The organism is Aeromonas sobria, from assembly GCF_006243315.1.
GTDB lineage: Bacteria > Pseudomonadota > Gammaproteobacteria > Enterobacterales > Aeromonadaceae > Aeromonas > Aeromonas sobria_A.
Genome location: NZ_NKWE01000001.1, coordinates 286743 through 331539, shown reverse-complemented (window position 1 = coordinate 331539; position 44797 = coordinate 286743). Strand labels below are relative to the sequence as shown.

The 44797-nt window shown below is 56.1% G+C and carries 45 protein-coding genes, 1 pseudogene and 1 riboswitch (1 of these 47 running past the window's edge); of the genes and pseudogenes, 22 read left to right on the top strand and 24 right to left on the bottom strand.

Features of this window, described 5'->3' with window-relative positions:
* The 3 genes from CF137_RS22155 to CF137_RS01595 form a co-directional block, all read left to right on the top strand.
* Window positions 1-181: hypothetical protein (locus tag CF137_RS22155; protein WP_204787355.1), on the top strand; the 181-nt coding region annotated here is incomplete at its 5' end.
* Between the two features lie 108 nt (window positions 182-289).
* Window positions 290-742: an early set domain-containing protein gene (locus CF137_RS01600; RefSeq protein WP_139717437.1), complete on the top strand. Its 453-nt coding sequence runs from the start codon at window positions 290-292 to the stop codon at window positions 740-742.
* 398 nt (window positions 743-1140) lie between these two features.
* The gene (locus tag CF137_RS01595) at window positions 1141-2511 is read left to right on the top strand and encodes a PhoH family protein (protein WP_101318019.1); all 1371 of its coding nucleotides are present in this window, start codon (window positions 1141-1143) and stop codon (window positions 2509-2511) included.
* A 158-nt stretch (window positions 2512-2669) separates the two neighbouring features.
* On the opposite strand, the gene thiQ is transcribed toward CF137_RS01595, so the two are convergent.
* The 3 genes from thiQ to thiB all read right to left on the bottom strand — a co-directional run bounded on the left by thiQ (window position 2670) and on the right by thiB (window position 6064).
* Entirely contained in the window at window positions 2670-3380 is a 711-nt protein-coding gene (gene thiQ, locus CF137_RS01590; protein WP_139717435.1) for a thiamine ABC transporter ATP-binding protein, read from the bottom strand.
* Window positions 3381-3461: 81 nt separating this feature from the next.
* Window positions 3462-5087 (bottom strand): thiamine/thiamine pyrophosphate ABC transporter permease, encoded by a 1626-nt coding sequence (thiP, locus tag CF137_RS01585; protein WP_139717459.1) that lies wholly within the window; start codon window positions 5085-5087, stop codon window positions 3462-3464.
* Complete coding sequence (thiB, locus tag CF137_RS01580; RefSeq protein WP_139717433.1) at window positions 5084-6064, bottom strand: thiamine ABC transporter substrate binding subunit; 981 nt, start codon at window positions 6062-6064, stop codon at window positions 5084-5086. Before thiB ends, thiP begins: the two co-directional genes overlap by 4 nt.
* Window positions 6065-6124: 60 nt before the next feature.
* Window positions 6125-6215, bottom strand: a riboswitch (TPP riboswitch).
* Window positions 6216-6304: 89 nt separating this feature from the next.
* On the opposite strand from thiB, the gene CF137_RS01575 reads away from it, so the two are divergent.
* The gene (locus CF137_RS01575; RefSeq protein ID WP_042018611.1) at window positions 6305-6595 is read left to right on the top strand and encodes a PilZ domain-containing protein; all 291 of its coding nucleotides are present in this window, start codon (window positions 6305-6307) and stop codon (window positions 6593-6595) included.
* Window positions 6596-6654: 59 nt separating this feature from the next.
* Here CF137_RS01575 and CF137_RS01570 read toward each other — a convergent pair whose 3' ends face one another.
* From CF137_RS01570 to leuA, 5 genes are all read right to left on the bottom strand, one after another.
* Window positions 6655-7584 (bottom strand): transglutaminase domain-containing protein, encoded by a 930-nt coding sequence (locus CF137_RS01570; RefSeq protein ID WP_139717457.1) that lies wholly within the window; start codon window positions 7582-7584, stop codon window positions 6655-6657.
* A gap of 117 nt (window positions 7585-7701) precedes the next feature.
* Entirely contained in the window at window positions 7702-8301 is a 600-nt protein-coding gene (gene leuD, locus CF137_RS01565) for a 3-isopropylmalate dehydratase small subunit (RefSeq protein WP_139717431.1), read from the bottom strand.
* A gap of 16 nt (window positions 8302-8317) precedes the next feature.
* Entirely contained in the window at window positions 8318-9715 is a 1398-nt protein-coding gene (gene leuC, locus CF137_RS01560; protein WP_101323726.1) for a 3-isopropylmalate dehydratase large subunit, read from the bottom strand.
* Between the two features lie 48 nt (window positions 9716-9763).
* Complete coding sequence (leuB, locus tag CF137_RS01555; RefSeq protein ID WP_139717428.1) at window positions 9764-10849, bottom strand: 3-isopropylmalate dehydrogenase; 1086 nt, start codon at window positions 10847-10849, stop codon at window positions 9764-9766.
* 119 nt (window positions 10850-10968) lie between these two features.
* Window positions 10969-12531 (bottom strand): 2-isopropylmalate synthase, encoded by a 1563-nt coding sequence (gene leuA / locus CF137_RS01550; RefSeq protein WP_139717426.1) that lies wholly within the window; start codon window positions 12529-12531, stop codon window positions 10969-10971.
* A 408-nt stretch (window positions 12532-12939) separates the two neighbouring features.
* On the opposite strand from leuA, the gene CF137_RS01545 reads away from it, so the two are divergent.
* The 8 genes from CF137_RS01545 (at window position 12940) to CF137_RS01505 (ending at window position 19994) form a co-directional block, all read left to right on the top strand.
* Window positions 12940-13560: a TetR/AcrR family transcriptional regulator gene (locus CF137_RS01545; protein WP_101318036.1), complete on the top strand. Its 621-nt coding sequence runs from the start codon at window positions 12940-12942 to the stop codon at window positions 13558-13560.
* Window positions 13561-13685: 125 nt separating this feature from the next.
* Window positions 13686-14189 carry a phosphatase PAP2 family protein gene (locus CF137_RS01540; protein WP_139717423.1) on the top strand — a complete coding sequence of 168 codons (504 nt, stop codon included), beginning with the start codon at window positions 13686-13688 and terminating at the stop codon, window positions 14187-14189.
* On the top strand, window positions 14186-15295 hold the full coding sequence (locus CF137_RS01535; RefSeq protein ID WP_139717420.1) for an MJ1255/VC2487 family glycosyltransferase: 1110 nt from the start codon (window positions 14186-14188) through the stop codon (window positions 15293-15295). The genes CF137_RS01540 and CF137_RS01535 overlap by 4 nt, the downstream gene beginning before the upstream one ends.
* 37 nt (window positions 15296-15332) lie before the next feature.
* The gene (locus CF137_RS22050) at window positions 15333-15485 is read left to right on the top strand and encodes a hypothetical protein (RefSeq protein WP_098972262.1); all 153 of its coding nucleotides are present in this window, start codon (window positions 15333-15335) and stop codon (window positions 15483-15485) included.
* Window positions 15486-15876: 391 nt separating this feature from the next.
* Window positions 15877-17595: an acetolactate synthase 3 large subunit gene (locus CF137_RS01525; protein WP_139717419.1), complete on the top strand. Its 1719-nt coding sequence runs from the start codon at window positions 15877-15879 to the stop codon at window positions 17593-17595.
* 79 nt (window positions 17596-17674) lie between these two features.
* Complete coding sequence (ilvN, locus tag CF137_RS01515) at window positions 17675-18169, top strand: acetolactate synthase small subunit (protein ID WP_005311605.1); 495 nt, start codon at window positions 17675-17677, stop codon at window positions 18167-18169.
* Between the two features lie 103 nt (window positions 18170-18272).
* On the top strand, window positions 18273-18899 hold the full coding sequence (locus CF137_RS01510; protein WP_139717418.1) for a LysE family translocator: 627 nt from the start codon (window positions 18273-18275) through the stop codon (window positions 18897-18899).
* A 135-nt stretch (window positions 18900-19034) separates the two neighbouring features.
* A complete protein-coding gene (locus CF137_RS01505; RefSeq protein ID WP_139717417.1) occupies window positions 19035-19994 on the top strand; it encodes a LysR substrate-binding domain-containing protein in 960 nt (319 codons plus the stop codon).
* A 108-nt stretch (window positions 19995-20102) separates the two neighbouring features.
* On the opposite strand, the gene CF137_RS01500 is transcribed toward CF137_RS01505, so the two are convergent.
* The 4 genes from CF137_RS01500 to CF137_RS01485 all read right to left on the bottom strand — a co-directional run bounded on the left by CF137_RS01500 (window position 20103) and on the right by CF137_RS01485 (window position 23023).
* Complete coding sequence (locus CF137_RS01500) at window positions 20103-21284, bottom strand: M20 metallopeptidase family protein (protein ID WP_139717416.1); 1182 nt, start codon at window positions 21282-21284, stop codon at window positions 20103-20105.
* Window positions 21284-21733, bottom strand: a complete 450-nt coding sequence (locus CF137_RS01495) for a hypothetical protein (RefSeq protein WP_139717415.1) — start codon at window positions 21731-21733, stop codon at window positions 21284-21286. Before CF137_RS01495 ends, CF137_RS01500 begins: the two co-directional genes overlap by 1 nt.
* A complete protein-coding gene (locus tag CF137_RS01490; protein WP_101323736.1) occupies window positions 21730-22548 on the bottom strand; it encodes a DUF3100 domain-containing protein in 819 nt (272 codons plus the stop codon). Before CF137_RS01490 ends, CF137_RS01495 begins: the two co-directional genes overlap by 4 nt.
* Before the next feature lie 187 nt (window positions 22549-22735).
* Entirely contained in the window at window positions 22736-23023 is a 288-nt protein-coding gene (locus CF137_RS01485; RefSeq protein ID WP_101346324.1) for a hypothetical protein, read from the bottom strand.
* Between the two features lie 41 nt (window positions 23024-23064).
* Here CF137_RS01485 and mntA point away from each other — a divergent pair, with 41 nt between their 5' ends.
* Window positions 23065-23499 (top strand): type VII toxin-antitoxin system MntA family adenylyltransferase antitoxin, encoded by a 435-nt coding sequence (gene mntA, locus CF137_RS01480; RefSeq protein ID WP_139717414.1) that lies wholly within the window; start codon window positions 23065-23067, stop codon window positions 23497-23499.
* 2 nt (window positions 23500-23501) lie between these two features.
* Window positions 23502-23930 (top strand): type VII toxin-antitoxin system HepT family RNase toxin, encoded by a 429-nt coding sequence (gene hepT, locus CF137_RS01475; protein WP_101346326.1) that lies wholly within the window; start codon window positions 23502-23504, stop codon window positions 23928-23930.
* Window positions 23931-24039: 109 nt separating this feature from the next.
* Here hepT and CF137_RS01470 read toward each other — a convergent pair whose 3' ends face one another.
* Window positions 24040-24921, bottom strand: coding sequence for a DMT family transporter (locus CF137_RS01470; RefSeq protein ID WP_139717413.1), 882 nt, complete (start codon window positions 24919-24921; stop codon window positions 24040-24042).
* Window positions 24922-25176: 255 nt separating this feature from the next.
* Between CF137_RS01470 and CF137_RS01465 the strand changes: the two genes are divergently transcribed.
* Window positions 25177-26394: a tyrosine-type recombinase/integrase gene (locus CF137_RS01465; protein WP_139717412.1), complete on the top strand. Its 1218-nt coding sequence runs from the start codon at window positions 25177-25179 to the stop codon at window positions 26392-26394.
* 193 nt (window positions 26395-26587) lie between these two features.
* Here the strand turns inward: CF137_RS01465 and CF137_RS22045 are convergent, their stop codons facing one another.
* The 11 genes from CF137_RS22045 to CF137_RS01415 form a co-directional block, all read right to left on the bottom strand.
* The gene (locus tag CF137_RS22045) at window positions 26588-26764 is read right to left on the bottom strand and encodes a hypothetical protein (protein ID WP_162850426.1); all 177 of its coding nucleotides are present in this window, start codon (window positions 26762-26764) and stop codon (window positions 26588-26590) included.
* Between the two features lie 42 nt (window positions 26765-26806).
* Window positions 26807-28870: a lipase family protein gene (locus CF137_RS01460; protein WP_139717411.1), complete on the bottom strand. Its 2064-nt coding sequence runs from the start codon at window positions 28868-28870 to the stop codon at window positions 26807-26809.
* 27 nt (window positions 28871-28897) lie between these two features.
* Entirely contained in the window at window positions 28898-29710 is an 813-nt protein-coding gene (locus CF137_RS01455) for a hypothetical protein (RefSeq protein WP_139717410.1), read from the bottom strand.
* 15 nt (window positions 29711-29725) lie between these two features.
* On the bottom strand, window positions 29726-30490 hold the full coding sequence (locus CF137_RS01450; protein ID WP_139717408.1) for a DUF4123 domain-containing protein: 765 nt from the start codon (window positions 30488-30490) through the stop codon (window positions 29726-29728).
* 2 nt (window positions 30491-30492) lie between these two features.
* Window positions 30493-32556 carry a type VI secretion system Vgr family protein gene (locus CF137_RS01445; RefSeq protein WP_139717406.1) on the bottom strand — a complete coding sequence of 688 codons (2064 nt, stop codon included), beginning with the start codon at window positions 32554-32556 and terminating at the stop codon, window positions 30493-30495.
* 11 nt (window positions 32557-32567) lie between these two features.
* The gene (locus CF137_RS01440; RefSeq protein WP_139717404.1) at window positions 32568-32855 is read right to left on the bottom strand and encodes a type VI secretion system PAAR protein; all 288 of its coding nucleotides are present in this window, start codon (window positions 32853-32855) and stop codon (window positions 32568-32570) included.
* Window positions 32856-33054: 199 nt separating this feature from the next.
* Window positions 33055-33573: a type VI secretion system effector Hcp1 gene (hcp1, locus tag CF137_RS01435; protein WP_139717401.1), complete on the bottom strand. Its 519-nt coding sequence runs from the start codon at window positions 33571-33573 to the stop codon at window positions 33055-33057.
* A 228-nt stretch (window positions 33574-33801) separates the two neighbouring features.
* Window positions 33802-34482: a LuxR family transcriptional regulator gene (locus CF137_RS01430; RefSeq protein ID WP_240038495.1), complete on the bottom strand. Its 681-nt coding sequence runs from the start codon at window positions 34480-34482 to the stop codon at window positions 33802-33804.
* Window positions 34483-34774: 292 nt separating this feature from the next.
* On the bottom strand, window positions 34775-35155 hold the full coding sequence (locus CF137_RS01425; protein WP_139717399.1) for a hypothetical protein: 381 nt from the start codon (window positions 35153-35155) through the stop codon (window positions 34775-34777).
* Window positions 35156-35694: 539 nt separating this feature from the next.
* A complete protein-coding gene (locus CF137_RS01420) occupies window positions 35695-36096 on the bottom strand; it encodes an H-NS family histone-like protein (protein ID WP_139717397.1) in 402 nt (133 codons plus the stop codon).
* Between the two features lie 40 nt (window positions 36097-36136).
* The gene (locus CF137_RS01415; RefSeq protein WP_139717395.1) at window positions 36137-37534 is read right to left on the bottom strand and encodes a hypothetical protein; all 1398 of its coding nucleotides are present in this window, start codon (window positions 37532-37534) and stop codon (window positions 36137-36139) included.
* Between the two features lie 309 nt (window positions 37535-37843).
* Between CF137_RS01415 and CF137_RS01410 the strand changes: the two genes are divergently transcribed.
* From CF137_RS01410 to CF137_RS01380, 7 genes and pseudogenes are all read left to right on the top strand, one after another.
* Window positions 37844-38056, top strand: coding sequence for an AlpA family phage regulatory protein (locus CF137_RS01410; protein ID WP_139717393.1), 213 nt, complete (start codon window positions 37844-37846; stop codon window positions 38054-38056).
* Window positions 38057-38373: 317 nt separating this feature from the next.
* Window positions 38374-39252, top strand: coding sequence for a YagK/YfjJ domain-containing protein (locus tag CF137_RS01405; protein ID WP_139717391.1), 879 nt, complete (start codon window positions 38374-38376; stop codon window positions 39250-39252).
* A 154-nt stretch (window positions 39253-39406) separates the two neighbouring features.
* Window positions 39407-40248, top strand: a pseudogene (locus tag CF137_RS01400) (IS5 family transposase); the annotation flags it as partial.
* Between the two features lie 217 nt (window positions 40249-40465).
* Window positions 40466-41137: a vWA domain-containing protein gene (locus tag CF137_RS01395; RefSeq protein WP_139717389.1), complete on the top strand. Its 672-nt coding sequence runs from the start codon at window positions 40466-40468 to the stop codon at window positions 41135-41137.
* A complete protein-coding gene (locus CF137_RS01390) occupies window positions 41137-41829 on the top strand; it encodes a PP2C family serine/threonine-protein phosphatase (RefSeq protein ID WP_139717387.1) in 693 nt (230 codons plus the stop codon). The genes CF137_RS01395 and CF137_RS01390 overlap by 1 nt, the downstream gene beginning before the upstream one ends.
* Before the next feature lie 5 nt (window positions 41830-41834).
* Entirely contained in the window at window positions 41835-43235 is a 1401-nt protein-coding gene (locus tag CF137_RS01385; protein ID WP_139717385.1) for a protein kinase domain-containing protein, read from the top strand.
* A 6-nt stretch (window positions 43236-43241) separates the two neighbouring features.
* Window positions 43242-44797: the beginning of a DEAD/DEAH box helicase gene (locus CF137_RS01380; protein WP_139717383.1), read on the top strand. 1843 nt of this gene lie beyond the right edge of the window; only the first 1556 of its 3399 coding nucleotides appear in the window; the start codon lies at window positions 43242-43244; the stop codon falls past the right edge of the window.

The window sequence follows — 44797 nt, the reverse complement described above, 5'->3', positions numbered from 1 at the left end:
GGACACTGCCAGGCACCCAATACAAGAAACCCCGCTCGATGAGCGGGGTTTTTTATTGGCTGCCATTCAGCAAGTTGCCCAAATATTGACCTTTTATGCCCTTTTCTCTGTCGTTTTCTCTGTTTTTCCTATGCCATTTCCTGTTCAATTGTTACTCATTGGTTCAATGGGTTGGATATAAAAAACACAGAATGTGATGCCTCTACCTTTCTTGTGATGCCTGCTCTGGTTTAATTCTTCAGTCCACATTGATGGACCAAGGAATCACAATAATTTAAGGAATAGACCCATGTTCAAAAGAACAGTAACGATGATGCTGGCGGCGGGAACCCTGGTATTAGGTGGTTGCACATCCAATGGTGGTGCGGAGCAGGCTGCGGCAGACAACAGCGACTTCGGTGGCAAGTCCATCTACCTGCGCGGGGAGATGAACGACTGGATGGCGACCGATGAGAGCAAGGTCATCAAGGTCGCTGACAAGCTCTACATGGCCAAAGGGACGCTCAAGAAAGAGTGGGCACCCTACAAGTTCAAGTTTGCTGACTCGGGCTGGAGCTGCGGTAGTAACTTTGGCTACAAGAGCCCGAGTGATGGTGTCGCCGTATTGGGTGGTGAGGCGGTGCCGGTCAATCCCTGCTCCAAGTATGAGGATATGAAGTTCTCGCCGGATAGCGATGGTGTCTACGAGTTCTATCTGAATATGGCGGGTGAAACACCGACCGTCTACGTCAAGAAGCCCTGATCTATCTCTGAGTATTCATTCGTTCAGTCAATGAATTAGTTAAGTGCCCTGGTTCGGAGATCTGCTGATCGTGGCTTTGCGACCAATGCTGGGCTCTGCTATCAGTGCCACAGCAAGGGGGGCTGGTGCTCAATGGTTGCTGCACAGCCTCAGCTGCAGCGCCTCCCAGAGTGGCTGGCAGGTGTGTTTAACTCATTGAGCGAAAGCAAAAAGACCGGTCTGTGTACCGGTCTTTTTATTGCTGTTTTTATGGGCAATCAAAACGTTCGGTCAAGTGATTTGTTGCGTGATAGTAAAATCGGGCGTAGCGTTGAGGGTAATAAAACTGTCACGGCCGTGTGGTTTCAATGACATCTGAGATTCACACACGTGGCCCTTCAGTGCCAAGGAGAATGCTTATGGACAATACGGACCGAAAGCTGTTTATCCTGGATACCAACGTTCTGCTTCACGAACCCCTCGCTATCTACTCCTTCAAAGAGCACGACGTGCTTATCCCCATGACTGTGCTGGAAGAGCTCGATAACATCAAGGATCGCAACAAGGATGTCAGCCGCGACGCGCGGGTGGCCATTCGTGCGCTGGAAGATGTGTTCCGCGATGCGACCCCGGAGCAGATCACCCAGGGCGTTCCGCTGGCTGGCGAAGCGAGCGGCAATATCTGTATCTTCAGTGACCACCATCTGCCTCAGGATGCCGAGGTGTTCACCGACAAGGAAGCTGACAACCGCATCATCAACGCTGCCCTCTATCTGCAAAAGCATGAGATGAAACGCCAGGTGGTGCTGGTCACCAAAGATATCAACATGCGCCTCAAGGCCAAAGGGGCTGGGCTTGCCCGTGTTGAAGATTATCGCAGCGACCAGCTGATCGACGATATCCGCCTGTTGGCCAAAGGCTTTCAGGTGGTGCCGGGCAGCTTCTGGGAGCGGGTCGGCGAGTGTGAGAGCGAGACCCATGGCCGAGATACCATTCATGTGATCGACGACAACCTGCTGGAAGGCATTCACGTCAATCAGTACCTGATCGACGAGGAGAACTTCTTTGCCGCTCGGGTGCTTAGCCACGAAGGCAACAAGATCCGCATCAAGGATCTGGGGCGCGAGCGGCTGATGTCCCGCAAGGCGTGGGGTGTACATCCCAAGAACGTCTATCAGGGGATGGCGCTGGATGCACTGCTCGATCCGCACATCGATCTGGTGATCCTGACCGGCCCGGCGGGTTGCGGCAAGACCTTACTGGCGATGGCGGCAGCGCTGGAGCTGGTGATTGAGAAGGGCATTTACGAGAAAGTGATCGTCACCCGGAATACCCCGGAAATTGCCGAGAGCATCGGTTTCCTGCCCGGCACCGAAGAGGAGAAGATGATGCCTTGGCTGGCGGCGGTGACCGACACCCTGGAGGTGCTGCACAAGCAAGACGAGAACATGAGTGGCTCGCTCAGCTACATCATGGAGAAGGCCAACATCCAGTTCAAATCGGTCAACTTCATGCGCGGGCGCAGTATCCAGAACACCTTCGTGCTGCTGGATGAGTGCCAGAACCTGACCGCGTCCCAGATCAAGACCATCATCACCCGTTGCGGTGAGGGAACCAAGATAGTCTGCTCCGGTAACTTGGCCCAGATCGACTCCAACTATTTGAGTCCGGTGACTTCCGGTCTCACCTATATCGTTGAGCGTTTCAAGGACTTCGACGGCAGTGCCAACATCTTCCTCAACGGCGTGGTGCGCAGCCGACTGGCTTCGTTCGCCGAGGAGAACCTCTGATTTAACTTGAAATCGTGATATGAGAAAGGGGAAGCCAATCGGCTTCCCCTTTTTTGATCCCGCTGCTGACCTTGTGGCTGAGGGTTATTGGCCCAGATAGCGCCGCAGTCCTGAGCATCCTCCGGCATGATAGGGGAGGCCATCAGCTTGTTAGCCATTCACTGTGGTGCTAGAGCGCGACCCAGGTAGCGCAACAACCCGGGATTATCGCTGTTTTGCAGAATGTCGGGTTTGCCTTGCAGGGCGATGCGCCCCTCATCGACGAACAGCACCTGATCGGCGATGAGCTGGGCGTCTTCCGGGTTATGGGAGACCATCAACACGGTAATGCCCTGCTCGCAGGCGAGGCGGGCCACTTCGGCCAGCATCTCCCGGCGCAAGGCGGGATCGAGGGCCGAGAAGGGCTCATCCAGTAGCAGCAATGGCTTGCCCCGCACCAGCGCCCGGGCCAGCCCGACTCGCTGCTGCTGGCCGCCGGAGAGCTGCTCAGGCAGGCGGCTTAGCATCTCGCCAAGACCAACCCGCCTGGCCGCATCGATCACCTGTGCCCGCTGGGCGGCACTCAGGCGCAGGCCCGGGTGCAAACCGATGGCGATATTGTCGAACACCGACAGATGGAGGAACAGGTTGTGATCCTGAAACAGGGTGGTAACCGGTCGCTCGGCCGGGCCCAGCGGCAGCAGATCTTCACCATCGAAACTGAGGCGGCCTGATTCCACCGGCACGAAGCCGGCGATCATCCCGAGCAGGGTCGACTTTCCTGCGCCGCTTGGGCCGATCAGCGCGGTGATCTCTCCCTTGGGCAGGGTCGCGCTGAAGCTGACGCGCCAGTCGGGGTAGCTGGTCACCAGTTCATCAATGTTCAGCATGTTTTCCTCCTCAAAGGGCCTGTTCCACTAGCCAGAACAGCCGCAGAAACGCTAGCGCAGGGGCGCAAGGCTTTTTGTAGCTCAATGATGCTCGCCATTTTTTCCTCCTAGCCCCCGCTCCACCAGCCAGAACAGGGAGAAACAGAGTGTGAGCAGCAGCAGAGCGGTGGCGGCTGCCTCGGTCAATCGATAGCTGCCGAGCTGTTGGTAGAGCAGCCAAGGCAGGGTGGTGAGCTCCTGACTGCCAAACATGGCGATGGCGCCGAGATCCCCCAGCGAGAGGATCATCGACAGCGCCATCGCCAGTGCCAGCGGGCGGCGCAACAGTGGCCACTCCACCAGTTGCAGGCGATGAAGGCCGCGCACCCCCAGACTGTCGGCCAGTCGATCATATTGGCGAACCACCAGCTGCATGGGGGCAGAGAGAGTGCGCAGCACATAGGGCAGCGCCATCAGGGCGTTTACCAGCACCACCAGCCAGGGACCGAGGGCAAAGACATCGGTGAACGGCATAAACAGGATGAAGAGGCCGGTGGAGAGCACCACAGCCGGGATCATCAGGATCATCGAGCCGCTGGCCTCCCAGAGGGCCGCAGCTCGCCGCTGGCGGGTGCGCACCTTGAGGTGGCGGCTGGTCAGCAGCAGGCCGCTACCGAGCAGGGTCGCCAGGGTGCCTGCCGCCAGCGCAATCAGCAGCGACTGGCCGCTGGCCTGCCACAGCTTGCTTGAGCTGAGCGCCGTCAGCAGGCCGGGGTGAAGACCGGCCACTACTATGGCCAGCAGGGGCGGCAGGAAGATGGCGAGCCCGATGCAGAGCGAGAGAGCATCCACCATGGCCGTGCCCGGCTGGTGGCGATCCGGTCGCAAGCAGGGGCGGCGCGGTGTTACCCGACTGGCCGGGGTGCTCTGCAGCTTGTGCTGCAAGGCGAGCAGGGCAGCGGTCAGGATCAGCTGCACCAGCGCCAGTCCGCCCGCGGTGGCGAGATCGAAGTCAAAGCGCAGCGCCTGATAGACCGCCACCTCCAGCGTGGTGGATTTCGGCCCGCCCCCCAGCGCCAGCACTGTGGTGAAGCTGGTGAAACAGAGCATGAAGATGAGGCTGGCCAGTCCCGGCAATATGCCGCGAATGAGCGGCCACTCCAGCAGCCGGAAGATATGGGATGAGCACATGCCTAGCTGGCTGGCGAGGCGCCAGCTCGATTCGGGGATGCTCTCTATGCTCTGCAGCATCAGGCGGGCCGCCAGCGGCATGTTGAAGAAGACGTGGGCTAGCAGGATGCCAAACAGGCCGTAGAGGTAGTTGCCGGGATCCAGCCCAAGTGAGCGCAGCAGTTGCGGCAGCCACCCCTGTTTGCCGTGTACCGCCACGATACCGAAGATGGCGATGATGACCGGCAGCACCAGCGAGAGGCCAAACAGCTTGATCAGCAGGGTGCGGCCAATGAAGCGGCGCCGCGCCAGCGCACGAGCTACCGGAATGGCCAGCCCGAGGCTCAGCAGGGTGGAGAGCAGTGCCTGCCCCAGACTGAAGCCCAGCACGTGACGCAGATAAGGATCTGCGAGCAGGGTGCGGGGCGCCAGCGAACCGGCTTGCCACAACAGGGCCGCGAGCGGCCCGAGGGACAACAACAGGATCAACAGGGTGGCTGCGCTGCCCGGCAGCCACCAGAGGGGACGAGTCTGTAGTTTCAGGGAGTGACGGCTCACTGGGTGACGGCTTGCAGCCACTCGCGGATCCACCCTTTGCGATTGGCGGCCACCTCATCAGCGCTGAAGGCCAGCGGTTTGCTGACGGTGATCATCTGCTCGAAGCCCTTGGGTAGTTGGGTATCGATGACCGGATACATCCAGTTGCCGGTAGGGATCTCGTTCTGGAAGGCGGGGCTCACCATGAATTGCAGGAACTGATCGGCCAGCTTGCCCTGAGTGGCACTGTTCAGCTTGGCGGCCACTTCCACCTGACGGTAGTGACCCTCCTCGAAGGCTGCTGCCTGATACTGGGGCTTGTTTTCGCCAATCAGGTGGTAAGCGGGGGAGGTGGTGTAGGAGAGCACCATGTCCGCCTCGCCATCGAGGAACATGCCATAGGCTTCTGACCACCCCTTGGTAACGGTGACCGTTTTCTTGGCAAGTTCGGCCCAGGCGGCGGGCACCTTGTCGCCATAAACGGACTTCATCCACAGCATCAGCCCCTGTCCCGGGGTGGAGGTGCGGGGATCCTGATAGATCACCTTAAGGTCGGGCCGCTCCACCAGCTCTTTCAGACTCTTGGGTGGCTGCTTGAGCTTCTCCTTGTCATAAACAAAGGCGAAGTAGCCGTAGTCGTAGGGGACGAAGGTCTTATCCTGCCAGCCCCCCGGTACCTTGATACCGTCGAGCTTGGTGGGATGGGGGGCGAACAGGCCGCTCTGCTTGGCTTCGCTGATGAGCGCATCGTCGAGCCCCAGTACCAGATCGGCCTTGCTGTGTTTGCCCTCCAGCCGCAGCCGGTTGAGGATGGCCACGCCATCTTCGAGGGAAACCAGATTGAGGGTGCAGCCGCACTCTTTCTCGAAGGCTTGTTTGATCTTGGGCCCTGGGCCCCACTCGGCAGTGAAGGAGCTGTAGGTGTAGACGGTGAGGGTATCGGCGGCGAACACATTGGCCGACAGCAGGCCGGTGGTGACCAGCAGCAGGGTTTTCATTGGTGGCACTCCCTATTACTTGTTAATAATGAGGTGCCAGCGGGTGAGAGCGCAAAAAATGAGCGCCATGCCTCAAATTCCTCCGCCAGCATTATCTGGATCAGGTATACGGGTATAATCTCAGCGGTAAACCGCACCCCGTTTGAGAAACGAACCGCATTGTATTAACGTTCTTTTGGGTAGACCAGCACAATTGTGCAATACCCATGAGATGACGCCCACCTAACAGAGGATGTTCGCGTGCTTACCAATACCAAGGAAAGGCGTGCCTTTGCGCGCATGGTTATCAATGCTCCGGTCACTGTCTATCAGCAACAGCAGGTGCTGGAGGGAGTCTGCCGGGATCTCAGTGCCAACGGCATGGGGATTGCGGTATCTGAACACCAGCTCGACATCAATCTGCCGATCCGGGTTAGCCTGGCCACGCACAACAACCTGCTGCCCCCTTTCGAGGCGCAGGCCCGCATCATTCGGGTGCTGGACGAGGATGATGGCTTGCTGTTGGCGATAGAGTTTTTACCCGTGGCTTGAGCTAGCGATCTAATCAATCGGTCGTCATGGGTCACAGTGTGAGCCTGAGATAGACAGGCTCACTTGTTGGCTTTAAGCGGTTGCACACTGATTTGTTTACTATCGACCAGCGTTTTGCTGGTCGATGCTATTTGGCCGGCTGGCAAGGTGGCGGGGCCTGTGGGCTCGAGCAGTAAATAGGATTGCCCTTGCCAGTTGATGGTGGCATCCCCCGGTTTGGCGGGCAAGTCAACGGCCAGCAAGGCATGGCCGGGGACGAATACCATGGCCTGTTTCAGCTCGGGAAAGAGTTGGGCCAGCATGGCGGCCATCAGGGCCACCTTGCTGTCGCAATCGCCCCGATTCTGTTCCAACACCTGGCGAGGAGCGAGAAACCCCTTGCCCTGCCGTCCATTGAGATTATCCAACTGCTGGTAGGGGATGCTCTGGATAAAGGTCAGCATATGGGCCACGGTTTTCTGGCGCGCTTCCGTCTCGGTGCTGCCCTGCTGCTTGAGTTGACTCGCCAGCGGTGCCAAGGTGCTGCGACTCTCCAGCGCAATGCGCGGATGATCTTGCTTGACCGCCAGTTGTCCGTCAGGGGTTGTGAAGTACTGAAAGTAATGCTCGGTCAGCCACGCCAGCTCCTCTTTGCTGCGCTGTGATTCCAGCCAGGCCATCGCTTCGCGCGCTTTATCCTGATTGCGGCTTTTCAGATGCAGCTCCAGCGTGGGGCGGGTGAGGGTGAACTGCACCTCGGGATAGTTCTGGCGCACCTCCCGCAGCAATACCTGCAACACTTCCTCCTGCATCCTGGCGGGGCGATAGGCGATAAGCGGCGGCAGCTTGCCCTGTTCCAGCCGGTAAGTAAGCTGCTGGGGCTTGCCTTCGCTATCCTGCCAGCCGACGTTGATCTGACCGAGGCTGTTGTTGAAGCTGGTTTGGCTGGCGCCCGCAGGCAGGGTTAGCAGCAGGGCACAGAGTAGAGGGATTGCCGTCGGTCTCTTCATCATCCTTTCCTGTGGCACGGGCCAGTTCCGGTGGCCCAAAGTGGGAAGCGTAGCGGACAGTAAAACAGGGAGCCGAAGCTCCCTGTTGATTCTACTCGTTTTTTTGCAACTGGCGCGTTAAATCCAGCTTGGCTGCTTCGCCTCAAAGGTACTGATGGCTGCTTCGTGCTGCAGGGTCAGGCCGATGGCGTCCAGCCCGTTGAGCAGGCAGTAGCGGCGGAACTCGTCGATCTCGAAACCGAAGCTGAGCTCACCGGCGCGCACCTGATTGGCTTCCAAATCCACTTCAATTTGGATGCCCGGCTTGGTGGCAACCAGCTGGAACAGGGCGTTGATCTCCTCCTCCTTCAGGCGTACCGGCACCATGCCGTTGTTGATGGCATTGCCGTAGAAAATGTCGGCAAAGCTAGGGGCAATGATGGTCTTGAAGCCGTAGTCGGCCAGCGCCCAGGGGGCGTGCTCGCGGCTCGAACCACAGCCGAAGTTCTCGCGGGCCAGCAGGATGCTGGCACCGGCGAACTGCGATTGGTTGAGCACAAACTCGGGGTTGGGCTGTTGGCCCGCATCGTCGAGGAAGCGCCAGTCGTGGAACAGGTGCTTGCCAAAACCGATGCGGTTTACCTTCTGCAAAAACTGCTTGGGAATGATGGCGTCGGTGTCGACGTTGGCGCTGTCGAGGGGGACGACGATCCCTTTGTGTTGCTTGAAGCCTGTCATCTTGTTCTCCTCGTAATTACAGCGCACGAATGTCGGCGAAGCGGCCGGTGACGGCGGCAGCGGCAGCCATGGCCGGGCTCACCAGATGGGTGCGGCCAGCGCGGCCCTGACGCCCTTCGAAGTTGCGGTTGCTGGTGGAGGCGCAGCGCTCCCCCGGTTGCAGCCGGTCGTTGTTCATGGCGAGACACATGGAGCAGCCGGGCAGGCGCCACTCAAAGCCTGCCTCGATGAAGATCTTGTCGAGCCCCTCGGCTTCGGCCTGCGCCTTCACCTGCTCGGAGCCCGGCACCACCAGCGCTTGTACGCCAGCTGCCACCTTGCGACCACGGGCGATGGCGGCGGCAGCGCGCAGATCCTCGATGCGGCTGTTGGTGCACGACCCGATAAACACCTTGTCGATGGCGACATCGGAGAGCTTCTGGCCCGGTTGCAAATCCATGTAGGCCAGCGCCTTGCGGGCGGACTGCTGCTCCATCAGATCGCTGAAGGATTCCGGTGCCGGAATCGGTTCATTGACGGCAATCACCTGCCCCGGGTTGGTGCCCCAGGTGACCTGCGGGGCGATATCGGCAGCGTCCAGCACTACTTCGGCATCGAAGTGGGCACCTTCGTCGCTCTTGAGGCTCTGCCAGTAGGCGATGGCCTGCTCCAGCGCTTCGGCCTTGGGGGCAAACTCCTTGCCACGGATGTAGTCGATGGTGGTCTGGTCGGGGGCAATCATCCCCGCCTTGGCACCCAGTTCGATGGCCATGTTGCACACCGTCATCCGCCCTTCCATGGAGAGGCTCGCAATGGCCTCTCCCGCGAACTCCACCACGTAGCCGGTACCACCGGCATGGCCGACCCGGCCGATGATGGCCAGCACCACGTCCTTGGCGCTGATGCCTTCGGCCAGCTTGCCGTTGACCGAAATACGCATGGTGTTGGCGCGGCCCTGTTTCAGGGTCTGGGTGGCCATCACATGTTCCACTTCCGAGGTGCCGATGCCAAACGCCAGCGAGCCGAAGGCGCCATGGGTGGCAGTGTGGGAGTCGCCGCAGACGATGGTGGTGCCGGGCAGGGTAATGCCGAGCTCGGGGCCCATCACATGGACGATCCCCTGATATTTGTGGTTCAGATCGTAGAGGCGAACCCCGAACTCTTTGCAATTGTCGGCGAGCGTCTCCATCTGGATGCGGGCCATCTCGCCGGAGGCGGCGATGTCCTTGCTGGTGGTGGAGACGTTGTGATCCATGGTGGCCCAGGTCAGATCCGGGCGGCGCAGCGGACGGTTCATGGCGCGCAGGCCGTCGAATGCCTGCGGGCTGGTCACTTCATGCACCAGATGGCGGTCGATGTAGATAAGGGGGGTTTCCCCTGCCACTTCCCGTACCACATGGGCGTCGAATACTTTTTGATAAAGGGTCTTGGCCATTGCTTCTCTCTTCCTTGTTATGTGGCTCAGAGTTATCTGTTATGTGGCTCAGATCCGGGCGGCGATCTGGCTGCCCATCTCGGACGTGCTCTGCACCGGATGGCGGGCGCTGGCCTGATGCAGGTCGGCGGTGAAGTAACCCTCGGCCAGGCTCTGGGCCACGGCCTGCTCGATGGCCTGGGCGGCAGCTTCCTGGCCCAGGCTATAGCGCAGCATCAGGGCGGCAGAGAGGATCTGGGCGATGGGGTTGGCGATCCCTTTTCCGGCGATATCGGGAGCTGAACCACCGGCCGGTTCGAACAGGCCGAAACCCGACTCGTTGAGGCTGGCAGAGGGGAGCAGCCCCATGGAGCCGGTGATCATGGCGCATTCGTCGGAGAGGATGTCACCGAACAGGTTGGAGCAGAGCAGCACGTCGAACTGGGAGGGATCCTTGATGAGCTGCATGGTGGCGTTGTCGATGTACATGTGGTTCAGCGCCACGTCCGGGTAGGATTTGGCAACCTGAGTCACCACCTCGCGCCACAGAATGGAGGAGGCGAGCACGTTGGCCTTGTCGATGGAGGTGACCTTGGCTTTGCGCACCCGGGCCGACTCAAAGGCAATCTTGGCGATGCGCTCGATCTCGAAGCGATGGTACACCTCGGTGTCGAACGCCTTCTCGTTCGCCCCTTCGCCCTCTCGCCCCTTGGGCTGGCCGAAGTAGATGCCGCCGGTCAGCTCGCGCACGCAGGCGATGTCGAAGCCGCGATCGGAGATGTCGGCGCGCAGCGGGGAGAACTGCTCCAGACCGGTGTAGATGCGGGCAGGACGCAGGTTGCAGAACAGCTTGAAGTGGGCGCGCAGGGGCAGCAGGGCGCCGCGCTCCGGCTGGTCGTTGGGTGGCAGATGCTCCCACTTGGGGCCGCCGACCGAGCCAAACAGCACGGCGTCGGCCGCTTCGCAGCCTTTGATGGTGCTTTGCGGCAGCGGGGTGCCGTGGTTGTCGATGGCGATGCCGCCCACGTCGTGGCGATCATATTTGAAGGCGAAGCCGAACTTGGCCTGCACCTTTTCCAGCACCTTGACGGCCTCGGCCATCACTTCCGGGCCAATGCCGTCACCCGGCAATACTGCGATCCGATAACTGCTCATACACTCTCCATCCTGATATTGTCTTTGAGATCCCTCTGTCCGGTTTCCCCGACGCTGCGCGCGGTTGCCGGTTCAGACGCTCCCCGTCCTGATGTTGTCATTCCATGTCGTCTGTGTGGTCAGACGGTTTCTGATTTGATGCCGTTATTGCGTTCCATCTGCTCGGCCACCTGATCGGCGCGCCAGATGCTGTTGATCACATGGAGCAGGGCATGGGCCGAGGATTCGATGATGTCGGTGGCCAACCCCATGCCGTGGAATTTGCGGCCTTTGTATTCGGCGACAATATCGACCTGACCGAGGGCATCTTCCCCCTCGCCCTTGGCTTTGAGGGCGTACTTGTCGATGCGGATCTGGTAGCCGGTAATGCGGTTGATGCACTGGTAGACAGCATCCACCGGGCCATTGCCGGTGGCCGCTTCACACACCAGATCCTGCCCCACCTTTAATTTGACCGAGGCGGTTGCCAGCACTGAGCTGCCGCTCTGCACCCCGAGGTATTCGAGCTTGAAGTGCTCTGGCTCTTCGTGGATCTGGCTGAAGAAAGCCAGTGCTTCGAGGTCGTAGTCGAACACCTGTCCTTTTTTGTCGGCCAGTGTCAGGAACTTGCCGTAGAGGTGGTCAAGGTCGTAGCTGCTCTCGGCATAACCCATGGACTCCATCCGGTGCTTGATGACGTGGCGGCCGGAGCGGGAGGTCATGTTGAGGTTGTTCTGGGTCAGGCCAATGCTCTCGGGGGTGATGATTTCGTAGGTGTTTTTCGCCTTGAGCACCCCATCCTGATGGATGCCGGAGCTGTGGGAGAAGGCGTTGGCGCCGACGATCGCCTTGTTGGGCTGCACCGGCATGTTGCACAACTGGCTGACCAGCGTGCTGGTGCGATGAATTTCGTTGTGGCGGATGTTGGTATGCAGCCCGAGCAGATCTGCGCGGGTCTTCAGGATCATCGCCACCTCTTCCAGCGAGCAGTTACCCGCCCGTTCGCCGATGCCGTTGATGGTGCACTCGATCTGGCGGGCCCCCATCTGCACCGCGCCGATGGAGTTGGCCACCGAGAGCCCCAGATCGTCGTGGCAGTGCACCGAAATGATGGCCTTGTCGATGTTGGGCACCCGATTGAACAGGGTGTGGATGATGCCGGAGAATTCGGTCGGCACCGTGTAGCCCACGGTATCGGGGATATTGATGGTGCGGGCGCCCGCCTTGATGGCGGCCTCGACCATGCGGCAGAGGTTGTCAATTGGCGTGCGGCCCGCATCCTCGCAGGAGAACTCCACATCGTCGGTGTAGCGCAGGGCGTGTTTGATGGCGCTGGTGCCCATCTCCAGTACATCCTCGAAGCTCTTTTTCAGCTTGCTCTCCACATGGATGGAGGAGGTGGAGATAAAGGTGTGGATACGAAAGGCGTCGGCGACCCGCAAGGCTTCACCGGCGGCATCGATATCCTTGGGCAGGGCGCGGGCGAGGGCGCAAACCCGGCTATTTTTGATGTGGCGGGCGATGGTCTGCACCGATTGAAAATCGCCGGGAGAGGAGACCGGGAAGCCCACTTCCATGACATCGACACCGAGCCGCTCCAGTGCCAGTGCGATCTGCAGCTTCTCCTTGACTGTCAAACTGGCCGCCAGGGCCTGCTCACCATCGCGCAAGGTGGTGTCGAATATGATGACCCTATCTGACATGTGACTTCCCTCTTCCTAAGTTCGGTAACGTGCATCCTGCTGCGGCATAAAAAAACCCGTGCAGGGTGCACGGGTTTTTGTAAATTCCGGCTATGCCTTAGCCCGGCTACAAGGATCCCGCGCGAGTTAACGCGATTAGGGAAAGTAGTAGTAGCGGGGTGGCGATATGCATGACGTTGTTATTCCTTCCAGTCGATAACGCTTTTACCAATATCGAGATTTTTATGCTGTGTCAACCTGAATTGTCAGGAGCAATCTGCTGAGATATTTAATCGGATTGTAAAGGACTGCAAATTTCCTTGTTCCATATTCGGCCTATGACCGATTATCTGGTCATTCCTGCTGTGCTCGATTATTTGCACAACCAGATCGACTTATCAGCATTGACTGCATTATCTGAGGTGTTTCATGGAAAAACGTAGACCTGGTCGTCCGGTCGGACGTTCTGACATTCGTGACAAGTTGCTTGCTGCTGCCCGTGAGCGTTTTCTCAATACTCCCTATAGCAAGGTGACTACCCGCGAAATAGCGGAGCTGGCTGGCTCGAATCTGGCCATGATCCACTACTACTTCGGCAGTAAAGAGGGTCTTTACAAAGCTGTGCTGGGCGATGTGGCCGAGCCGCTTGATCACGCCTGGCAAGATGAGCAGAGCAATCACAGCATCAATGAGATGCTCAATACTTACTATCAGGTGATGGCGCCCAACAGCGAGCTGACTTCCGCTATCTCCAGTGCATTGTCTAGTGAGAAGAGTCCTGGTCGGGATTTTGTGCTGAATCGCCTGCTGGAACGTCAGCTGCCGCAGTTCGACGCCCTGCTGGAAACCATGAAGTCCAACGGCGAGCTGGCTGATAACCTGGATCCCGAGATGCTGAAGATCTCCTTCCTCAGCATGATGTGGCAGCCGTTCGTGATGAAAGATCTCTACGAGCAGGTGTTCGGCCTCAAGGTTGATGAGAATTTCATGACCCGTCTGGCGGATCACAACTGCCGTATGATGGAGACCGGTCTGCGCGGCAGCCACTGATCCCGTTGTCAGTCGAGATTAAAAAGGGCCATTCGGCCCTTTTTTCATAAATCTGTTATCCCCCGTTCAACGGAACGTCATCCCTCGGCTGCATGCTGCCAAGAGATTTCAGGGACGGAGGGGTTATGAACAAGATCCAACAATGGGACCAGCAGGTATGCAGGGTCTGCCTGCTTCACGCCTACAACCGGCCGCAGGCGAGGGTCAGCCGCCTTGTCTCCCGTACCGGTGATGGCCCGCTTTACGCTGTGCTGGCCGCCCTGCTCTGGTGGCAGGGGGAGGCAGAACGGGAACTGGTGCAGCTGGCTCTGCTCGCTTTTGCCATTGAGTTACCCCTCTATCTGCTGCTGAAAAACAGCTTGAAACGGCAACGGCCAGTCGGTTTGCCGGTCTTTATCACCCCTTCTGATCGCTACAGTCTCCCCTCTGGCCATACCGCCGCCGCCTTTCTGATGGCCACCATACTGGCCAGCGGCTTTCCGCTCTGGGCGCCCCTGCTGTTTGGCTGGGCGGCGCTGGTGGGGGCATCGCGGCTGCTGCTCGGGGTCCACTACCTTAGCGATCTGGTGGCGGGGGCCTTGCTGGGTGGCGGTTGCGCCGTGTTGGCGCTCGGCTGGAGCCATCCATGAGGATACTGTTTGGCGTGCAAGGCACCGGTAACGGCCATATCAGCCGCAGTCGCACCCTGGCACGGGCGCTACGCACGGCCGGAGTCGAGGTGGACTATCTCTTCAGCGGCCGCCCTGCCGACCGCTATTTCGATATGGATGAGTTCGGCGCCTACCGCGCCTTTGCCGGGCTCACCTTTGTCAGTCACGAGGGGCGGGTCTCGCCGTGGCGCACCCTGCAGGCTGCGTCGCCACTCACCTTCTGGCGGGATCTGCGGGCTCTCGACTGCAGCGAATACGATCTGGTGGTGAGCGATTTTGAGCCATTGACCGCCCACGCTGCCCGCCGCTATGGCAAGCCAAGTCTTACCATCAGCCATCAAGCCAGTTTCAACTGGCCGATCCCGCGCTGGGGGGCGGATGGTGTCAGTCGTCAGCTGATGCGCCACTTTGCCCCGGTGGATCAACCGCTCGGGCTGCACTGGTTTCACTTCGGCCACCCTTTGTTGCCGCCGGTGATCGACCCCATCGCCCCTGCGCCGGATAACGGCGAGATCCTGGTCTATCTGCCGTTCGAGCAGACCGAGGCGATCGCCGCCCTGTTGTCGCGCTTCGGTCAGCAGCGCTTCGTCTGTTTTCACCCCGCCATCCGCACTTCCAGCCAGTGGCGCAACCTGCGCTTCGAGCCGCCGTCGCGGCAGGGGTTTATCTCTGTGTTGGCCGGTTGTCGCGGCGTCATCTCCAACGCGGGCTTCGAGCTCGCCTCCGAGGCACTCACTCTCGGCAAGAAGCTGCTGGTCAAACCCCTTGGCGGTCAGTTTGAGCAACTGACCAACGGCAAGACCCTCGAGATGATGGGGCTGGCGACCCTGATGGACTGCCTTGATGCCAATCTGGTGCGCGGCTGGCTCGACAGCCCTTCGCCGGGGGCGATCAGCTACCCCGATGTGGCAGGGGAGCTGGCCCGCTGGCTGGCGGCCGGTGCCGATGAGAGCGTGGCGTCGCTGTCACGTCGGCTCTGGGCCCGCACCCTGTTTCCGGAGGAGGTGAGTGATCGCTTGAGCGAGCTGGATGGCGGGGACTGTTTATCCAGTTGCTGGTTATCGCAAGTGAGCGTTGTTGACTAGACTGAAAGGCGATCCCACCAAGGAGAGGACGGAACAAATGCGCTTTACCAATGAGAATGGCGAAACCATGACGCTGGCAGATAATCTGACTCTGCACGAGCTGCTGGATATGGGCGTCAGCATTTCGGTCAGTGAAGAGACAGATCCGGATCAGCAGATCTGGCTGGCTGAGCCGGATCAGGACAACTAAGTCAAGCTTCTGCTATAAAGCCCACCGCTGACTGGTGGGCTTTTTTGTGGCCGCTGTTCCCCTCGGCGGGATGATTTGCTGGCCATTACCCGAGTTGCTTCCCTTTTATCTCATGGCTGCGATGCCAACTCCTTGAATGTTAATAGTGGGTTGAAATGTATGACTGTTCTGGTCAGGAAAAGCCGTGGACAACGGTTATGAAGCGGGTTAAGTTGGTTTTTCACCCGATTTTCGGGTGAATGATTGAAAAATCCTTTTTTTCACCGGTCAACGGGGCGGAATTAGCCCGATCTGCATTCAGATAACAACAAGAAACGGGTCGGGTTGTGCCGGGAAGCACTGCGCCGTTGACGGGATTCGCAAAACGGAGCAAAGCCTGGAGGGCTTTATCATGGAGATGTTATCAGGCGCCCAGATGGTGGTTAGAGCGCTGGAAGATCAGGGGGTGGAGCACGTCTTTGGCTACCCTGGTGGCTCGGTGCTCGACATCTATGACGCACTCTTCGAAAACGGCAAGATGGAGCATGTGCTGGTGCGCCACGAGCAAGCCGCGGTTCACATGGCTGACGGTTACGCCCGCTCCACCGGCAAGGTGGGGACTGTGCTGGTGACCTCCGGTCCCGGGGCGACCAACTGCATTACCGGTATTGCCACCGCCTATATGGATTCCATTCCGCTGGTGATCCTCTCCGGCCAGGTGCCGACCACCATGATCGGTGAGGATGCATTCCAGGAGACCGACATGATCGGCATCTCCCGCCCGGTGGTGAAGCACAGCTTCCTGTGCAAGAAGGCGAGCGACATTCCCGAGGCCATCAAGAAGGCCTACTACATTGCCGCCAGCGGCCGCCCGGGGCCTGTGGTGGTGGATCTGCCCAAAGATGTGCAGAACCCCAAAGAGAAATTCCCCTACCAGTATCCCGAGTCGGTAAGCATGCGCTCCTACAATCCGACCAAGTCTGGCCACAAGGGCCAGATCAAGCGGGCTGCCAAGCTGCTGGTGGATGCCCAGCGCCCGGTGATGTACGTGGGCGGTGGTGCCATCAACGCCAATGCGGATCATCTGGTGACCAAGCTGGCTGAGTTGCTGAACCTGCCGGTCACCACCACTCTGATGGGGCTGGGGGCCTTCTCCGGTATTCATCCGCAATTTATCGGCATGCTGGGGATGCACGGTACCTTCGAAGCCAACAAGAGCATGCACAATGCGGATCTGATTTTTGCCGTGGGTGCCCGCTTCGATGACCGCGTCACCAACAACGTGGCCAAGTTCTGCCCCAATGCCACCATAGTGCATATTGATATCGATCCGACATCCATCTCCAAGACGGTGCAGGCTCATGTGCCCATCGTTGGCTCGGTAGAAACCGTGCTGGAACAGATGCTGGAGGTGATCCGCGAGTGTGGCTTTGCTAACGATCATCAGGCGATGACGGATTGGTGGAGCCAGATCAACCAGTGGCGCTCCCGTCACTGCCTCGCTTACGAAAAGTCGGCTACCCAGATCAAGCCTCAGCAGGTGATCGAGACCCTCTACAAGGTGACTCAGGGACAGGCGTTCGTCGCCTCCGATGTAGGCCAGCACCAGATGTTTGCGGCGCTCTACTACCCCTTTGCCAAACCGCGTCAGTGGATCAACTCTGGCGGCCTCGGCACCATGGGCTTCGGCATTCCGGCCGCCATGGGGGCCCAGTTTGCCAACCCGGATGCGGTGGTCTGCTGCGTCACCGGTGATGGCTCGGTGCAGATGAACATTCAGGAGCTCTCTACTTGCTTGCAGTATGGGGTACCCATCAAGATCATCTCCATCAACAACCGTGCGCTGGGCATGGTAAAGCAGTGGCAGAAGATGTTCTACGGCGGCCGTCACAGCCACTCCTACATGGAGTCCTTGCCGGACTTCGTCAAACTGGCGGAAGCCTACGGCCACGTCGGTATCGCGGTGAGCGATCCGGCCGAGCTGGAGAGTGCCATGGAGAAGGCCTTCGCCATGAAGGATCGGCTGGTGTTCATGGATATCTCGGTCGACCCGGATGAGCACGTCTATCCGATGCAGATCAAGTTTGGTGCCATGGACGAGATGTGGCTGAGCAAGACGGAGAGGACCTGACGATGGAACATATTATTTCGGTCGTACTGGTGGAATCCGCCGTTGAAGAGATGTCGCTGAACAAGGCGGGGGAAATATCATGAGACATATTATTTCCGTTCTGCTGGAGAACGAATCCGGCGCCCTGAGCCGTGTGGTGGGCCTCTTCTCCCAGCGTGGCTACAACATCGAGACCCTGACGGTGGCGCCCACCGAGGATCCCACCCTGTCGCGCATGACCATAGTCACCATGGGTGACGAGCGGGTGCTGGAGCAGATCCAGAAGCAACTGCACAAGCTGGTGGATGTGCTCAAGGTGTGTGACTTGAGCGAAGGGGAGCATATCGAGCGGGAGATCGCACTGGTCAAGGCACGCGCCGCCGGTGGTGCCCGCGACGAGCTGAAACGGCTGGCGGATATCTTCCGTGGCCAGATCGTCGATGTCACCCCCGAGCAGTACACGGTGCAGCTGGTAGGTACCAGCGAGAAGCTGGATGCCTTTATCAAGACTGCCGCCCAGACCAACGAGATCATCGAAGTGGTGCGCTCCGGGGTCTGCGGCATCTCCCGGGCTGACAAGGCGTTGCGCCCTTAAGGTAGAGTTGCCGCTGCGGCTCGGTCAGACGGGTTGAAAATAAGATGGAAGGGGGCTCTGCGGAGCCCTCTTTGTTTGGTTTTGCTATGCGAGGATGGAGTCTATGTTCGGTATTCATGATCTGGCGCTGTTTGTGGTCTCGGGGCTGCTGCTCAATATCATGCCGGGGCCCGACTCCCTGCTCATCATGCTGCGCAGCGGGTCGCAAGGGTGGCGTGCCGGTTCGGTGGCTGCCCTTGGCATCGGTACCGGCGTTATGGTGCATGTGCTGGCGGCGGCGCTCGGTCTGTCGGCGCTGCTCAGCGCCTCGGCCGAGCTGTTTACGGTCATCAAGCTGGCTGGCGCCCTCTACCTCATCTATTTGGGGTTCTCTCTGCTGCGCCAGCAAACACCGGGTGCAATGGAGAGAGGGGTCACTCTGCCTGCACTATCCTATGGCCAGATCTACCGGCAGGGAGTGCTGACCAATGTGCTCAACCCCAAAGTAGCGCTCTTTTTCCTCGCCTTCGTGCCCCAGTTCATTGCGCAGGATGCTCCCGACAAGGCGCTCGCTTTTATCCTGCTCGGCTGCATCTTCAACCTGAACGGGATGATCTGGTGCCACTTGCTGGTCTTCAGCACGGTCTATGCCCGCAACAAGGTAAAACTGCCTGCCCGGATCGGCCGCTGGCTCAACCGGGGCATCGGCACCCTGTTTGTCGGACTCGGGATCAAGCTCGCCAGCGACTAGCGCGCCGCTTTCTGACCTGGGGCAGGTTATCGTGCGCGGCGCTGTGGTATGGTCGGCGGTCAGGTGCGGGGTCAGCCCCGCGCTCTCTTTTTCAGGCCAGCCCCACTGGCCGCAGCAGCGAGATCCCTTGCCCAGATGAACATCGCCCGGCTCAAGAATTTTACCGAGATCGTGAAGAACAACTTCAACATCTCGGCGACGGCGGAGAAGCTCTACACCTCCCAGCCCACCCTCAGCAAGCAGATGAAGATGTTGGAAGATGAGCTGGGGCTCGCCCTCTTTACCCGCAAGGGGAAGAATCTGGTCGGCTTGACCAGTGCCGGCGAGCAGGTGATGGAGCTGGCCAAGGGGGTGGTGGCGCAGGTGGAGCAGATCAACCAGCTGTCGCTGGGGGAGCAGCTGGCCACCAGCGGGGTGTTGCGTATCGCCACCACCCACACTCAGGCGCGTTACAAGCTGCCAGCGGTGATCACCGAGTTCACCCGCCGCTATCCCGATGTGGCGATACATCTCCATCAGGGGGCGCCTGCCCAGCTGGCCCAGATGGTGCAAAGCGGCGATGTGGATATGGCGATCGCCACCGAATCCATGTATCTGTTCGACGAGCTGGCCGCCGTCCCCTGCCATCGCTGGGGCCGCAGCGTGGTGGTGCCCCACGGCCATCCGCTGATCGACTGCCAGCCACTCTCGATGGCGGATCTGGCTCGCTATCCCCTGATCACCTATGTGTTCGGCTTTACCGGCCGATCCAAGATGGACAAGGCCTTCAGCCGCCACGGCCTCTCGCCGAAAACCGTGCTGACCGCCACCGACACCGACGTGATCAAGCACTACGTCCGGCTCGGGATGGGGGTCGGGGTGATCGCCAGCGTGGCCTTTGACGAGGGGGACAGGGAGGATCTGGTGAGCCTCAATATCGACCACCTGATCGCCTCGAGTGCCACCCATATCTGTCTGCGCAAACATGCCCATCTTCGCGACTACATGTACGACTTTATCCACCTCTACGCTCCCCATATCAGCCGGGAGACGGTGCAACTGCACCTTATCAACCAGCCGCCCACCGCCAATATGGCGGACCTGCCCTGGTTGTAGACTTCGGTTGCTTGCCGCGCAGAGATAGAGATAAAGCGCGGGGATAAAAAACGCAGAGACAAAAAAAGAGAGGCCGCGGCCTCTCTTCTGCTTTTTCAGGATGCGGGATTAAGCGCCGCGGGTCGCCAGATTGATAAAGATCTGGGCTCCCACTAACAGGCAGTCATCATCCAGATAGTAGGGATTCGCATGCAGGTAGTTGCAGATCCCCTTGGCCTGACAGCCGCTGCCGAGGAAGAACATGGCCCCCTTGCGGCCACGGCAGGCGTTGACCATGTAGCTGAAATCTTCGCTGCCGGTCATCGGCTGACCCTGAGGGTTGATCCCCTCAGAGGGCAATACATCGGCGGTCGCTTGCAGCAGGCGGGCGCAGGCATCGGCGTGGTTCTCTACCGCCGGATAACCGGCATAGACCATCTTGGTCTTGAAGCCGCGCAGTTCGCTCTGGGCCACGATCTCCTTGAAGCTGTTCTTCAGGATCTGGTCGGTCTCGGCATCCATGGCGCGGATGGTGCCGCGCGCCTGCACATGGTCAGCGATGGCGTTGGGGATGGTGCCGCCGTTGATCATGCCGCAGCCGAATACCGCCGGGCTGAACGGACTGGTGCGCTTGGCGACGATGTAATCCATATCCTCGATGATCCGCACCGCTTCGCGGATGGCATCCAGCCCCTTGTGGGGAGTAGAGCCGTGGGCGGAGATACCGTGTACATCCAGCGTCCAGGCGGAGCCCCAGGAGGACATGACACCGTTGTTGAACTTGATGGTGCCGGTCTCCATGGCGCCATCGTTATGGAGGGCATAGACCTCGTCCACCCCCTTCATGCAACCCAGTTCGACCATCTTCTCGGCGCCCGGCACCCGCATATCCTCTTCCGCCATCTGGAAGATAAAGCGGACGTTGTACTGCAGGCGCGCTTTGTTGGTGGCCAGAAACTTGGCGGCGGTCAGGGCAATCGCCATATGAGAGTCGTGACCGCAGTTGTGGGCCATCCCCTCGTGGCTCGATTTGAACGCAACCTCGCTCATGTCGTGCATCTCGAGGCCATCCATGTCGGCACGGAAGGCGATGGTCGGCAGTACCGGGTCGACCACCAGATCGCCGTGAAAACCGGTGAAGCCCGGGTAGTCGGTGAGGCGATAGCCGAAGCCCGTCATCAGCTCGCGGCAGTAGGCCGAGGTCTTGAACTCGACGCCGGAGGCCTCCGGAATGGTGTGCAGGTGGTGGCGCACTTCGTGACTGAAGTCGCGCAGGGCCAGCAGGGCCGGTTCAATGTGGATGTTGCTCATCAGATGATCCCTTGCATGGTGAAGCCAATCTGGGCAACCAGTGAGGCGCCGAAGAAGCAGCAGGTGGAGACGATCATGAAGATCAGGATCACTTTCCAGGACATCTTCTTCAGCTCTTCCAGCTGGCCGCCCACCGAGAGACCGGCAAAGGCCAGCAGCGGTACGCAGCAGGAGAGGCAGGAGATCTTGGCAACGGCATCAATGAAGAGGCCGCGCACCGGGGTCTCCGGCAGGCAGATCAGAATGCCGATGATGGTGGCATAGGCAAATGCCGGCAGGGAGGAGGGCAGGTAGCGCTTGGCAATCAGCGAGGCGAACACCACCAGTGACATGGCGATGAAGCTGTCACCCATCAGCCAGAGCGGGGTGCCGGTGGTCAGGGTCTGGGTAAACATGGCCAGCAGGATCGCCAGAAAGACGAACCGCATATCCATTACGATGCTTTTCATGCTTTCTCTCCTTTGGAAGTCAGGGCATAGATTTTTTCAGCGAGCGGCAGACCCAGATAGGTGAGGGAGAGGGCGCCGAGGGCAGACGAGAGCAGATTCGAGGCAGCCGCGATACTCAGCACCTGCTGGGCCAGCGCTTCGTCGAGACCGTTGATCAGGGCACCGGAGGCGGCACTCAGCATGGAGCCTGAGCCCACGCCGGAACCGGCGGCCAGCGCCAGCGGGTGCAGACCGGTGAGCGGGGCGATACTGCCCAGCACGCTGAACCAGAGGGTGCCGATGACGGAGCCGCACAGGTAGATGGCCAGCACGCCGATGTACTCCTGGGAGCCGGTGCCGAACTTGCCCTGAATGACCGCGACCGACGGCTCACGGCTGATGGAGGAGCAGGCCCCGATGGCGCGTCGGCCAAAGCCGAACTTCACCGCCAGCGGAATGGCGATCAGGATCGGCAGCAGGTTGCCAATCTCCTGCAGGAACAGCGGTACGCCGACGCTCAGGATCATCTTCAGGTTGGGGATGATCATCCCCGCGTACTGGGTGCCCAGGATCAGCAAGCTGAAGCCCACCATCTTGCCGCAGAAGCCCTCCTCTTTTTCGGTGAAGAGCGTCTTCCAGCCGGGGATGCGATCCTTGACCGGCTTGGCGGAGACGATCATGCCGATGATGACGGCAAAGAGCATCGGCAGGATCGGGATGATGGCGATGCCTATCTTGATCTCCTGCTTGCCTATCAGGTACTGGGCCACAAAGATCAGCATGGCGGTTGCCAATATGCTGACCATGACCGTCTTGAGGGTGCTGGTTTGCTGCATGGTGTGTTCTCTTGTTATTCGTGAGTGTTCCACTTAAGTGCCATCGCCAACTTGACGGGCTGGCGGATGATGGAGGAATGATAGGGAGGGTCGCGGGGGAGGAATGTGACCTCCATCAAGCTGGCCATATGGCATTTTTTCATGGGGTATGCCCTTTAACCCTGTGGATACCAAGGGTTAAATGCCGTTAACAGATTGCCAGCAATCCGGCGATATGGTGGCTGGTCTGGCCGTTGGTGGCCGCGTTTTTGGTGGTGTTCGGTGGCGCTTTACTTGTCCAATCACACTTGGCAAGCGACCAGACCGTAGCGATGCCCACACCTTGCAAGTAAAACGGGCCGGTCGCAAGGGCTGGTCGAGCACCCCACGGATCTTGATCCTGCCCACAGTCGAGGGGGGCCTCCTGGTTGCGGCTGTTGTGCAGGGGAACAAAAGGGCGGCCTTGTGATGCCATAACTTGTATCATCACGAGCATGCCAAAACCCTTTATTGACCAGTCAGGTGGCCGTGCCCGATATGACATCCGATAGCGACATGCTCGAACAGTTGATCAACCTCGCCAGCACCCATGCCCAGGTGCAGGTACTTTGGCTCTACGGATCTCGAGCCAAGGGGACGGCGGGCCCCGCCAGTGACTGGGATCTGGCGGTGGCCTTTTATCCGGTCAAACAGAGTGGGCCTCTGGGTGCTGCACTGGAGAACCGGCTGCGGCCCGAACTGCTGGCGCTGGAGTGGCAACGCGCCCTGGGGCTGGCGGAAGGGAAACTCTCGGTCGTCGATATCAATCAGGCCCCGATCCCGTTGGCTTTTGCGGTAGTCGATGCCAATCGCCCTCTCTATAGCCGTGATGAGGGGCGGCGCTTGCAGGAAGAAGCACGGATCATGTCGCAGATGGAACTTGGTTATCCCCGTCGCCAGACCGATATCAGCAAGCATCAATCAAAGGAGTAGAGATGAGCGATAACGCCTATATCGGCGCTTTGCGCATCAGCCTGTCGCGCTATCAGGCCGAGCTGTCAGAGATCCGGGCTATTCTGGCGCAACGTGCGCTTTCCAATCTGGAGTACCGGGCCGCCGAGCGAACTCTGCAGGTTTCTATCGAAGCGTGTATCGGGGTGGCAAAACACTGGGCCAGAGCGCTGGCGGGCCATACCCCGCAGGATGCTTATCAGGCATTCGAGATCCTGGCCCAGCGTGGCGAGCTATCCCCCGACACGCTGAGTGGCTGGCGCAAGATCATTGGCCTTCGCAATGCGCTGGTGCACGACTATCTCAATATCGACCCCGAGATTATTCGTAGCGTGATTGGTCAGGGTTATAGCGACCAGCTGTTCACCTTCGGCAATCAGGGATTGGAGTGGTTAGCGTCCAGGCTGGATTAAGCCGCCGTACCCCGCCTTCGCGTCGTGGTAATGCAACAGAGGGGCCTGCAACTGCAGGCCCCTCTGTTTTGGTGTTGTTCACCTGATCTGTGGTGTTTGCAGTGGGCGCCTAGTGAGCCGGTTTTAGCCTGCGACTACGCAGCAGCAGGGGGAGTTGGTAGAGCACCAGCGCGCCGAGCACCAGTCCGGCTCCGGCCAGTTTGGCGCCGCCGAGGGGTTCGTTATATACAAGGGTGCTCAGCATCAGGGTCCAGACCGGTTCCAGCAGCATCATCAGGGCGGCGTGGGCGGTCGTCATCTTGCTCAATGCGTGGGTAAGCAGCCAGTAGCGCAGGGTGGTGGCGATCAACACGCTCGCCGCAAACCAGCCCCAGATGCCGTGGCTGACCCCGCCTTCGGGCCACTGTTCGGTCAGCAAGGAGAGCAGGGTGCCGAGCAGACCGGTCATCGCCAGCTGGATGCAGGTAAGCCAGGTGGGGGGAATGGATTGGGCAAAGTGGCGATGGACGGCGAGCTGGATACCCAACGACGTCGCGGCCGCCAGAAACCAGAACAGCGATAGCGAGACTCCCCAATGGGTGCTGCTGGAGAGTAACAGCAGGCCCGCGATGGCGATGGGCAGGGTGAGCCAGTAGTGGCGGCCAGGTTTGCTCTTGAAGGCGGCCCAGGCGGCCAGCGGCGCCATCAGGGTGGCGACGCTCATGATAAAAGCGCCGCTGCCGAGCGCATCACTCTGGCTGATGGCGGTGACCCACAGCAACAGGCTGGTGCCAAGCAGAGTGCCGCAACCAGCGGCACGTAGCAGCTGGGCGCGAGTTGGCGGCGGTTCGCGCAACCAGGCCAGCGGCAGCAGCAATAAGGCAGCCAGCAGAAAGCGGCTGCCGATAAAGGCGGCGGGGGGCAGTTCGTGGATCGCCTCTTTGGAGAATATCCAGCCAGCAGCGGCCAGCAGGGTGACCAGTACCATTAGCAGCAGGGGTGTGCGGTTCATTGGGGGCAGAGTAGTGAAATGGAGGGGGGAGAATAAAGGAAAGGCGCCAGGTATTGCTACCGGGCGCCTTTCATATCAATGGCTGACAGCCAACAATCAGTTCATGCCGTATTATCACATTGGCTGTCTAATGCTGTTTGGTGTTGTCTATAAGTTGTCGATATGCAATTGATTTATATCGTTTAAAATTCCATTCTTGTCTAAAGTCATCTTAGGGGATATAAGACAGGTGTGGGTTCAAGTGTGGGTTCAAAAATGGCAATCTCAGATTCAAAACTCAAAGCAATGCTGCGTGGTCACGATGATGATACGCCCAGAAAGGTTGCGGACAGGGATGGGCTGTCTGTTCTTTGGAGGAATAGCGGAAAAGTCAGCTTCGTGTACCGCTATCGAATTTTAGGCAAGGCAAAAAACCTGACTCTGGGATCCTATACCGGCCAGGAGGGGGGGCTGTCGCTTTCCGAGGCAAGGAAAAAGGCGGCGCAATGTCGAGCTTGGTTGGAAGAGGGCAATGATCCTGCCTTGATGACGCGGATCGGGAAAGATGAAAGGCTCAAGCCTGTCACGGTTAAAGATGCACTCGAGTATTGGCTCTGCCATCACGCCGATAAGAAAAGGTCAAACAGTGAGAAGCATCGCCAGCAATTTGCAAAGTGGGTCTATCCCCGTATCGGAGATCTTCCGCTGTCAGATTGTGATACTCGTCACTGGTTGAGCGTCTTTGACGAGTACTCGAAGGTGGCGCCTGTGGCTAGTGGTTATTGTTTCCAAAACTGTAAACATGCTCTGAAGTTTTGCCGTGTCAGACAGTTTGCTGTGAGTAACGCGTTGGATGACTTGACCGTTGCTGATGTTGGGCAAAAAGCGAGTAAGCGAGATAGGGTTCTGACACTAGAAGAGCTGCGAACTCTATGGGATTGGGCTGAGAAGTTAGGTCCATATTTCTACTACGGAAATTTGGCCAAGATTCTGTTGTCGTTTGGCGCAAGAACTCAAGAAGCTCGGCTATCAGCACCCGAAGAATGGAATCTAGTTGAAGGCACATGGACAGTACCTGCGTCCAACTCAAAAACAGGTAATAAAATTGTGAGACCAATACCTGATTTTATTCGGCCGACGATCGAGGCCTTGTTGAAAGCTGCCGCCGCACAGTCATCCTCATACTTGCTAGGGGAGCTCAAGCGACCAGAAGCGGTAAGTCAGTGGGGGAGGGGAATTTGGAGACGGATCGGGCATAGCGCCCCTTGGACATGGCACGATCTGCGAAGGAGCTTAGCGACCCGCCTAAACGAGGCTGGGATTGCCCCCCATGTCGTGGAACAAATTTTAGGTCATGCCCTACCTGGTGTAATGGCTCACTATGTTCATACGGTTCGGTTACCGGAACAAAAAATGGCTCTGGAGTTGTGGGGAGGGATTTTAAAACCATCAGAACAACCGCCAGACAATATTGTGCATCTACAAGTGGGGTAGGGGAGCAACAGCCCTTTTCTTCAGATCGATTTGTAGACTGTGTCTATGGAGGTTACACCCAGTGTAACCTCCATTTATTTTTTACCCAGCCTGTACAGCTAGTGCCATCTTGAAGGCAGCTCCGTTATGCTACACAACCACCTGATGGGCATAAAGCTGATGCGGCGCCTTCCCTGGCCATTAGCCTTGCCTGTCAGGTGGTTTTTTGTCGGTGATCCTGATAGACCTTCAGCCACTTCGTATGCTCAGCTTTATCACCTCTCGCTTGCCAGAAAGCACAGATGCTCTCGGCCAATTCTGCGGCCATGGCATGATCGTTATCACGACGGCAAATCAGATACTGGGCCAGCCAGTTTTGGTACTGCTTCATTTTTATCTCTCAATCTGTTCTCTATGTTTAGAGCTCCAAGACTCATTGCAACAAGGCGGCCATTTCTTTCATGCCATTTGCTTGCTGGTTGGCCAATTTAATACTTTCCTTCACGCTATCATCCACCTTGGGCAAGGAGGTGAGCTTGCCAGGCAGCTCATAGATGGCTTGGCGATGCAGTTGATAATTGGCATCACTGTTCACTTGTTCCTTCAGTTGCTGACTTTCTTTCGCAACCTCTGCTTGTTCACTACGAATGGCCTCTTTAGGCAGCTGCATGGCATAGAGGTAGCATCGCTCCAATCCATTGGCCTCGATGGGTTGAACTGCGACAGGCAACAGGGACTGAGCCAGTACACGAGCATCGGCTTGCAAGAACGCATCAAATTGGGCTGGCTTATCTTTATCTATGCTTGAGTGAGCCACCTGCTTGATTTTCTTAGCCTGCTGTTCGAAATGAGACGGTGTGCCGTGGTCTTGGCAAAGGCGGTCATACAAACGATCACCCAAATAGCGAGCATAGTTTGTTGAGCTATGCTCTGGCGCATCAATGGATTTTCTATCAGGATTGTCAAGGTCAGCACGGCTATATTGTCTAGTGACTAACTCATATGCTTTCTGATCGTTCGCGCCAATTAATGAAGGGGCCAATAATGATTTGAGCTGCATGGTCTTTATTGTTTTTCCATAGGAGGCCATCCATCCCATATTTTGGTAGCCAGGGCCTGTATCATAAGCCATGCTAAAGTTAGAGAAATGAATTATTTTTCCGTGGTGCTGGTAGTCTTGGCTATCAAGATAACGGCGAACTTCGGGCGAATATTTCGCAGGGGTAGGATATGGTAATAATGCGGTGCTAAGAGCCAACAGCACACGCATAGAACCCCATTTAGGATGAGGAATAGCAGTAACAAAATCGTTGTTGTTGACGTGACGGTAATGCACGATCTCATTCAATTTAGCAATCGCTGTGCGATCAAATACCCTTGGCATACCATAAGTATACAAATGCGGCTTCTTGGCTCGATGTTCAGCAGCGTGAATAAGTGCAAGAGCCCCACCTAGACTATGGCCACAAATAAAAAGTGGCTTGCCTGCTAGAATATTATTCATCTTGTCAAAGGCTTTTTTTGGTTTCTCCGTTAACTTGAGATCTGTATAGGCATTTTTAAATCCAAGATGAATTTTTCCGCTGGGTAGTATTGGGTCAGCGCCCTGAATACCATAAAGATCGGTAGCGACATCTTCCAAGTTAACCGTGCCGCGCCACGCAACTACCGCGTGTTCATTGTTTACCATATAGAGCAGCTGAGTATTTCCCACCTCTTCCATCTCTTTGCTGCTGGTATCAATAAAATCGTAATGACGGTAACGATCTGCAAAGGGCACGTCTTTCACCACAGGCGCCAGATATTGAGTGTTCACTTTGAATGGCAAGCGCCCGAGATGGGTTAATACCTGCTCCACATAGGGTTTGAGCGCACCAGCCTTGGAGCCGTGCTCATCCCGGTCGCCATCGGCATAGGCCAAAATACTCATCAGAGAGAGATTATAACCGTTAACCAAACTGTATTCGGGGCCATTGTGCAGCATCAATACCCAAGCCCGAAATGGGCAGACTTCAAGGGTGAGTTTACGGTGCTTGTGATCTTTTCCCCGAGGACGAATCGACCACCCTTTGGGGGCTTTGTCAGGGAAGTGGAATGCGGGCAAGTCGCGCTTTTCAGGCCAATCCGGAATAACAGGCAACTCATTGATAAGTTTGCCTACTGTAGCATAGCTGTACTCACGTCCCTGCTGCTCGGCGCGAGGTTTTACTGTGGAGTCAGCCAGAGTGCGGCCCAAGCGCAGGTGACGCTGGGGTTCTTGCATTTCTTCAAGAAACTTAGCTGTATCCAAAACTAAGCGCAGTGGTAATGAGGGAAGTCCCTCTACGCTGATTTTTCCTTGACCATCCGTTTTACCTTTTGCCAATACAAGATTGTTTCTTTCAAGTAAAATCTCATAGTCAATATCTGATATTGGTTGTTCAAGCTCGTCTACTAACTCAATATCAAAACTATATACGAAGTTGTTGCAATCAACGCAGCCCTGCAACTTATTCATAAAAACTCCTCGCGCTTTATTTGTCGATTACTGAGACGATTTGTTCTTCGCCTCAAGGGCTTCTCTTTCTTCACGCTGGCGACGATTTTCATCAATTTGATCCCGAATTTTTTTCCGTTCAGCAGCCTCTTTCTCTTCCTTCTCTTTCCGCTCCCGAACCAATTGCTCTTCCTGAATTCGGTATGCCTCGTCAGCAGTGAGCCCCTTTAGGCTAGATTCATCTACGATAACGTTATAGATAATCTTCGCATCACCACCACTTTTGTAAGGGTTGTAATAATAGGTATCTATTTCATGATCTTTATTTTCCATATAAAAAGAGCGACCCATCTTATAATCATCAGACAGTATGTAAGGCACCAAGGTTTGACTTATGGTAAATACCGCACTTTCACTATACAAGCTGCTGTTCCTATCTGAGTCATCAAAATAGGCATCAGAGCCAATTACTACCTTATTACCACCCGCCGATGCGCTAACCGCCCCTTTTAGTACGGCAGCAGCATCCTTATATTCCAAAGACCAGCCTAGTGACTTCAGATGCCAACTACAGGGACCAAAGTCTTTGTAATAGACTTTGGCGCGATACTGAGTGTCTGATATTTTTTCCAGCTTGGCTTTTCCACCACGTCGTCCATCAATCCAGCTAAAGTCCGAAAACGTCAGGTTCTGGCATGATGAAGAGGAGTAAGTCCCCCCGACAGATGGAACAAGGTGGGCAGGGGTATTAATTTCAACCTCGATACTGTCGCCCCAAAAATAGAGCATCGGCAACCATGGGCGGCTGATATAGAAGATGCCAAAACCAACCACTCCCAATACGATGTAACGTTTTTTCATAGCAACGGCCATTCCTTATTTGTTCTGCACCATGGTGCCAGCCCACGTGGTTACATCTGTCATCGTCAGACTTCGGATTGGCTGTCCCGTTTTAACCAAGGAGGTCAACCACGTCGAGAGCTGTTTCTCAAGATCCCCACCTTGTTGGTAGAGAGACTCGCTTAGTTGCACATCCTTCTCCCACAAGGCCACTTCGAAGTTACTGGCCGCTACTTTTATCCCGAAGGGACTGCGGTGCCACGCATCGCTCAATACGGCTGGGAGCGTCCAAGGGAGCACACTAGAGGCTGACGCCAGTGGATGGGGGCGGCTTTCGGAAGCATGGTCTGGCAACTGCAAAACCGTGACAGGACTCAGCAGCCCTTGCCACAGAGCAGGCTCTTTTACCGAAAGCCAAATAGAGAGCACCCTGGGGTCTTGCAGCCGTACTGCCCGCAACTCGCCATCAATCATGATCCGCAGGTGGTTCTGCCAATGAGTGAGCTGCTCTTGCCAGGATTGCTCGCTGATATAAATCCAGCCCCATATTGGATCCTGCTGTTCATGTATCCACTGCTCAACATCAGCCAGCTTTTCAGTGGCAACCTGACACAACCACGGGCTCGCTTTGAGAATGCTCTCCATGGGGGTTTGGTAATACAGGGGATGTATGTGAGTTGCCCACTCTTGCTCACGCCAGTGCGCGACAGGATCCGGTTTATGCAGGCTGTCCAGGATCACGTAAAGGCCATGATCCTCTGACGTGGGCGCTGCCCGCCATAGTTCAAAGATGGTCGTCATGGTTATTCACACTCGTTAATCGACATGGACGCATCCGCTCTGGCAAGCAGCGGGCACGCTTCTCCCCCTTTGAAGGGTGGCGGTGGTGTGTAGGCAGGCACTTCCACACCACCAGGCAAGCCCGGCATTTGGCCCGCCCAACCTGAGCCTGAGCCAGGGCTACCGCCCGAGTTCATCTTGATGGTGGGGCCGACCATTGTGACGCCGCTTGGGTCTAGCTTCACAAAACTGCCGCCGACCTTGAGGGTCAACTCAGAACCTGCTTCCATGACAATCTTGTTACCGGCCTTGATGTGAACCTCTTGGCCAGCATCAACCAACAGCGATTGGCCCAGCTTCTGGTGCATCGAGGTATCGACCGTCAGCGAATAGTCCGCCTTGATGTGATCGCGTTTCTCGCCCTCGACCGTCAGGTGATCGTTGCCAAGGCTGGTGCCGCCATCTTTGTTCGCGACCTTTCTGACCCGAGTCACCCGTTCGTTGTCGATGTCAGTGTGCTGGTCATGCTTGATGTGCCATGCCGCATCGTTTTGGATAACCACGTTGAGGTCTTTCTGGCCGTGGATATAAATCTCTTCCTGCCCCGCCTGGTCTTCAAAACGCAGCTCGTTGAAGCCCTCGCCCTGATGGGTCTCGGTGCGCAGCACGGTGCGGGTCTTGTTGGCGGGCAGCTCGTAAGGCGGTCGGTTGGTGGCGTGGAAGGTGCGACCGGTCACGATGGGCTGGTCAGGGTCTCCTTCCAAAAAGCTCACGATGACCTCGTGGCCGATACGCGGGATAGCCATCATGCCGTATTGGCCACCGGCCCACCCCTGACTCACCCGCACCCAGCAGGAACTTTGGTCAAGGCCATCACTGTAACGGTCCCAAGGGAATTGCAGTTTCACCCGGCCATGTTCGTCGCAGTAAATCTCTTCGCCGTCTGGCCCTACCACGATGGCAATTTGCGGGCCATCCACCATGGGCTTGTGGGGTGCTTCCGGGCTGCCGATACGGGCGCGCCAGGTGGTGCTCGCTTTCACTACGCCAAACTCGTTGTTGTAGACGGTCGGGCCGCTGCCGCCTTCCTCTTCCAACGCCTGTGGCTGTTCACCTGTGTGGCGGATATGGACGATTTGCCAGTCGGTATTGAGGCTGCCGTTGGGGTGTTCGGTCAGCGAGAAGAACTGTCCCGGCAGCAGAGCTGCACTGTTGGACTTGCCACTGCCCGCCACCGCGTCATTGCGCAGCGCGTCGAGTCGGTGTTGGGCAAATGCCTTGCCGCTGCCGTCCTGCTTGTAGCGGCCCGGATAGTCAAAATGCTGGTAGGTATCCCGTTGGTGCTCGAGCTCAGCGCCCATTTTCTTCTGGGAGAGGCCATAGGCCGGGGTCTTGAAGCTGTAGTCTTTGAGCACTACGTCGGAGGGGCGCACTGATTCGCGGTAGTGGAACTGGCGAACGTAAGGGCCCTGTTCCAGCGAGCGGTTACCGAGGTTGAAGAACAGCTCGGGGCCAGCAGTCAGGGCTGCCGCATCGTCGGCAAACACGATGCGATGTTTACCTTGCTCAAACTCGTGGAAGTAGAACAGCCCCTCTTCGGCGGCGAGGCGGTTAACAAAATCGAGGTCGGTCTCGCGGTACTGCACGCAATACTCGCGCTGAGCATGCTCGTTCTTGAGCGCAAAGGCGTAGTCAGTGATGCCGTGCTCTTGCAGCAAAATGGAGAGGATTTCATCAGGCTTCTGTGCCTGGAAGATACGGGAGTTTTGGCGCAGGCCCAATCGCCACAGCGCAGGTTTGACTTGTAGCTGATAGCGGGTGCGGCGAAAGCCGCTGTCCCCTTGCGCAAAGTCGCTCACTACCCCGCATACCCGGCGTTGCAGCTCGCCATTGTACCACACCATCAGCTCGCAGGGCTGGTCCAGCACGGCACCGAAGTCGATGTCCGGTTGGTGACTTGCCACCTCCAGCTTGAGGCTAAACGGGCTGTTTAGGCCTTCATCGAGTTTGAAGCTCGCTACCACAAAGGTGTTATCAGCCAGTGCGCCAACCTTGACGGTGAATTGTAATCCTGTGCTCTGTGCCATAACTCTGTTCCTTATCCTGCCTGTCCGCTGCCCGAACCAATCACCACACCACCACAATCCACCGCTATGCCGGTGACCGCGATAGGCTTGCCATTCACCAACACCGAGCCCACACCACCGGCAATGTTACGCGGGTGAGGAGGGTTATTCGGCTTGTCGTGGGGCGCTAACGGGTCGCCCTGACGGGCTACTGGCTTGCCATCGAGAAAGACATCAGGGCTCGCGGCTATCACCGGCGTAGGAAGGAAGCCATCGTGGTCGGTGCCAATGTCACCGAGCAGGGCAATGGAGGGACACATAATTCAAACCTCTTGTGTGCTTTGCCATCACTCCGCCCTCGCTATACAAGACACCAGCGCCAGAACAGGGGGATGGCAAAACATAAAAGCTCCGGCAGCCAAAGGCCGACCGGAGAAAGCACGGGCTGATAGGCCGGTTGCACACCGGCCACACAATACAAGATTTACTACAAGGAATGCCAAAGTAAGAAAGGGAGGCTTAGGCCTCGATAGGCGCACGCCAGTCGTCAGCACCAGAGGTACCGGCAACAGTGTGCTCCCAGTCAATCTTGCGGTATGCCAGAGAGACCTGGATAAGCTGGGTGAAGTCAGACTTCGCCGGGTCTTGGCAGTGCGGCATCTGGCAGTCGATGTCCACAATAACGGCATCGGTCAGCACGGTAGAGAAGAAGTGCTCCTGCTTGCCCTCAACAGAGGTGCGGTACCACTTCAGGTTTACCTTCGGCAGCATCTCACCGGAGGCCAGGGCGTTGTACATCAGCGGCACCGCTTTGTTCAGTGCCACGGTGAACTTGAACGGCTTGTGGACACGCTGACCAGCAGGCTGACCGGATTGCGGGTCAGTTGGTACGGTTACCTGGTGATTGAACTCTTGTACCAGCATCTCGTCTTCGTGACCTTGTACGAAGATGTTGCCGACGGAATCGGAAGTGAAGGCACCAGCGGTGATGTTGCCCTGGGTTTTACCTTCGATGCTGATATAACATGGTGTTGGCATGGGTATGCTCCTAAATGGATTAGTTAAACGAGATAGCACTCGACCAACCTTTAGCAGCGACCATGCCACATTTTCGAACTGTTATTTATCAGTCACTTACCGGCGGCCCCACGTACCGGCCCCTTCGTCACGAGCAAACTTTCGCGCAAACAGCGCACATGCACTGGCAATAATTGCGCAAACAGTCGTTTAACCTGAATGCAAAGCAATAAATTGCTCAAAGCCACACTAAACACCATTATCATCAATATTTCGCACTTGTGCTGCATCGATATTCAGCCTGACCATCCCTTGCTTCAGTGCCAAAGAGATTGCCTGATTCTTGCTGCTAGCCCCCAGCTTCTCCACAATGCGCTCCAGGTGAAAGGTCACCGTCCGAGGTGTAATACCCAGGATCTTGGCAATATCGCTGACCTGCTTGCCCTCCGCCGCCCACTGGCATACTTCCAGTTCCCGCTGGCTCAGCGACTCACGAGGCGCGGCATCTGACAGACAAACTCGAGCAACGGCTTCGAAAATGTGTGTCGCCAACCAGCTCAGAAAAGGGATCGCACTCAGCCATTGATGTTCAGTCCGGGGTGTACGTGTGATGAACGAGAGCAGCCCCACTTGGCCATTAGGCCCATGCCACGGGATGGTGATGCCATCGCGTAGCCCCGCCTCTTGGGCTAGCATCATGACCTCCAACCCGGCAGCATCGTGTTGGTCGCAACACTCAGTGATGAGATTGGCCCACAGGATTGGCGTGCTATGGACCATGCCTTTACGCACGACCGGATCGACAGTCAGAAAATCCCGTTCGTTGTAAACTTGAACCCAGTCAACAGGGCAGCCATTGAAGATACGTACGTCAGGGCGCTGTATCGAGCTGGGTGAAATGAACCCCAAACGAAAATGGTCGAACCCCATCTGTTAGCACAGGGAACGAAGTAAGCTCACGATGGTTTGTTCGTCTGTTGCGATACCGAACTTAGTGATCAACGTCAGTGCATCGGTGGTATTGAGGAAGTAGAACGGAGTAATGGTCAATCGTTCGGCTTACAAAGTGAGTCAATGTACTAAATACTATCAACAATTAATCAGATGGCACAATATCACACCAATGGTTGATAAAAGACCTTGCATGAGCGGTGTATCGAGCCAACAGCCTTCCCCAAGAGCTTGGAACACGTAGATAGGCAAGCAGTCTATGCGAGCAGGATCAATCGTCGATGCTGCGTTGATGTCGGGCGACTAATTGGCACCAAGGGCGGCAGAGTAGGTCTCGCCACGTGAGGGGGGCGTTGAGGTCCCAGGAACTGGCGAGCTGCTGATGGGGTTGCTGGTGTTCGTCAAGCCAGTAGGGAAAGATTTGCAGCACCCGCAGTAGATACTGCTGTCCACCTTTGCTGGGGACTCGTTGCTCATCGAACACCACGATCCCGGACAACGCTCGAATCCTGGCAAAATCGCGTTCTATGGACCAAGGCGATACGCCAAATACGTCTGCTGCTTCACGTGCGCTGATTGCTCGCGACTGTTCGTGCAGCCAATGTGCTAATTGCAAGTAACGCGGCAAAGGTGGATTCGGATTGATAGACATGTCATTCCGTCATTACGCTGAGTGATAGGTAGGCACATTGGACTACCCATTGAGCGATTTGTTCAGGTAATCACTGTGAATACCCAGGCTAACTACTCGTCAGCAAGGCTTGGGCTTCGTCGCGTATCGCACAATATCGCTGCGTGAGGAGGGAACGCTTTTCAACTCGCCAACCGCCATATTTAGCTAGCCAGCGTCTGGGGCGACGTGGATCCCAACTATCGATGGCTTCACGTAATCGCGCATCCAAATCGGTACGTTCTGCGTCTAAGTCTTTTATGGCTGGCATCAGGAGCGGCTATGAGGAGTTTGGTGGTGATCGTGGTGCTGGCTACCGGAATTGAACTGGTGACCTACTGAGCTAAGCCAGCATCATGCGCATGCTAAAGGATGTTTTGAATAATGTCATTAGAGCTGACCTCAGTCATGCGACAGATCATTACCGAATATTCCAGGTTCGTAATGACGAGGTCTGTCATTAATTGGCCACGGAGCCTGTAAACAGAGAGGCCACACCGTGAGGGCATGGCCTTGTCTATTTAGATAAGGAAGTCATCCAGCTGACGACCTTGCTCGAGTTGCTCAGCCAGAAACTTGGGTGTACGGCCCTGACCTGTCCAGGTTTTCTCGACGCCATTCTCAACATAACGGTATTTCGGGGGACGCGGTGCTCGTTTAGCTTTAGCCGCAGTCGCTGCTGCTGGGGCACTGCCTACCAACTCAGTCGGGTCAATGCCAGCTTGAGCCAACATCGCTTGGAACTCAGCCAGTTTTTGCTGACGCTCAGCATTGGCTGCTTGCTCTTTCTCTGCCACCTCCAACCGCTCCAGATAAATCGCTTCAATCTTTTCGCGTGCTTCTTTTACCTGTTCCAGCGGTAGTTCACGCAGTACTGCCCGCAGGCTACGCACATTTAACAGCACTTTCAAAAAATCGTTCATCAGAACCTCATTACCAAGAAGTGAACCATAAGATGCGCATTCATCTTTTTTTCTTCGAATATCGTCTTGCAAATTTTGACTTTGACTTTTTTGTGTTTTTTTTAGTTGTTTGCTCAGAACTCACTACCGAAGCGGGATAATATATATCCCGTTCCTTATCAAATACAATACCAAAGCCATTCCTCTTTCGCCTGGAGACATTGATAGCTTTTCTATACTCTGCCTCAATAACCTCTGTAATCAACTGCCTCCTGGTTAGTTCCTCTCTAAGCTTACGTTTCTCGCTGTATAACCGCTCAAATTGCGCCCTCACTGCAGGCGTAACATCAAAGGTCAGTTGCCTCACCTCTTCGGCCGACCGCTGCTCCTTACTTCTTTTCGTGCTGTTAGCTGACCTTATGCTTTTCAAAAGGTCATCGATTTGATGGTGCGTCATGGAAAACGAATTGAGCAGTGCGATTAAATAAATAACCTTCTCTTTCTTGTCTTTTGCGGATGCGAGCAGTTCAGAAAACCACCAACATGATTTGATGGATGAAAACACCGTTTTCGACAAACGCTCGACGGTATGGTCATCTGAGTAAACCAAATTTGCTAGCTTGTTTGACAACCGTTCATCAATGGCCGTTAACGATAACTGTTCAGCTCCAAATATTATTGCAGCGATGGCTTTTTTACGTGTGCGTCTTGCTACCTCATCGGTGAGTGCAGACATAATAGTTGAGTCAATGAGCACCTGTAGTACTCCGCCTACAAGATGATTATTGTTAACGAGTAATAACCTCTCACCATGCAACGAAAAAAAGATGTCTGCAATGCAATTGCTTCGTAACGCCATGTTGCTTTCATCACTATCAGAAATTTTCATGAGATTAATGAAGACTACTGACAATGTGTCTATCGAAGGCATTTTCTCAAAAGCGCCCTCAATAGGATAACTTTCCTTTTCCAACACTTCGGCAAAGTATGACAGGACTGTTTGTATATACGTGTCAACATCCTCTTGCGAGAGTGTCTGGCTATATATGTTTGTTGCGTAGACCATCTCGCCAACTGAGCGAGGCAGCCACTCCTGGACAAAAAAGTCAAACCGCTCCAGGTCAACACTGGCGCTTTCAAGTCTAAATGCGTCATTTCTTTTATTTATTGGAACCAGTTGCCAGAGCATGTTCTTCCCAACAAAGCGATAGTGGCACACATCCTCAAAGTGAATATTTTGCTGAAATAGAGAGGTCGAGGATATTAGGCTTCCTCTTTTATAAATCAGGTATCGGTAGATAAGGTCGTATACTGCACTTTCTTCCCGCCCCACGATGGATGACATTACACGTTTATATGCATTGTCACATTTATATTTCATCGAGCCCCCAGCCTTGATGTTGGACGGGAAAGAAAAACAATGATAGATAAAACCAATAACTCTGCGCTCGATATTCAACCCACCCTCCCCAATCTAATTGTCAGGCCTGATATGACTGTGTCACCTAGGTGCTAGATGGCTTTTTAGGCGTGGCCTTCACAGCCAAATCCCCTCATAGACTTCCTACCCCAACGCGATGTCAGTCACACTGACTATCGCATGAGTTACCCCTCAAAGACACCCTATGCATCACTATCCGCCCATCTTGCGGCCTGTTATAACAGGCCATCCTTAACTTGCTGTCGCGGCCTTACCCCCTTAAGGCCAGTTTTTTCTAACCTCGCTTTCCTTCTGGTGAACGAAACCCCCAACTACCAGGAGCTCACCATGAACACCTCAATCAAAGTACTTCGTATCGATGATGTTGCCCAAAAGACCGGCCTCGCTCGTTCGACTATTTACGACCGCATCAGCAAGAAATCCCCTCGCTATGATTCGTCTTTCCCTAAGCAATTTAAGCTAGGCTTGGCAGCTGTCGGCTGGCTTGAGCATGAAATTGATGCTTGGTTATATGCAAAGGCATCGATGAGAGATGCTTAATTCAAGCCTGGAAGGCTCCATAAGTTAATCGGCGTAGACCTTGTTGTTATCCATGTAAAAATGCTTTCTCTTCTATATATGCCACTACTAATAATTATCGAACATTCGAGAAATCAAGCTGGATGCTATTTAAGGGACTTATGTTATTCAATTCATTCAATTAATACCATTCATATTCAATTATCCATTTAAATTCATTTCAATTAACACCATTCACATTCAACTTGATCAATATCATTCAATTAAATTAGCGTTAACTATACCAATAGGATTGGCATCCACCAATCCTATTGCCACTCTTCATTGAGGGACTACTCATGCCTACAGATATCCTAGACTTCATTAAAGACTTAGAGTCTAACCATCCATTATTTAGTATCCATGCTTTCCAAAAAGCAATGGATGCAGTAACCAAACACTACTATCAATACCAAGAGGCTAAAGCAGCTCATCCCTCTGTAGAGCTATTTCTGAAATCCTTCTATCAATACCGAGACATTAATATATTTGACGAATGTTTATCTGCTGAAGCACGAAGTGAACTTTTGACTGAGCTACAATACGTTCTAGACGATTTCATGAGTGAGCTGATGTCACCGCATCATCAGAAGCGTCTACGCAATCTGAGACGCTCTGAGCTGCGTAATAGCACAAGTATAAAATCGTATGTGGATGACCTGTTTGCCCAGTATGCAAAACTACTGGTTGTACGAGTTGATTTTCACTTTAAAGACTCAGTGACTATCGAAGAGGCTCAAGAGGAACGAGAGTGGTATTTACGCTCGGTTAAGCGAGAGTACAAATCACTGGTCGGTTATGTATGGAAATTAGAGTATGGCAAGCACCGGGAATATCACTATCACATTGCATTCTTCTTCAATGGCAATTTTGTGCAGAACGATATCCGGTTAGGCCGTTTGTTGGGAGAAGCTTGGAAGGCTGGTAGTTATCACAATTGCAATGCTGATAAGCGGAAATACGATGAATGGGGTACGTGCGGTATTGGAGAGGTGCATTGGGATGATTTGAGCAAGCGAGGAAGGCTATTAGATAACGCCCTGAACTATTTGTTAAAAATGGATGAGAGGTTACTGGCTACGATGTTTGAACGCTCCCGTAGCGTAGGCAAGATGGAGGTGCCTCACAGAAGCAGGAAAGGGGGAAGACCCAGGGTTCTCAGGGGCCCTCGGGAGTAGTATCTTATTGGCTCCCGACTTGGAACCACGAATGACAGTACAGCAACTTGCCAGAGCCACACGCAGTGTATTTGAGCTGCACCACGAGAGCCTAAGGAAAGTGCGAACAAGTCTCTGATGTGAGATCACGAGCCCCACTTGACATCAGGGATGAGGTTCGTTGACCATCGGGATGGACGTACAAGCCATTAAGCAGTGGCATTGCCAGGTCCACCATGGCCGCCGAGGGCGGGGGTTCCACTACAGTGACACCGCCATTGAGACTGCCCTGATGCTAAAAGGCTTTGCCGCTGCGCGCCTTGGAAGGCTTCATTAACTCGTTGTTCCAACTGATGGCTGTGCCTTTGCAGTCGCCGGATTACAGCTCTATCAGCAAGCGCGCCAAAACCGTCGACATCAAGTACCGCCTCCACAGCCAAGGCCCGGTGGCTTATCGGGTCATCGATGCCACCGGCCTCAAGGTCTATGGCGAAGGCGAATGGAAAATTCGCAAACACGGCAAGGAGAAGCAACGAGTGTGGCGCAAGCACCTAGCGGTGGATGCCACAACCCATGCGGTCATCGCGGCTGAAGTCAGCCTGGGGACGGTGGCGGATAACGAGGTGCTACCGGCATGGCTCAACCCCTTGCGACGCAAGATAAAACAGGTCAGCACCGATGGTACGTACGACACCAAGGCCTATCTGCGCTACTGAAAAAGAGGGGGGCGACAGCCACCATACCGCCGAGAAAGAATGCGGCGCTGTGGGAGGAGGGTCATCCCCGCAACGAGGCGGTGACGGCGCTCAAGTCGGGTGAGTTGAAGCAATGGAAGACAGACTCCGGCTATCACCAGCGCTCGATAGCAGAGACCGCCATGTACCGGTTCAAGCAACTCATCGGGCCAAAGCTGAGCCTGCGGAGCTACAACGCCCAGGTGGGCGAAATCCTGGCTGGCGTGAAGGTGATGAACAAGCTAATGGGCTTGGTATGCCTGTTCGCCAGCCAGTGAATTGAGTTGTCTCGACGGCTTAGGGAACGGCTATCCAACGGCTGATTTGATCAACAACGCCGGTTCATGATGAAGGGGTGACCCACTTATTCGCACCTTCCCTTGTTGACCTGGATGCTGTCGATTTTATAATTCTGCACTTAAGCAATTTATTAATAACTATTTTTTACAATTGCCATGCAACTCGCTAGAACTTCGAGAGAATAAACAAGGAAAGTCCCCATGTCAGAGCTCAAAAAATTCCAGGTCCAAACTGCGCGCCCACTACCGATCATCGTGCTGGCCGATACCAGCGGAAGCATGTCGGTAGACGGCAAGATCGAAGCTCTGAACAAAGGGCTCAAGGACATGATCGCCAGCTTTTCAGGTGAGAGCCGCCTGCGCGCTGAGCTCCAGGTCAGCGTGATCACCTTTGGCGGCAGCCAAGCTGAGTTGAACCTACCGCTGACCCCTGCTCATCAACTGCAAAGCTTTACGCCGCTGCTTGCAGAAGGCATGACCCCACTAGGCGGTGCCCTGTCGTTGGCCAGCCAGATGATCGAAGACAAGGACTGCATTCCTTCTCGCGCCTACAAGCCGGTAATCGTGCTGGTATCCGATGGTTACCCCAATGATGACTGGCAAGGACCCTTTGCTCGTCTGGTCAATGGTGAGCGCTCCTCTAAGGCCACTCGTTTTGCCATGGCCATCGGCGCTGATGCGGATGGAACCATGCTCGAAGATTTCGCCAACGACCCTGAGGCACCGCTGTTCCGTGCCGAGAATGCCCGCGATATTCACCGATTCTTCCGTGCTGTGACCATGAGCGTCAGTGCGCGCAGCCAGTCGGCCACACCTAATCAAACTACGCCCTTACAGATCCCCAGCGCTGACGATCAAGACTGGGAATTCTGATGCCTCTGTTGGCAGGTGGGGCATCCGTGCGAGGCCCCTCGCATCAGCTGGATTGTGCGCAGAATCAGGATGCCTTATGCGTCAGCGGTAGCCGAGGTGGTTGGTGTGTTGCTGTGGCTGATGGACTAGGCAGCCGGCCGCTTAGTCATATTGGCTCGCAGAAAGCCGTCCAGCTGTTCAGGCAGTTGGCCCGCCAGCAACAAGACATGCCGCATGGTGGGGTTGTCCCTGCTTTGCGTGATGCCTGGCTGGCGCATTTTGGTGACTGCTACAGGGATCATGAGACGACCTGTCTGTGGGCTAGGGTGGATGCATCAGGACAAGGTGCGGCTGGTCAGGTTGGGGATGGCCTGCTGCTGGTCAGAAACCAGGGAGTGTTTCAGGTACTGACTGATCTGCGCCAAGGCTTCGGCAATCAGACCACTACTTTGGCGCAGGCTAATTCGCAGGGTTACTGCAGCACAGAGCTTGAGTTGAGCAAGCCGGGTGACGGCGTGTTGCTGATGACGGATGGCATATCGGATGACCTGATTCCAGAGCAGCTGGAGCCATTCTTCGATGCGGTCTACCAGCGCCAGTTGCGCTGCAGCAAACGCCGCATGCGCCAGTGGCTGACACGAGAGCTACACGGCTGGTCCACACCTCGTCATGGCGACGACAAGAGCATCGCTGGAATTTTCAGAACGGATTGAAGCAGATGAAAGCTACTACGACAGCGCAACAGAAGCGCGTGGTGCAGGACACCAAAGGCTCGGTTTATGAACTGAGAGAGGAATTGAGCCGCGGTGGTCAGGGTATCGTCTACCGGACTCAGTACCCCCAAGCTCTGATCAAGGGCTTTATCAACAAAGATGAGCAAGCCCGTCAACGCTGGCATCGCCATATCACTTGGCTGATTCACCAGAACCTCAGCGATTTGAAACTGGCTAGGCCGCTGGTACTGCTGGCTGAGCCGCGCTTTGGCTATGTCATGGAGCTGATGGATGGTCTGGTTCCGTTGCAAGGCCTGCTCGACAGCTTCATCAATGCAGAAGATGAGGCGTCTGCCGATTATCTTCGGCAGGGTGGACTGCGCCGGCGCATCCGTATTCTGAGCCAGCTGGCCAGAACACTGAATCAATTGCATGCGCGCGGCATGCTTTACGGCGATCTATCCCCGAGCAACATCTTTGTATCGGATGACCCCATCCATGCGGAAACATGGCTGATCGACTGCGACAACATCAGTCTGGAAACGCACAGAGGCCTGACTTTGCACACGGCTGACTATGGCGCCCCAGAAGTGGTGCGTGGTGACGCGCTGCTGTCCAGTCTGACGGACATTTGGAGTTTTGCTGTCATCGCCTATCAGTTGCTGACTCATAACCACCCCTTTAAGGGGGAGTTGGTCAGTGATGGGGAGCCAGAAGAGGAGGAGGCCGCGCTGCGCGGTGAACATCCTTGGGTAAATGACTCCCTGGACGATGCCAATCAGTGCTTTGCCAACCTGCCTATCCAACTGGTAGAGCACAGCAAATTACCTGCACTGTTTTGCCGTTGTTTCGAGCAGGGGCTGCATAGTCCCTGCGAGCGTCCAAGCATGGCTGAGTGGCTCGAGGCGTTGGCGGAAATTGACGAGCGCCTTTACTGCTGCGCCGGTTGCGGCGGCGCTACCTTGCTGCCTGCGGAGCTTGATTCACTCGATAAGGCGTCATGCTTTTTCTGCGACGAACCTGCCGATAGCCGGCTGGTGTTGTTCGAGGAGTTTATCGCTCTGCCGGACGAAGCAGAGGGTTGGTCTGAGGAGGCAGGCTACATGATTGCCACCGGCCGTAAGGTATGGCTGCAACCGGGGGGCGATCTGGAGCTCAAGCGTTTGATGCCCACTTTCAGCTACGACCGCTGGCCTGCGGACCATCTTCGCATCGAGTACTCCGCTCAGGGGCTCGGCATCCACCCGCTGCAGAGCAAGTTGCATCTGCAGCGGGGCTCAGCGAGGAAGCCACTGGAGCGTTACCAGGGGCTCAAGGAAAGTCTGCGCGGACAGCACGAGGAGCCCTATCGGCTACATGTGGGTGATTTGAGTGAGTCCCATGTCATTTGGCAGTTCCGGTGGTGATGAGATATGGAATTTAAAGACTTTTCCCTGCTGTCCGAGGACGTGCTGGCGCTCTCTACAGATGAGCTCATCGATGGCTTTCAGGCTGGTCAGGTGATCTTTCTCCAAAGCTATCAGGATGAGTGGCTGGCGATTCAGGGCGACTTACGTGTCAAGGTGAACTGCGCTCCGGCTGACCATGCTCTTTTTAGCCGCCTGGTAATGCGCGATCAGAGCCGCTGGCTGCTGACCAGCAAACAGAGTGGCCAGCTACTGGTGCAGTACTGCACACCAGTCGAAGTGTCCGCCATGCAGCTTGACCTTGGGGTCGACGAGCTAATTGCTGATGATCTCTACGGAAAGCAGGAAATCGCCGATAAGAACATCGACCTTGCCTGCCGATGGTTCGCGGAGCAGTTCCTGGTACGTGGGCTGGCCGAGGGTGACTGGCTCACCGTCGCGCGCTTTAGCAACAGCGCCTCCAAGGGAGCCTTCCAGCTGCTGGGCAAGGGTTGGCGCGCTGATGTGGATCAACGGCAAGACCGTGGACTGTTGATCAAGCGCCTTACCCGCCACTCGCGCCGTGACGGCGCGTTCTCATTGCTGATCGGCCAGTTTGAGTTCCGTGATGCCTCTGTTGCCGCGGTTCTCAACAACGCCAGTCAACAGGCGTTGTTGGATGCAGCGCTGCGCGACAGTGCCAGTTATTTGGAATTATGGAATCTCTATAACGACAAGGAATGGCAGAGTGCATTGCAGCAAGCCGAGACCCTGCGTTCACTGCGATTTGTGCAATGTGAGGGCTGCGAAGATGGACGTGAAAACCTCTGGCGTCTGACTCCGAAGTCACAGGATGAATACCGGGAGTTTCGTCAGCGTTGGCGCAATCTCGAATTGCCAAGCGACACCCAGTTTGACCTGGGTACTGAGCGGCCAGACTGGGCGGAGGAGCTAAGCACCGACGAGTCAAAGGCAACTGCGAGTACACCGCGCGGCACCATACGTTTTGAACCTGACTGTGTTGTATTCAAGACTGCCTCGAACCGGCGTGATATTCGCCCGAAACAGGCTGAGGGTTGGCTTTACCTTTCACTGGCAGGCCAGCGCTCCGTAGGCAAGCGGCGCCTTGCGGCGAAGCAGTCCATTGACTCGGGCAAGCGCTTGCCGCAGTTGAAGTGGCTCTTAGAGGGGATTGCGGTGCCGGCAGCCCGGCGGCGCCCCATCAAAGGGCTTACACCCTATGCGCAGGAAACCTTCAAAGGGGGGAAGCCTACAGAGAAACAGGAACTGGCCCTAGATGCTGCTCTCAACACCCCGGACCTGGCCATCATCATTGGCCCACCCGGTACAGGCAAAACGCAGGTAATCGCTGCGCTGCAGCGTCGCTTGGCTGAAGAGACAGAAGAACGGGACATTTCCGCGCAGGTCCTGATCAGCAGCTTTCAGCACGATGCTGTAGACAACGCTCTGGATCGCAGCGATGTGTTCGGTTTACCTGGAGCGCGCGTAGGCGGTAAGCGTGGCGCGAGCGATGAGGCGTCACTGATCGATCCCTGGCTTGAGCGACATGCAGCTCATTTGCA

Bases quoted from the DNA above. Each gene is read 5' to 3' on its own strand.
- leuC (WP_101323726.1), bottom strand. From the start codon at position 9,715: ATGGCCAAGACCCTTTATCAAAAAGTATTCGACGCCCATGTGGTACGG.
- CF137_RS01385 (WP_139717385.1), top strand. From the start codon at position 41,835: ATGAAAGCTACTACGACAGCGCAACAGAAGCGCGTGGTGCAGGACACC.
- CF137_RS01460 (WP_139717411.1), bottom strand. From the start codon at position 28,870: ATGAATAAGTTGCAGGGCTGCGTTGATTGCAACAACTTCGTATATAGT.
- thiB (WP_139717433.1), bottom strand. From the start codon at position 6,064: ATGAAAACCCTGCTGCTGGTCACCACCGGCCTGCTGTCGGCCAATGTG.
- hcp1 (WP_139717401.1), bottom strand. From the start codon at position 33,573: ATGCCAACACCATGTTATATCAGCATCGAAGGTAAAACCCAGGGCAAC.
- CF137_RS01450 (WP_139717408.1), bottom strand. From the start codon at position 30,490: ATGACGACCATCTTTGAACTATGGCGGGCAGCGCCCACGTCAGAGGAT.
- CF137_RS01495 (WP_139717415.1), bottom strand. From the start codon at position 21,733: ATGAAAAGCATCGTAATGGATATGCGGTTCGTCTTTCTGGCGATCCTG.
- CF137_RS01445 (WP_139717406.1), bottom strand. From the start codon at position 32,556: ATGGCACAGAGCACAGGATTACAATTCACCGTCAAGGTTGGCGCACTG.
- CF137_RS01595 (WP_101318019.1), top strand. From the start codon at position 1,141: ATGGACAATACGGACCGAAAGCTGTTTATCCTGGATACCAACGTTCTG.
- thiQ (WP_139717435.1), bottom strand. From the start codon at position 3,380: ATGCTGAACATTGATGAACTGGTGACCAGCTACCCCGACTGGCGCGTC.
- CF137_RS01425 (WP_139717399.1), bottom strand. From the start codon at position 35,155: ATGTCTATCAATCCGAATCCACCTTTGCCGCGTTACTTGCAATTAGCA.
- ilvN (WP_005311605.1), top strand. From the start codon at position 17,675: ATGAGACATATTATTTCCGTTCTGCTGGAGAACGAATCCGGCGCCCTG.
- leuD (WP_139717431.1), bottom strand. From the start codon at position 8,301: ATGACAGGCTTCAAGCAACACAAAGGGATCGTCGTCCCCCTCGACAGC.
- CF137_RS01525 (WP_139717419.1), top strand. From the start codon at position 15,877: ATGGAGATGTTATCAGGCGCCCAGATGGTGGTTAGAGCGCTGGAAGAT.
- CF137_RS01410 (WP_139717393.1), top strand. From the start codon at position 37,844: ATGAACACCTCAATCAAAGTACTTCGTATCGATGATGTTGCCCAAAAG.
- CF137_RS01430 (WP_240038495.1), bottom strand. From the start codon at position 34,482: ATGGGGTTCGACCATTTTCGTTTGGGGTTCATTTCACCCAGCTCGATA.
- leuB (WP_139717428.1), bottom strand. From the start codon at position 10,849: ATGAGCAGTTATCGGATCGCAGTATTGCCGGGTGACGGCATTGGCCCG.
- CF137_RS01440 (WP_139717404.1), bottom strand. From the start codon at position 32,855: ATGTGTCCCTCCATTGCCCTGCTCGGTGACATTGGCACCGACCACGAT.
- mntA (WP_139717414.1), top strand. From the start codon at position 23,065: ATGACATCCGATAGCGACATGCTCGAACAGTTGATCAACCTCGCCAGC.
- CF137_RS01485 (WP_101346324.1), bottom strand. From the start codon at position 23,023: ATGCTCGTGATGATACAAGTTATGGCATCACAAGGCCGCCCTTTTGTT.
- CF137_RS01470 (WP_139717413.1), bottom strand. From the start codon at position 24,921: ATGAACCGCACACCCCTGCTGCTAATGGTACTGGTCACCCTGCTGGCC.
- CF137_RS01535 (WP_139717420.1), top strand. From the start codon at position 14,186: ATGAGGATACTGTTTGGCGTGCAAGGCACCGGTAACGGCCATATCAGC.
- CF137_RS01455 (WP_139717410.1), bottom strand. From the start codon at position 29,710: ATGAAAAAACGTTACATCGTATTGGGAGTGGTTGGTTTTGGCATCTTC.
- CF137_RS22050 (WP_098972262.1), top strand. From the start codon at position 15,333: ATGCGCTTTACCAATGAGAATGGCGAAACCATGACGCTGGCAGATAAT.
- CF137_RS01500 (WP_139717416.1), bottom strand. From the start codon at position 21,284: ATGAGCAACATCCACATTGAACCGGCCCTGCTGGCCCTGCGCGACTTC.
- CF137_RS01600 (WP_139717437.1), top strand. From the start codon at position 290: ATGTTCAAAAGAACAGTAACGATGATGCTGGCGGCGGGAACCCTGGTA.
- CF137_RS01420 (WP_139717397.1), bottom strand. From the start codon at position 36,096: ATGAACGATTTTTTGAAAGTGCTGTTAAATGTGCGTAGCCTGCGGGCA.
- CF137_RS01490 (WP_101323736.1), bottom strand. From the start codon at position 22,548: ATGCAGCAAACCAGCACCCTCAAGACGGTCATGGTCAGCATATTGGCA.
- CF137_RS22045 (WP_162850426.1), bottom strand. From the start codon at position 26,764: ATGAAGCAGTACCAAAACTGGCTGGCCCAGTATCTGATTTGCCGTCGT.
- CF137_RS01505 (WP_139717417.1), top strand. From the start codon at position 19,035: ATGAACATCGCCCGGCTCAAGAATTTTACCGAGATCGTGAAGAACAAC.
- CF137_RS01465 (WP_139717412.1), top strand. From the start codon at position 25,177: ATGGCAATCTCAGATTCAAAACTCAAAGCAATGCTGCGTGGTCACGAT.
- CF137_RS01395 (WP_139717389.1), top strand. From the start codon at position 40,466: ATGTCAGAGCTCAAAAAATTCCAGGTCCAAACTGCGCGCCCACTACCG.
- CF137_RS01540 (WP_139717423.1), top strand. From the start codon at position 13,686: ATGAACAAGATCCAACAATGGGACCAGCAGGTATGCAGGGTCTGCCTG.
- CF137_RS01570 (WP_139717457.1), bottom strand. From the start codon at position 7,584: ATGAAGAGACCGACGGCAATCCCTCTACTCTGTGCCCTGCTGCTAACC.
- CF137_RS01390 (WP_139717387.1), top strand. From the start codon at position 41,137: ATGCCTCTGTTGGCAGGTGGGGCATCCGTGCGAGGCCCCTCGCATCAG.
- CF137_RS01405 (WP_139717391.1), top strand. From the start codon at position 38,374: ATGCCTACAGATATCCTAGACTTCATTAAAGACTTAGAGTCTAACCAT.
- leuA (WP_139717426.1), bottom strand. From the start codon at position 12,531: ATGTCAGATAGGGTCATCATATTCGACACCACCTTGCGCGATGGTGAG.
- hepT (WP_101346326.1), top strand. From the start codon at position 23,502: ATGAGCGATAACGCCTATATCGGCGCTTTGCGCATCAGCCTGTCGCGC.
- CF137_RS01545 (WP_101318036.1), top strand. From the start codon at position 12,940: ATGGAAAAACGTAGACCTGGTCGTCCGGTCGGACGTTCTGACATTCGT.
- CF137_RS01510 (WP_139717418.1), top strand. From the start codon at position 18,273: ATGTTCGGTATTCATGATCTGGCGCTGTTTGTGGTCTCGGGGCTGCTG.